Genomic DNA, 57,671 nt, shown 5'->3' on the forward strand with positions numbered 1-57,671 from the left:
GCTGCCTGTAAAATACAGACAGCTTTTTGGTTTTGATCGTGAGTTTTGGTTATAAACCTGTTATTATAAATTCGCTTCTTCTGTTGGCTTGGTGTTCTTCTTCAGTACATTTTACTCCATCAGAACATTTGTTGACAAGCTGAGTTTCTCCAAAGCCTTTTCCTGTTAATCGGTTTGCAGCTATTCCGTTTTTAATAAGCCATTTAATTGTAGATTTTGCTCTTCTATCTGATAAAGCTTCGTTGTACTTATGTGTTGCTCTACTATCTGTATGCGAACGAATATCTAATTTCATGTTTGGATAATCGTTTAAAACCACTAATATTTTTTCTAAATCTAAAGCAGCTTCTCTTCTAATATCAGATTTATCCAAATCGAAATAAATCATTTTGATTCCGAAACATTTACCCAAATCGTCTCCAATTGTAACTTGGCAATTTGATTTTTCTAAGGCAATTGGTAAGTTCGTTTTTCCAGTTGATTTTGAAATGGTAACGGGTATTTCTTTGGTTGTATATTCTGGTTTTTCGGCTCTTACAAAATAGGTTTTACCACATTCTACAGGGAAAACATATTTTCCTGATCCATCCGTAATAGTAGAATTTTTAACCGCCATTTTATCATCATACAAAGTAATTTTAGCTCCAGGCAAAACAATTCCACTTTCAGAATCAGTGACAATTCCTTCAAGTTCCTGAATGCATTTTAATTTTCTTGTTTCTAAGAATTTATAAATATCATCAGAACCTTGTCCGCCGTCCTTATTAGAAGAAAAAAAGCCTCTTCTTGTTTTGGTATCAATAATATAAGCAAAATCATCTTTAGGAGAATTGATGTCTCCGCCAACGTTCTGGATATTATCAATTTTTCCATTATCATCAATACTGCCCACAAAAACATCCAAACCTCCTAATCCGGGATGACCGTCAGATGAAAAGTAAATTTCATTTTCGTCTGTTACAAACGGATAGGTTTCTTTTCCTTCTGTATTGATAGTGTTTCCAAGATTTTCAGGAGTTCCAAAACCTCCATTTGAATTAATACTGACTTTATATAAATCAGATTGTCCGATAGAGCCTGGCATATCAGAAGAAAAATATAAAGTTTTCTCATCTGGACTTAAAGCAGGATGACCTGCGCTGTAATTGTTGCTATTAAACGGAAGTTCTATAATGTTGTTCCATTTGTTTTTTTCGTCTAAAGTAGCTTTGTAAATCTTTATCAAAGTAGTTCTGTGATCGTCTTTTCCTTTTTTACCGTCAATATAATTGTTTCTGGTAAAGTAAACTGTTTTTCCATCTTTAGTAAAAACAGGAGAAGCTTCGTGGAATTTTGTATTAATCGCAGATTTAAACTTGTTTACTTTTGTTGCATTACCTGTTTCTGGATTTAGATCGGCATTGTAAATATTTGTAAAATATTCGCCAGTCCATTTATGTTTGCGTTGCGAGAAATTCCCAGTATCTCTTGCCGATGCAAAATAAATTTTATTGTTGTAAACAAATGATCCATAATCGGAGTATTTACTGTTTATACCAGCATCTTCTACTTTGTATCTTCCTGAATTGGCTTTAATTTCATCCAAATAATTGCCATCAGCTTTGTAGAATTTAGCTCTCGAATCGTTTTTGGATTTTGCATTAAATTCATTAAGCATTTTATTAGCCTTGCCAGTATCTCCTGTAGATTTTAGAGATTGGGCATATCTGTAATAATACTCTGGTTCGACAGTTGTATTCATGGCAAATAACTCACCATACCATTTTGCAGCTCCTTCAAAATTAGAATTAAAATAATAGGCATTACCTAATTTTTTAAACATATCTTCAGATTTGTAACCTTTGGCAGCCACTTTTTCATAGGTTTTAATGGCGTCAACATAAGCATAACTATCATATTTCTTATCGCCAGAATTTATTTTTGCCTGTTGTGCGTAAGTGCTAAATGAAAAGAAACTTATAATTGTAAGGAAAAGTAGTGTATAGTTTTTCATGATCCAATTTTTTAAAAGAAACGAGGAGTTGTCATTTTACCGTTGTTTTTGAATAATTCGTAACGAAGGAAGATTTCATGTGAACCCGAATTATATCTTTTTAATCGGGTTGTTTCGTTATCATAACCATAACCAATGTATAATCCGTCCGTAACCTGAAAACCTGCCATCGCACTTACTGCGGCATCCCATCTGTAGGCAACTCCAAGGGTTAGTTTTTCAAAAAACATAAAGTTTGCCGATACATCTACCTGAAGAGGAGCTCCTTCAACCATTTTTGTCAGCACTGCGGGTTTAAATTTTATTTCCTGAGAAAAATCGAAAACATAACCACCTATTAAATAATAATTGATCTTGTCTTTATAAATTGCAACATCATTATCATCATAACGATTGGTCTGAATGAAATTGGGTACCGATAATCCAATATAAGCTTTGTTGGAATGCCAGTAAACACCAGCTCCTACATTTGGCGAAAAATCATTATTTAAGTTTTGAAATTGTGGATCTCCAGCAGTTTCTGGATTTAGTTTTGTGACGTCTAGATTAAAAATATCAGCTGTACCTTTTATACCAAATGAAAGTTTCCAATTCTCTGATGTGGGTACACTGTAAGAAAGATCTACAGAAAATTGATTTTCATTAGTAGGTCCAATTTTATCATTAACCAGCGAAACTCCAAGTCCGAGATTGCTATTATTTATTGGTGTATTAATAGAAATAGTATTGGTTTTAGGAGCACCATCCAGTCCTACCCATTGATCACGATGTAAAGCAAAAACGCTTAATGCGCCACGAGAACCAGCATAAGCAGGGTTTATGTTAATTGTGTTGTACATATATTGTGTAAACTGTGCATCTTGTTGTGCATAGCCACCATATGTTACTAACAGAATGACGAAGAAAAATAATTTTGTTCTCATAGTAAATGGATTATTTTTATTGTTATCATTGACTTTCTTATTGAAAATCAATGAGTTGTTTTTGTGTGAAAACAAGTGTGTTTTGCATTGGATTTAAACACATTCTGTAAAATGATACTTTTACAGAATGTGCTTAAGTAGTTGTTATTTTGATAGATATAAATAGCCGCTTAATTTGTTGTCTTGAAGATTATTGCTTCCGTCTAGGGACTTATAATTGATGATGTAAAAATAAGTTCCAGTAGGTAATCCGTCAGATTGTTTAACGGTTGTTCTTCCTCTTGAAATTCCATCAAAAGCATTTGTTGTATTGTTGTAGTTTTTAGTCTCAAAAACCAAAATACCCCAACGATTATAGATTTCGACAGTATTTTCTGGATAGCAGGTTACGTCATCGATGTTGTCAATTTTGAATGTTTCATTGAAATTGTCTCCATTTGGTGAAAATGCATTATGAGGGAAAACTTCTCCACAGGCCAAAACTTTACAATCATCATTTACTTCCATGTCTAATACGATACTTCTTGGACATTTTTCATCAGCAATCAGATATTCAAAAGTGTAATTTCCGAGTGCCAGACCAAATGGATTAAAGACACTGCCCTGAAGCGCATTTGAATTGGTTTTATCGACCCAAGTTCCTGTAATCGGACTGCCTTCTGGAAGTAGAGTAGTCAAATTAATTAATGATGAATCATCAGTACATGCTGTGCTTTTAATATTGGTAACACCATTTGGAACCACAGTTATGGTTACAGTTGCGGTATCACAATTCTCTGAGCTTAATTTGTCACAGATTCTATAGTTGTAAGTATACGTTCCCGCTGGTGTTAAACTAGAAACCGTTACATTTCCTAAACCATCAATTGTAATATTTGGATTAGTTTGAGAAGTAAGTGTAAAGTTCACCATTTCTAATGTTACAGGAGTTGTACCTTTTACGTCGTTTGCCAATACATTTCCAACTAATCCGAAAGTATTACATCCAATATTGCTGTAACTATCATCATTTGCTACAACAGGTGTTGGAGGTGCTGATGGAGTAGTAACAGTTACGGTTACTATAGCTGTATCGCAATTTCCGAAATCGGCTTTTTCACAAATTTGATAAGTTAATGTGTAAGTTCCAGCAGGTGTGTTTGGAGCAACATTTACAGAACCATCTGAATTTAAAGTTATAGCACCTTTTGGATCAGGAATAGTAGTGGTTAATGTTACATCATTAATGTTAACTGCTGTACCGTTTAAGGTATCATTAGTGAGAACATTTATAACATTATTTGCTCCTGTAACTCCGTTTACCGGACCAGCAGTATCATCATTTGCTATTATGGCAAATGTTGGCCTTGCTGTACAATAAGGATCAGAAGGTGGATAATCAACGATTATCGTTTCGCTAGGATTTAAAGATATTATCAAATTAGCTTTTGGGCGTAATTTTTCAAATCCATCAACACCTTGAACCCATTTATTGTTTTCAAAAATCCATCCTGGCCAGTCTATTCCTTTCCCGTTTACATCAACTATAGCTCCAGGCCATAATATTCTGCCGCTTAAAGGTAAATCTGAAGTTGTTGTAATGGCATTGTTGTTACTATCTGACCATGTAATACTTACACCATTTACTGGCGTAAAGTTTAATGGAGTCACTACATAATCAACGTATGGAACATCATTAACACATATCGCAGTTGCAGTAACCGTCATTTTTGGTGCTTCAATAGTAATGGTAACGATAGCCGTGTCGCAGTTATCAGGCTGAGCAGCCTCACAAATTTGATATACAAGAGTTAACGTTCCTACTGGAGCATTTGGCAATACATCTACAGAACCATCAGGATTTAACTGTAAATAATTATTCGGTGTTACTGTTGTTAAGATTACATCTGAAGGAGTTACTAAATTACCTTCAAGAGTATCATTTGAAAATATATTTAGAACATTTACAGTAGTATGATTTACTCCTGCAATTGGTCCAGCATTATCATCATTTGCAATAATTTTCTTTTTAACCTTACAGTTTACGCTAAAAGTCTGAACAAGTTCTGTTTTGTTTCCAGCACAATCTGTTAAAGTGTAAGTTCTGGTCAAGATATAGACATTTCCATCACATGCTCCTGTAGCATCCGAAACAGTTATATTTACTGTTGGACTACAGTTATCTGCAGCGTCTTTAATATCTGAAGAACTTCCTACTGGAATTAAATCAGCGCTCGCTAAATTAATTAAATTGGCAGGAGCTGTTCCGGTTGGAGGAGTTGTGTCTCTAACGGTAATAATTTGAGTGTATGATGCTGTATTTCCTCCACAATCACTGGTTTTCCAAGTACGTGTTAAGATGTAGTTAGTTGGACACCCATTCTGGATATTAGACTTTGTTTCTGTAAATACAATTGGTAAATCACCATTGCAATTATCAGAAGCTGTCATTTCAGCTGCTTGAGGAATTGCATCACATGAAACCGTAACATCTTGTGGAAGAGCTCCTGTAAATGTTGGTGCAGTGGTATCCTGAATGTTGATTACTTGCGTGAAAGTATCGGAAGTATTGCCACAATCGTCTTTTACCGTCCATGTGTTGGTGTAAGTTCCCGCATTAGCACAAGTTGCAGAAGCCACAAACTGACCGCTCACTTTTACAATATTTGTCACATCAGCATCGCAAGAATCTGAAGCCGTTGGGAATAAAGCCTGAGCATTGGCTAAAGCTGCTGCATCGCTGCATTCTATTGTTTTGTTTAATGAACCTGCTAAAGTCGTCCAAGTTGGTGCAGTGGTATCTTGAATGGTGATAACTTGCGTGAAAGTATCAGAAGTATTTCCGCAATCGTCTTTTACCGTCCATGTATTGGTATAAGTTCCCGCATTCGCACAAGTTGCAGAAGCCACAAACTGACCGCTCACTTTTACAATATTTGTCACATCAGCATCGCAAGAATCTGAAGCCGTTGGAAATAAAGCCTGAGCATTTGCTAAAGCTGCCGCATCGCTGCATTCTATTGTTTTGTCTAATGAACCTACTAAAGTCGTCCATGTTGGCGCAGTGGTATCCTGAATGGTGATAACTTGCGTGAAAGTATCAGAAGTATTGCCACAATCATCTTTTACAGTCCAAGTATTGGTATAAGTTCCCGCATTCGCACAAGTTGCAGAAGCCACAAACTGACCGCTTACTTTTATTATGTTCGTCACATCAGCATCGCAAGAGTCTGAAGCCGTTGGAAATAAAGCTTGAGCATTTACTAAAGCTGTCGCATCACTGCATTCTATTGTTTTGTCTAATGAACCTGCTAAAGTCGTCCACGCTGGCGCAGTTGTGTCCTGAATTGTGATCACTTGCGTGAAAGTATCAGAAGTATTTCCGCAATCGTCTTTTACCGTCCATGTGTTGGTGTAAGTTCCCGCATTCGAACAAGTTGCAGAAGCCATAAACTGACCGCTCACTTTTACAATATTTGTCACATCAGCATCGCAAGAATCTGAAGCCGTTGGGAATAAAGCCTGAGCATTTGCTAAAGCTGCTGTATCGCTACATTCTATTGTTTTGTTTAATGAACCTGCTAAAGTCGTCCATGCTGGCGCAGTGGTATCCTGAATGGTGATTACTTGCATGAAAGTATCAGAAGTATTGCCGCAATCGTCTTTTACCGTCCATGTGTTGGTGTAAGTTCCCGCATTCGCACAAGTTGTAGAAGCCACAAACTGACCGCTCACTTTTACAATATTTGTCACATCAGCATCACAAGAATCTGAAGCCGTTGGAAATAAAGTCTGAGCATTTGCTAAAGCTGCTGCATCGCTACATTCTATTGTTTTGTCTAATGAACCTGCTAAAGTTGTCCATGTTGGAGCTGTAATGTCTTGTACAATAATAGTTTGACTAACAGGAAGAGAAGTGTTTCCACAAGAATCTTTTGCAGTCCACGTTCTTGTTTTGGTATAAGATCCGGCACAGTTTCCAGGTGTTATTGTATCTACATAAGTTAAAGATGCTATTGTACCATTGTTATCAGTAGCAGTTGCCTGTGTAAAAACTGGTTCTGCTGGACAATTGATTGTTGTTACTTCCGGTAACGGATTTATAACAGGAATGACAGCATCTCCATCAAGAATAGTAAATGATTCAGAAATGTTACATCCATTTGCATCTGTAATTAAGACTGTATAATTACCAGAAGCAAGAGTAGTAGCTGTTGCTGTTGTCTGAACTGGAGTTGTGTTCCATGAATAAGTATAGCCAGCTGTTCCTCCAGAAACAGTTACAGTTGCAGAACCATTGTTGCCACCACCGCATGTAACATCGGTCTGAGTTTTTGTTGCACTTAATGCACTTTGAGGTTGCGAAATGGTAACAGTACAAGTTGTAGTATAATTTAATTTATCTGTTACTGTTACAGTATGTAAACCAGCACTTAGAGTAATAGCTTGAGCTGTTGTTTCTCCGTTATCCCAAAGATAAGTGTAATCACCATTTCCGCCTACAGCAGTTATTGTTGCTTTACCGGTATTTTCTCCAAAACATTTTACAGGACTATCTTGAGAAATACTGCAAGAAAGAACATTTGGTTCGGTTATCGTTACGGTACAAGTTGTAGTACAGCCTTTGGAATCTGTTACAGTTACGGAATGAGTTCCAGCGCTTAATGAAATTGCTTTTTGAGTCGTTTCGTTATTGTCCCATAAATAAGTATAATCTCCGTTTCCACCAATTGGTGTTACTGTTGCTTCTCCATTGCTTAAACCATTTGCAGAAACTGCTTTGTTTTGAATAATGGAACAACTAAGAGCAGTTGTTGGCTGTATAATTATTACAGAGTTAGATTGAGAAGAACAAGAATCAGTTACAGTTAATGTATAGGTTCCCGCAGGCAGATTTGCAACTGTTGCTGTAATTCCAACTTCAACATTTGCGCTGTTTTTCCAAGAATAATTTACTGTTCCAACAGCGTTTGTTACAGTTCCTGCTGTTACAGATCCAGTATTTGCTCCATAGCAAGAAATATCAGTTTTAGAAGAATTTCCAAGAGTCAATGCAGCAGTTGGTTGTGCAATTGTCACTGAGTTAGATTGAGAAGAACAAGAATCAGTTACAGTTAATGTATAGGTTCCCGCAGGCAGATTTGCAACTGTTGCTGCAGTTCCAACTTCAACATTGGCAATGTTTTTCCAAGAATAATTTACTGTTCCAACAGCATTTGTTACAGTTCCTGCTGTTACAGATCCAGTACTTGTTCCGTAGCAAGAAATATCTGTTTTAGAAGAATTTCCAAGAGCTAAGGCAGCAGTTGGTTGTTCAATTGTCACAGAGTTAGATTGAGAAGAACAAGAGTCGGTTACGGTTAACGTATAAGTTCCCGCAGGTAAATTTGCAATTGTTGCTGTAGTTCCGACTTCAACATTTGCACTGTTTTTCCAAGAATAACTTACTGTTCCAACAGCGTTTGTTACAGTTCCTGCTGTTATAGTTCCTGTACTTGTTCCATAGCAAGAAATATCTGTTTTAGAAGAATTTCCAAGAGCTAAAGCAGCAGCTGGTTGTAAAACACTAATTATTAATGTTCCTGCACATCCATTTGCATCGGTTGCAGTAACTTCATAATTTCCGAAACCTAAATTAGTTAAGGTTTGTGATGTGCCAGTGTATGCAGCACCATTTTTTTTCCATGAATAAGTGTAAGGACCAACTCCTCCCGAAGCATTGTTAATACTGATTGATCCAGTAGATCCATTAAAACATTTTACATCAACATGTGAAGCTGTAATTTCTGTTACTGTAACGGTACTTTTTGTAACTGTAACAGGTTTTATGTCATAACAATTAGAAGCATTTGTTCCCTTTATATAATAAGTACCTGGAATTGCGGCGCTAAAATTGGTCAATGGAGTAGTCGCAGTTGCATCAGTCCAATAGGTATAAGTTAATCCAGTAGTGCTTCCAGCAGTAATAGTTGCCGCAGTTAAGTCTAACGAAGTTGCAGGCGCACAAATTGGAAGCGGATTAGTAATGACAACTGTTGGTTTTGCATTTACATTAACAACAATTTCTTTTTTAGGACCAATACAAGCATTTGTTTTTCCTTCTGCTACGTAAAAGGTAAATTGACCAGCTGTTGTAGTTAAAGGTGTTATAGATTGTTGTGCTGTAGAAGTTGTTGTTTGGTAATAGTATAATGTATATTCCGGTTTACTTGCAACAGCTGTTAAAGGAACTGCATTATCACCAATGCAATAATTTACAGGACCTGCCACTGTTGGCATTGTTGTAATGCTTTCGATGGTAATTGTAAATTGAAAGTAACAACCGCTGCTGGCTCCTCCTGGAGGAATAGCATAATACGTTTTTGTTCCAACTGTCGCAGGGAATGGATTGTTTATAGTATATTGAGTTGTAGTACCAGCCACTACAGGATAAGCATTGTAGAATGTTGATCCAGTAGGAAATGATCCTATTACGTCGGTAACCGGAATGGATGTCGTTGAAGTATTACAAAAAGTAAATGCAATGATTGGCGGTGTTGCCTGGCAATTCGCATTTGTATAATCTGTTGAATTGATACTCGTCTGAAGTGGAGCAGCTATAGAAGTTCCTGTACAGCTTCCAGAGTTGGTATAACCTAAAATTAGAGATTTGTCGGCTACTGTTACTCCAGAATTTGCACCTTTTCCGCTTAATACACCATTTACCTGAATATTATTATTACAGTTTGAATTTTTAAGTAAAGCACAATTTTCTGTAGCTTTTAATTTGAATGTCAATTCAGCTAAAACAGTATCTGGATTAGAAGGCAGTGGTAATGTGCCAATATCCCAAACAATTGATCCATTTGCTCCAATGGTTGGTTCATAAGTTAATGAGTTTGGAGTAGGGGCAGGAGAGAAATTAACTGTTTTTGCTAAACTATTGCCAACAAAGGTCGCATTGTAAGGAATTGGAATTACAATTTTACTGTTTTGTATCGCTTCGGAACCTTTGTTTTTTATTTGTACTTTATAGCCAAGTTCTTGACCTGGTAATACTGTGTACGGACCTGCTCCGACATTGTTTCCGTTTATGGTTGTAGCAGTCAGAATTCCTTCAATCTCCGGAACATAAGCATCAACTGCCATTACAATAGAAAAGATAGCATAAGTATCGACTGTAGAGCCATATTTAAAAGTGGTTGAAGTCTGATTATTTCCAATAAGGTCTTTTGCGCTATTTGGCAGATTGAACATAGTAATATCTATACCTGAATTATTCATTAAATTCGGATTTCTATTATTTCCTCCAGTATTTATGGTAGAATTAAAGAAATTAGTTGCAGTATTCAATGAATGACTCAAGCTTTGGTAAGTGTTTGTATTTAATTTTTGAATTTGAAAATAATCGCCATCATAATACAAATCACCTTCGCCAGCCATAATCCCTAGTTTGATACCAACAGGTCCAGATGTCACAGAATTAAATCCAGAAACAGGAATAGTATAATTTGCAGTTGTGTTATTGGTTACAAAGGCATGACCATCAAAAACAGTTATGTCTCTGTTTTTCATGTTTGAGTTTTCATAGATAACAACCAATCCCCATCCTGCATACTTTCCTATCGTACCTCCATCGGCTCCTTCAGTTGCAGCTATGTTGGCTGCAAAATATTCTCCAACTCCGTTTGTTCTTACATAATCGGTGACTTCAGCATAAGCGCTGAACATATTGTTGTCTGCATTGGTTGGGAAATAAATATCACTAGCTGTAAATTCAGTGTAATTGGAACTTACAGGACCTTTGAATAAAATTTTTCTTTTATCTAAAGTTTTCGTTACACCATTTTTTCTTACAGTAAAAGAATCTGGACTATTAGCAGCATCAGAAACTCTTCCAGTCCAATACAAACCTGCGTAAACAATGCTGTAACAGTTCGTTAATTTTGCACCGCTGTCATTCAGTAAATCCAAAGTCGCTCCAGAAGAGTTATGAGTTTGATTATTATTGTCTCTGTCAACATAAACCATCGGATTAGTTCCGTTAGGTTCTGTATCGCTGTAATGTTGTAATGTCAAATTGCTATTTCCAATCATCGTAAAATCTCCTTTGATTTTATAGATTGTTCTGGCAGGAGAAAATAAAGATGTTCTTTCTTTAAACGGTTTTATTACTTGTGCATTTCCTTCATTAGTTCCAATAAACAGGATTAAAAAGAAACAAAAAACCGCAAAACATTGAGAGTAGATTTTTTTCATAGTAATAGTTTTTTAATTATCCGCCTATAGAAATTTTATAAAGAAGAATGTATTTTGAAGTATTATTTTTAATCAGATTATTGATTAAGGTTGGATTTGTTTCAACTTCTGAAATGATGAAAATGTATTTTAATTTTTCAAAACCTGAAAAAGAATTCAGATCAATAGCAGTGTTTAAATCTGCTGCTTTTTCAATTTTTATAGTTGCAATTTCAATATCACCCTTCAAAGAGACCGTGGTGTTTAGGCTGTTAAGTGAAGTGTTATTTGTGAATAAAGCAGTCGGCTGATCGCCATAGACTTTTAATTCACCAGAAGAAGCATAAACTGCAGATTGCAAACCATACAGTAAATGTTTGAGATTACTAAGCTTAGAATCCTGTCCAGAATTTTCTAAGTTTGTTAAGTACGAATCCACATTTTCAATTTGACCAAATGAAAAATTTGTCATTAAAAAAAACAGCAAGAAGAAAATGTTCTTTTGGAAGATGTTCTTTTTGAAAGAAAAAATAAACTTACAATTATTAACAAATTTTACTGCTTTTTCAAGAGTAGATTTAGTTCTCATAACTTAAAGATTTTGTTTTAATGTATTTAAAGTATTTTAACAGAATCAAAGTTATATAGACCGTTTATTTTTGATTTTTTTTGTCCGTAACTAACCTAAAAACTCGTTGAAAGGTTCTTTTTTAACAAAAAATAGCGTTAAAAAGCATTTTTTTTAACCTAAAAAAACGAATTTTTTAAAGTGATTTTTTTGCTTTTTTGATGAAAATCCTTTCATTTAAAATATTGTAAATGCTTAAAAATCAATTATTTGGTTAAAATATTGCAAATTTGGGTAATATCGATTAAATACTGATTTCTTAGACAAAGAACATAAAAACCAAAAAAGAGCGAATTGTATTTTATATAAATGTTAACCTTTTTGAAAGAAAACATTCTTGTTAAAATTTTGATTTAATGTTAACGGAATTAAAAAATAGAAAAGGTTTAAAATATCTTTTGTACATTAGAAGTTAAATAAAAATATCGGCCTGCTTACCAGGTTTTTTAAATTTACTGTCTATGAAAAATCTTATTTTAATACGTCATGCAAAATCAAGTTGGGAAGCACCTTTAAAAGATTTCGATCGTCCTCTAATGAAAAGAGGAATCTTAGATGCGCATGATGTTTCATTAAAGATCTCAGAATATCTTCCTAAAACATTTATAATTTGGAGCAGTACCGCTGCCAGAGCCACAGAAACTGCTTTGATTTTTGCACAAAATCTCTCTTATCCCTTGGAAAGTATTGTTTTTAGAGACGATTTGTACACTTTTGATGAAAGACAACTTGAAAAAGTTATCAAATCGTGTGATAATAGTTTAGAAAGCGTTATTCTTTTTGGACATAACGAGGCTATTACAAATTTTGTTAATAAATTTGGAGATGTTTTTATAGATAATGTTCCAACTTCTGGCTTTGTATCCTTACAATTTGAGGCCGATAGCTGGAATACAATAGATAAAGGTAAAACACATAAAACTATTTTCCCCAAAGATTTAAAATCATAACAGTGTACGAACAGAAATATATCGATAGAGAAAAAAGCTGGTTAGCGTTTAATGCAAGAGTTCTTCAGGAAGCCGGAGATAATACGGTTCCACTTTTAGACAGATTGCGTTTTGTTGGAATTTTTTCAAACAATTTAGATGAATTTTTTAGAGTTCGGTATGCGGCCATTCGTAGATTAAGCCTTTCGGGTATTTCTGGAGAAAAATATTTGGGAGGTATTTCTGCTCATCAGTTAATTAAAGATATTACCGAAATTGTGATTCAGCAACAGTCTGAAAGTTTACGTATTCTCGGAAATATTGAAGCTGAACTTGAAGCAGAAAATATTTTTATTATTAATGAAAGTCAGATTACGCCAAAACAAGAATGCTTTCTAAAAGACTTTTATAATCAAAAATTAAGTCCAGAATTGGTGACGATCATTTTGAATGATTTAGCTGTTTTCCCAGTTTTAAAAGATACTTTAGGATATCTGGCAGTTCGTTTAGAATTAAATAATGACGAAGTTCGTTACGCTTTAATCGAAATCCCAAAAAACATCAACAGATTTGTTGTTCTTCCTTCTGAAGATGAAAAACAATATGTGATTCTGATTGATGATGTGATTCGTTTTAAGCTAAAAAACATCTTTAATATATTCGATTATAAAAGCGTTTCGGCTCATATGATCAAAATTACGAGAGATGCCCAGTTGGATATTGATAGTGATTTGAGTAAAAGTATGCTCGAAAAAATTGCTTCATCTGTAAAAGACCGTCGAATAGGAGAACCAGTTCGTTTTATTTATGATAGTCAAATCGAAGACGATACACTACATTTCTTTTTAGATAAAATGAGAATTGTAGAAACAGATAGTATCATTCCAGGCGGAAGATATCATAATCGTCGTGATTATATGAGTTTCCCAAATTTAGGACGTTATGATTTATTGTATAAACCGAATGAGCCTCTTCCAGTTCCAGGTTTGAGTTTGGACGGAAGTATTCTAGAAAAAATAAGTAAAAAAGATTATCTGGTTCATGCGCCATATCAGTCATTTTCGTATTTGACTAAGTTTTTGCGAGAAGCGGCTTTAGATCCAAAAGTAACCAGTATAAAGATAACCTTATACCGTTTGGCAAAGAATTCGCAGATTATCAGTTCGCTGATTAACGCGGCCAAAAACGGAAAAAGAGTTGTAGTGCAGATTGAACTTCAGGCGCGTTTTGACGAAGCTTCGAACATTTCTTATGCAGAGCAAATGCAGACTGAAGGAATCGAGTTGATTTTCGGAATAAAAGGTCTAAAAGTGCACAGTAAAATATGTGTGATTGAAAGAACTGAAGAAGGTAAAAATCGTCGTTACGGATTTATTTCAACAGGAAATTTCAACGAATCGACAGCTAAAATTTATACAGATGTAACACTTTTTACTTGTCATCAGGGAATTTTAAAAGATACATCAAAAGTATTCGAGTTTTTCGATATTAATTACAGAGTTCACCGATACAAACATTTAATTGTATCACCACATTATACCCGAACGAAGTTCATAAAACTAATTGATCGTGAAATTCTTCATGCTTTGGCTGGTAGAAAAACACATATCAAATTAAAAATGAATAGTTTATCCGATTTTAAAATGATCGATAAATTGTACGAAGCAAGTAATGCGGGAGTTAAAATCCAATTACAGGTAAGAGGAATTTGTTCTTTGATTCCGGGAATACCGGGAATGAGTGAGAATATCGAGGCTATTAGTATTGTTGATAATTATCTAGAACATTCAAGAGTTTATATTTTTGGAAATGCAGGTCTTACAGAAGTTTATATTTCATCGGCCGATTTTATGACTAGAAACTTAGACGGAAGAGTTGAGGTAACGTGTCCAATTTATGATCTTGAAATTAAAAAAGAACTAATCGATAATTTCAACATTGCCTGGAAAGGAAACGTAAAAGTGAGATATCACTCTTATAAATTAGATAATAAATATAAGCCAAAGAATCATCATGCCCCATTTAGAGCACAATTTGAGACCTATAAATATTATCAGAATAAAATCGTCCAACTGGATGAGGTTCCTCAAAAAGTAAATTAATAATTAAAATCAATTACAAGTCATATAGTGAGCATGATTAATATTAGAAAGTTCGCAGCAATAGATATTGGATCAAATGCCATGAGGCTTTTGATTGCTAACGTTGTAGAGCAAGAAGGTAAAGAACCACAGTTTAACAAAAGTTCCCTTGTTCGTGTGCCTATTCGTTTAGGACAAGATGCCTTTACGGTTGGAGAAATTTCACAAGAAAATATAGATCGAATGGTTGATGCAATGAAAGCATTCAATCTTTTGATGAAAGTACATAAAGTAGAGCGTTATATGGCATTTGCAACTTCTGCAATGCGCGAAGCCTATAATGCAAAAGAAGTTGTGGCTTTAATTAAGAAAAAAGCCGACATTAAAATTGAAATTATAGATGGTAAAAAAGAAGCAGCTATTATTGCTTCTACAGATTTACATCATTTAATTAAATCAGATGAAACTTATTTGTTTGTCGATGTAGGAGGTGGAAGCACCGAATTTACCTTGTTTTCTTCTGGAAAAATGGTTACTTCAAGATCTTTCAAAGCAGGAACTGTCCGTTTGTTGAATAATATGGTTCATGATGTAGTTTGGGATGAAATCGAAAAATGGATTAAAACCAATACTGCAGATTACGAAGAGGTAACATTAATTGGATCTGGAGGAAACATCAATAAGTTGTTTAAAATGTCTGGAAAACAACAGGAAAAACCATTATCGTACATTTATATCAATTCCCAATATGCATTCTTAAATTCGTTGACTTACGAACAAAGAATTGCTGAATTGGGTTTGAACTCAGATCGTGCCGACGTAATTATCCATGCAACAAGAATTTATCTAAATGCAATGAAATGGAGTGGAGCACGCCAAATTTACGTTCCTAAAATCGGACTTTCAGATGGTATTGTAAAAGCAATGTATTACGGTAAGATTTAATTTTTAGCCACGAATTTCACGAATTATTTATCTTAATTTAAAGAGAAAATTAGTGGAGATTCGTGAAATTCGTGGCCAAAAAACAATAACTATGAAATCAATTTTTCAGTCTATTCAAGATTTTTCTGCTGATGAATTAGATCTTTTAGATGATTTAATAACTTTTCGTACACTGAAAAAAGGAGAACTTTTATTGGCTGAAAATCAGGTTTGCAATGAAGTTGTATTTATAAAAAAAGGAATTTTACGCTCCTTTTTTGTCAATCATAAAGGGGATGAAATTACAAATTGTTTTGCTTTTGAAAATGAGTTTATGGCATCTTTTGCCAGTTTTATAACAGAAGAAAAGGCAGAAGAAAATATTCAGGCTTTAACTGAAACAGAATTACAGATTCTGGATCGTAAAGCTTTGGAGAAATTGTATAAATCAGGATTCAATTGGCAGGAAACCGGCCGAAAATTAACCGAAATAGAATTCGTAAATCTTCATAAAAGAATGGTTTCTTTTCAGAAATTATCTGGGGCTCAACGCTACGAAGAGCTTTATAAAAACCACCAAAAATATTTGCAGTTAATTCCGTTGCAGTATTTAGCTTCTTATTTAGGAATTACACCAAGACACTTAAGTCGAATTAGAAAGGCAATTGTCTAAAATTTTTGTTCCCCCCGCTCGTTTCTAGATTTAGCAGATTTTATTTTAAATAATTCACAAATAAACTCTTGTGATTTCTCGATTCACCAAGTTGTGTAAACTTAAATCTGCATAATCTGCAAAATCTGCGAGAGACATTTTACATTCAGGTTGCAATAAACTATATGTTCAAATCTAGATTTGTTTTATATCCTTTTTTATCAAAATAAATTCTATGTTTCTATGTGTTTAAAGTTTTAGAATAAAAATTCTTTAATCTATTGCAAAAACAACCTTTTAGGACATTTGTCTAGTAAAAGAAAATGTACGAATAGTATTTTTGAAAAAACATTGATATGAAAAAAATACTGATTATAAACGGACATCCCAACGCTGAAAGTTTCAATTTCGGAATTGCAGAATCTTATAAAAACGGTGCTCTCGCTTCTGGAAATCAAGTCGAAACAATTATAATTGCCGATTTGAAATTCAATCCAAATCTTCAATTCGGTTATCAAAAACGAACAGAATTAGAACCAGACTTGCTTGAGTCTTGGGAAAAAATTAAAAGAGCAGATCATTTAGTTTGGATTCATCCTGTTTGGTGGGGCGGGCTTCCAGCTATTACAAAAGGCTTTATTGATCGTTTGTTTTTACCAGGAATGGCATTTCAATACAGGGACAATTCAGTTTGGTGGGATAAATTGCTCAAAGGAAAAACAGCACATATTATCACAACTTTAGATCAGCCAGGCTGGTATTATAGATTGCTTTTTGGAAGACCAAGTGTAAATCAATTGAAAAAATCGACGTTAGAATTCTGTGGGATAAAACCAGTAAAAGTCAGTTATATCGGAATTATAAAAGGTTCAACTGAAGAGCAAAGAAAAAAATGGCTCGAAAAAGTATATGATTTTGGTTTCAGAAATAGATAAAAAATAACCAAGAATTTACACTAATTGTTTGATTTAGTGTAGAAAAAGAAATTCGTGTTAATTCGTGAAATTCGTGGCTACAAGAAGAAAAAAATTAATCTTTCAAATCCAATCCAAATGTAGAACGTAAAAGTTCAATGTTTGGATTGATTTCCATAAAACGATTATAGCGATCCTGATTATTATAAGTCTTTTTAGTTTCTGCCTGCTCGTTTACAATTACTTCAATTGTAATGTCATGATTATGTAAATGTCCTTTCAAATGACCTAATAATCCGTTCATTTGACTTTCGAACTCTAGTTTTGATCCTTCATTTGGAAGTTCATAACTAATTGTTGTTCCATTCAAAACAGGATCACTAATCAATAGAATCGATTCCATAATTCTAAGCCCTTTTTGGCCTAAACGTTCAGCGTATTTGTTCCAGTGAAGACGCATGTCGGTTTCGTTAAACTCTTCGGTTGGGAGAATAGAAGAGGGTTTAACATACGTTTTGCTGCTGGCTTCCAATTCTTTTTTCTTGCGAATACTAGCAAGAGAAAAAGCAGAAACTTTTGGCGTACCATCTGTTTCCGTTTTTGGAGGTTGTGGCGTTTGAACTTGTGGAGTTTGAACAGCTTTTTCTGGTTGAGAAGTAACAGTTTCAGTTTGAGTTGCCGCTTGAGATGTTTGATTCTCGGTTGCAGGAGCGCTTTCGGTTTTGGACTGTGGACTTTGGACTTCAACTATAGAATATCCGCCATTTCTAAAATAAACGGGCGGAATTATGAATTGCTCAGCTTTTTTTTTTCTCCATCAAAGTTGATAGAGGCTAATTGCATCAAGCATAATTCAACTAAAAGACGTTGATTCTGACTTAGTTTGTATTTTAAATCGCAGTCATTTGCTATATCAATTCCTTTCAATAAAAACTCCTGAGAGCATTTTTGAGATTGTGCTGCATACATTTGTTGCGCTTGTTCTCCAACTTCTAATAAAGCAATGGTAGAAGGCGTTTTGCTTACCAGTAAATCTCTAAAGTGAGAAGCTAAACCAGCAATAAAGTGATGTCCGTCAAAACCTTTTGCCAGAATATCATTGTAGGCTAACAAAAGCTTCGGAATTTCATTTTCTAAAAGTAATTCGGTAATCGAAATATACGTTTCATAATCTAAAACGTTCAGGTTTTCGGTTACAGCTTGACGTGTTAAATTGGTTCCACAGTATGAAACTACACGGTCAAAAATAGACAACGCATCACGCATGGCACCATCTGCTTTTTGAGCAATAATGTGAAGTGCATCGTCTTCAAAATTGATTCCTTGACTTTCAGCAACATCTGCCAAATGTTCTTTAGCATCTTTTACTGTAATTCTTTTAAAATCAAATATCTGACAGCGAGATAAAATCGTTGGAAGAATTTTGTGTTTTTCTGTTGTCGCTAAAATAAAAATAGCATGTTTTGGCGGTTCTTCTAATGTTTTAAGAAAAGCATTAAAAGCAGCCGAAGACAACATGTGGACCTCGTCAATGATATATACTTTATATTGTCCTGTTTGTGGCGGGATTCGAACCTGATCAATCAGGCTACGAATATCATCAACAGAGTTGTTCGAAGCAGCATCTAACTCAAAAACGTTAAATGCAAAATCTTCGGTAGGATCATCATATCCAGGCTGATTTATTTTTCGAGCCAAAATACGAGCACAAGTCGTTTTTCCAACTCCACGTGGTCCTGTAAATAAAAGAGCAGAAGCCAAGTGATTGGTTTCAATAGCATTCAACAAAGTGTTGGTAATGGCTTTCTGTCCCACAACATCCTTAAAGGTCTGCGGGCGATATTTACGTGCCGATACTACAAATTGTTCCATATTCTCTTTTATTGGATAGCAAATATAGGCTGAAAATTACCAAATCACAAATATGAAAATCATAAATCTTTTGATGCTTTTTGGAGTGGTTTGAATTTGAGAATGTAACGCTCATTTAATCTTGATATGATGATTGTTTTTATATTTTTACTAGTATTAAAAGATGATCATTTTCTGATAAAATTCTATGAAGCAATACGATTTTCAAAACAATATTCTAATTTTAAAAGTAAAAAAATCTCCATTTTTAGTGAGGGCTATAATGTTTCTAATAGCATTTTTGCTTTTTGTTTTGCCAATAGGAGGAACGATTTTTGGTATTGTGCAGGGAACTGGTCTGAGAATAGGTTATTTTATTGCAATTGGAGTTTTTTCTCTTATTGGATTTTACACTTTACGAGTATCGTTATGGAATACTTACGGACAAGAAACGATTCAAATTTTAGAAAATAAGATTATCTATGAAGCGGATTACGGTTGGTTTAAAGATGGAAAAAAGGAAACGTTAATTTCAAGCCCAAGTTTTTATGCTGTCTATGCTGGATATGATGAAGATAAGGAGGGAGTTTTAGTTATTGCCTCTGATGAAATTGAAGTTGAATCTGTAGTGAAACTGCCTTTAAGTCAGTTGGGTGAATTAATAAGCGAATTAAAACAAGAATTTTTATTAGTAATCAAATGATCAAATTACAATGGCAGTATATTTCAATATTATAATCCCGTTTCAAAAGTTTATTTCTGAGTTAAATGATGTACTCGATAAAAATGCTGTACATCTTTATGTAGAATATTTAAACGATAAAAAAGGATTTTACTATGAACTTATTGATCCTAAAAGTGAAAACCTAACTTTTTTTACTGAAAATGATTATCACGGTTTTTTCTTTTCTTCTAAAGCTGTTGAAATTAATAATGGAAATCTAATTTTAGAAAAAAGTAGTAAGAAAGATAGAATCAGTTTTTATGACGATGCACTTTTTGATTATTGTATTGAAGGAAAAGGAGGAAGAGAAGATCAAGATAATCTTGAAATAATTAAACTAAGAATTATCAGTAAAAATCCAGATAAACAGATTGCGAAATTTTACAATTCATTACAGAATATTTTAAAAAAGACAGAAGGTGTGAATAATGGACTAATGATAGGCAATTATTTTGATAGTAAAGTTTTTTATTATGAAACAGCTAAAAATATGCTTTCTGATTTCGATAAAAAAGAGGTTAGGTATAACAAACGAGATTGAAATAATTAAATCTTTGCTTCAACTTAAAACAATATTATTGAATTAAATTTTACTGAAAAACATATAAAACTCACCATAATATCTTATAATCTTTTGATACTTAATCTCTTTAATTTTAAAATTGTTAATTATTAAAAGATAGTATTATGAAAATGAGGTCAATTTTATTAGGAATGGCGCTTTCGGTTTCTTTATTAGCCTGCGCTCCAAAAGATGCAGATATCGAAAAAGCAATCAGTGAGAAACTTAGTGATACTCCAGAAATTCAAGTTACAGTTCACGATGGTGTTGCTACAATTACAGGAACTTGTGAAGATGAGATTTTCAAAAAAAACATTGAAAAAAGCGTTCGAGCAATAAAAGGAGTAAAATCTGTTGTGAATACCTGCGAAATTGCAAGAGCAAATCAAGAACCTGCCGCTGCCGCTGTTGTTATCAATCCGGATAACGAATTAGACAAATCGGTACATAAAGTGGTAGACGCTTACGATGGTGTTAGTGCAACTGTTGTTGGTGGTGTCGTAACGCTTTCGGGTGAAATTAAAAAAGATAAATTACAGCCTCTTATGCAGAGTATTCAGGAATTGAAACCTAAAAAAGTTGATAACAAATTAATCATAAAATAAGTTGTTATGAGTTTACAAGATAAATACAAAGAAGTAGCAGATTTAGCCTCTCAATTAGGAATAGAAAATTTGCAAATAAGAGAACAAGATAATGTACTTTATATCGATGGCACAGCTAAATCTGCAGCCGATAAAGACAAACTTTGGAATGCTTATGAAAAAATAGATCCAGAATACAGATCTGCTGATGTTGTAATGAATATTGATGTTGAAGAAGGCGTTTCTAGAGAATATACAGTAGAAAGAGGAGATTCTCTTTCGAAAATAGGAAAAGCGTATGGCGTTTCTTGGCAGGATATTTTCGAAGCCAATAAAGATATTATTTCAAATCCTGATTTAATTCAGCCGGGATGGAAATTGAAAATACCAACGACTTAATTTTAATAGTTAATGTTGTTTTGAGAAAGCCTGTCTTATTGATGGGCTTTTTTTTTAGGAGGGACAAAGTAACAAAGGGACAAAGGGACAAAGTTTTTTATTTTATGCCATTCCGAAAAAGGCTGATTTCCGTTTTTCGGAATGACACAGATTATTGAATCCTTTTTTTGTTCTCATTTTGTTTTTTGTTTGATTTTGGAAAAATGAATCTAAAACTATCTTCCTCTAATACTTAAATCAAATAAAAATTTTGCTGTTTCCTGATCTGAATCGGCTGAGAAACCAGCAACATAAACTCCTTTTTTACCAGAAGTCGATTTAATTCCGTATACAACTGCTTCATCCGCGGGATCCGATTCCCCTTCGTATCGATACACATGAACAATTTCAAATTTTTCAGGATTCTTTTTAATCGCATCAGCATTTCGATTAAAATCGCATGTAAATCCTTTTTCATTCAATTGATCTAAAGCTTTTGAAACAGTTGCGTAATGATACATTCTTTTCATGATAAACTGAATTTATTAGTTATAGATTTCTAAAGATAACTATTTTAAAATTAAAAAGTTAGGGTAGAAGTCATAAAAACAGAAATTTAAAATCATTATTGTTAGTTCATAAATCGCTACTTTTGCACCGCAGACCGCCTTATCGTCGTCCCGATTTATCGGGAGGGAGGAAAGTCCGGACACCATAGAGAAGCATAGCGGGTAACGCCCGTCGGCTCCGATTTATCGGAGTTAGGACAAGTGCAGCAGAAAGTATGTACAGGTAATGCTGTAGTGAAACCAGGTAAACTCTATGCGGTGAAATACCAAGTATATCGGCATTTAAGGGCTTCTCGTTCGTTGCCGAAGGGTAGGTAGATTGAGTTCAGTAGTAATGCTGAATCTAGATAAATGATAAGGTATTGCCTTGTTGCAAAATGAGGCAAGAACAGAATCCGGCTTACAGGTCTGCATTTTTTATATATTTGTGAAACTATCTTAACTCGTTTTCATGAATATTACCACTCCAAATCCTTCTTCAAAAGCGAATAAAGGCATTTTTTACACTGTTGTTACCAATCTTACTTTTTGGGTTTTGATCGCTATTGTAGCTGGCATTTTGCTGGGTCATTTTTCACCAGAAAATGGTAAAAAAATGGAATTTTTAGGCAAGAAGTTTATTCAGCTCATTTCGCTTTTTATTGGACCGATTATCTTCCTGACGATTGTTTTAGGAATTTCTGGAATGGGAAATCTAAAAAAGGTGGGTAGAATTGGAGTAAAAGCATTATTCTATTTTGAAGTAGTTTCGACCGTTGCTTTGGCTATCGGAGTTGCAGTTGCTTACTTATTTAAACCTGGAAAAGTGGACAAATCGACTTTGACTTTTGGGGATGCAAGTGAATATACCAGAAAAGCTTCAGAACATTTTTCGTGGTTAGAGTTTTTCTTGTCCAATTTTACGCTTCAGGTTTTATTGGCGGCCATTGTCTGCGGAATCGCTTTGAATTTCTATCGAAAGAGAGAACAGACCATTTTGGTTTTAGAGCGATTTTCGAAAGTCGTTTTTACTTGTCTGAAATTTGTAATGTATCTAGCGCCAATTGGAGCTTTTGGAGGAATGGCTTATACAATCGGTAAATTTGGTTTGGCGACTTTAATTCCGCTTGGAAAATTAATGTTGTGCGTGTATTTAACAATGGCTCTTTTTGTGTTTCTGATTTTAGGAACCATTTTGAGGTACTATAAAATCAGTATTCTTTCTATTTTAAAATATATTAAAGAAGAGCTTTTATTGGTTTTGGGAACTTCATCTTCCGAGGCTGCTTTGCCTAGTATTATGGTGAAACTCGAAAGAATGGGCTGTAGTAAATCGGTTGTAGGACTGGTGATCCCGACTGGATATTCTTTTAATTTGGATGGAACTTCGATTTATCTTTCGATGTCTGTACTTTTTATTGCGCAATTGTATGATGTGCATTTGAGCCTTTTTGAAATTCTTAGTGTAATTGGGATTTTGATGATTACTTCGAAAGGAGCGGCAGGAGTTACAGGAAGTGGATTTATTGTTTTAGCCTCAACTTTAACAGCGCTTCATAAAATTCCGGTTGAAGGTTTGGCTTTTTTGTTAGGAGTTGATAAATTTATGAGCGAAGCCAGAGCGATTACCAACTTAATTGGAAATACTGTAGCGACCATCATTATTTCTAAAACGGAAAGAGATTTTACAGAATTGGATTTGAATCCAGTAATTGAATGATTTTGCCACAAAGGCGCTAAGTCACAAAGTTTTTTTATTTTGCATTGTGAAGAAAATAAATTAAAATCTTCGAGTCTTAATGTCTTTGTGGCGAGCTTTTTTAACTTTCGTCTTTCGTTGCACGTACTAAACTAATTCCAGACGTAAAGAACACAATTCCTAATATTCCATAAATAATGAGTGATTTTATGTCTCTAGTTTCTCCAGAAGTACCGGAAAAAATCACTGCTGTATAAATAAGTCCTACAATTCCGAGGATTGTCAGTAATCCGCCGAAAAATCTTTTTAGGTTCATGATTATTCGATTTAAAAGTTTATTTCAAAATTAAAGTCAAGAGCCTTAATTGTTGTTATACAATTGCTTATAAAGATTATATGATTTTAATTCTGATTTTTTGGCATCAATAAAAGCTTCATGTTGTTTAAATGCTATTTTTGTTTCAACTAACCAATTAATCAATATGAAGAAAAACTACTTTTTATTTTTCTTGTTAATGATTTCGTTTAACATCATTAACGCACAGGAAGAAGCTCCAGTTTCGGTAGCAAAAAATCAATTTAAAATTAATCCTTTATTATCTCCAGGTTTTGTTTATGAGCACGGATTCTCTGCCAAAAACACCTTGTATTCTGAAGCAAGTTTGATTGTAGGTTACAGACATAATGGTTATTATAATGAATCGACTTGGTATTTTATCCCAAGAATTACGGAGCAGTTTAGACATTATTATAACTTAGAAAAAAGAGCGGCAAAAGGAAAAAGAACGGCAAACAATTCTGGAAATTTTCTTGCTTTGTATACCAACTATAATTTTGAATCTATTTCAACTAATAAATGGTTTAATGAATATATACCTGCTTTTTCTGCGGGACCAGTATGGGGAATTCAGCGCACATACAAAGGGAAATTTAACTTAGATTTGAACATTGGAGCCGGAATAAATATCGATAAATATGAAACCGAATTTACTCCACTTGCCAATTTCAGTTTGGGTTGGGTTATTGGAAAATAATTCTCAGTTAAAAATAGAAAAACCTTGATTCGTCAAGGTTTTTCTATTTTAAATTCTAATCCAACATTTCGAACACTTTCAATTTTGATATTAGGATCTGAATTGAAATATTTCCTCAATCTGCTGATAAAAACATCCATGCTTCTTCCTGAGAAATAATCGTCTTTTTTCCAGACAGACATTAAAATTTGATCTCTTTTTAATAATTGATTGTGGTTCAGAAATAGATATTCAATAAGAGAAGCTTCCATTTCTGTAAGTTGTTGAACGTGGTTTTTATTATTAAGAGTTAGACGTTCGTTGTCAAAAATATACGAACCAATTTCGATTATAGTATTTCCGTTTAAGCTTCTTTTTTGCTCAATTCTTTTAAGGATATTGTGCAAACGAAGTACCAGTTCATCCACTTCAAAAGGCTTTACGATATAGTCGTCTGCTCCTAATTTTAGTCCAATGATTTTGTCTTCTTTTAACTTTCTGGCGGTTAGAAAAATAAAAGGAATTTCGGGATTGATGTTGATTACCTTTTCGGCCAGTGAAAACCCGTCCATTTTTGGCATCATGACATCAAAAATGCAAATATCAAACGTTTGGTTTTTAATGTATTCCAAAGCAACTTCGCCATTTTCTGCCCAGATTACTTCAAATTGATGCAGTTCTAGATATTGTTTTAAGATTGCAGCAAAGTCAAAATCGTCTTCGGCTAAAAGTAATTTTTTCAAAATAAGGGAATTAAACTTTTAATAAAATAATAAACTGAGCACCTTTTCCTAAGTCACTAATAACATTAACGGAGCCTTGATGTGCTTTTACAATTTGGTTTACATAGTAAAGACCTAAACCTAATCCTTTTGTATTGTGAAGGTTTCCCTGTTCTACACGATAGAATTTTTCAAATAGCAAGGATTGTTTGTTTTTTGCAATTCCGATTCCGTCATCTTCAATACTGATGGAAAACTGATTTTCTACAATTTTTGTTTTTACTGTAATGGTACTTGAACCATATTTCACAGCATTTTCCAGAACATTGAGAAAAGCAGTTGTTAAATGAAATCGGTCTAAAACTAAAATGGTTTTTTGTGTTTGAAAATCGGTTTTAAGATTGATTTTTGGAAAAGTAATCCTAAAGTCATTCAAAATGGAAAGAAGAAAGTCTTCGGTTTCAATCTTTTCTTTTTGTAATTCTAATTCGTTTTCTGCCAAAGAATTGGCCATAACCTGATCAATTAAATTCTGTAAACGATTGTTTTGACGCGAAATAGTGTTAATAATCGCATTAAAGTTTTCATCGTTATCACGAATGTTTTTCTGCTCTAGAATTTTGGTTGAAATTCCCAAAGTAGCCAATGGCGTTTTTAGTTCGTGTGTGATATTATTAATAAAATCAGTTTTTACATCGCTTACTTTTTTTTGTTTGATTAAAGCTTTCAAAGCAATAACAAAAAGAGTGATCAAAGTCAAAATCGATAATAAAGAGAGGATTAAAATAAAGGTCATTCGTCTCAGAATAATCATTTCCCAATCGATAACCGAAACGTACATCGAATCTTCGGTAAGTAATTTATAGTTCTGATTTTCAAAAGTTCCATTTGTAATGCCAACATAACTTCTAACCAAAAAAGCCTGATTTAAAGAATTCAGATTTCCATAAAGTTTGTTTTCAATAAATGGTTTTTCAGAAAAAATAGTATCGTTCTTTTTTGTGTTTTGATACAGGATAAATTTATTGAGAACAATAGCAAAATCAATTTTAAAATAAGGTAAATCTTTTTCAAACTTTCGCTGTATTTGTTGTGTTACAGTACTTTGATATTCATTTTTCAAAACCCCAATCTTAATATCCTGTTTGGTGTTTTTTCCTTTAATATAATTTTCAGATAAGCTTTTGTAAAGCACTTCTTTTTTAGCCACTAATGCCGAATCGATATCGCTGTAATTATTGGTGATTTTGCCAATTTCATTCTTAATCTGCGTATGAAACTGTGCAACTTTATAATCGTAAGTTGTTTTTACTAAATAGCATTGCACCGTCATCAAAACGATAAGTGCCACTACAGAAAACGCGATTAATAAATTGATTCTTTGTTTCATACCCCATAAAAATTCATTTCAAAAATAATGCTTTTACAACACAAATAGCAGATTAACGCTGCATTAACCTCCAATTAACTTACACAATTCTTTTTTAGAGGCACTTTTGCAAAATCAAATAACCAAAAATTGCTTATAAATGAACCTGTATTTACCGCTTAAACTTCTTATTGCTCTTTTACTTTTTTGTCTTTCAATGGTGGCAAATGCACAAAACGAAACACCAAAAGATTCGATTTCAAATCATCAGTTAAATGAAGTTGTAATTGCTCAAAACAAAAAAACTTTCACGAATTCTAACGGAAATATAAAAGTTGATGTTGCCAACTCGGTTTACAGTACAATTCCAAATCCGATTGATTTGCTTTCCAGATTGCCATTGGTTCAAATAAGCAGTGATCGCGAAAACATTTCGATTGTTGGAAAAGGAAATCCGCTTATTTATATTGACGGTCAAAAAGCAACTATAAACGATTTAAATGCTTTAGCGGTTGGTGATATTAAAACAGTAGAAATTATTAAAAATCCGTCTGCGAAATACGAAGCCGAAGGTCGTGCTGTAATCTTAATTACCAGAAAGCTCAGTAAAAAAGAGGGTTTTAAAACAGATATTTCAGAAACGACTTCTTTCAAAAAACACTACAATAATTATTTTGGTTTTAATTCGAATTTTAAAAAGAACAAACTAGAATGGAAAGCCAATTTCAATTACAATAAACTTGAACCTTGGGAGAATCATAGTATTGCGTATCAAATTCCACAGGCGAATATTGTTTCAGATTATGATGTTTCGGCGGTTACAAAAAGAGATCAGTACATTTTTGGAGGGGGTTTGTTTTATAAAATTAATGATGAAGATTATTTTTCAGCCAATGTAAATGGGAAGTTGCAAAATGACACTTTCGATATTAACACTTTTACTTTCAACCAAAATCAGGATCAGGTAAACCATGTTTTTACTTTCAGTGATAATGCTAGTAAAAAGGATTTTGTGAATGCATTTGTAAATTATTCAAAAAAAATAAAATCAATTGACACTCAATTTTTTGTCGGTTTTCAATATTCTAATTTTAATCAGCATTTAGAAAGTTTAGTGTCTAATAATTATAATGAAACAGATTTTGAATTGTCACAAAATCGCGATCAGAAATTTAATGTTGATGTTTTTTCTGGAAGAATTGATTTGGAGAAAAAGTTTAAAAATGAAATGAATCTGGAATATGGCGGATTGTATTTAAAAGCCAAATCATTATCCAACGCGTCTATTTTTGATTTCGATAAAAACGAAAACGAAATTTCTGATTATGATTTTAAAGAAGAAAACCTAGCAGCGTATGTTCAGTTTTCTGGAAAGTGGAAGAAAATCGATTTTTCATTCGGATTGAGAACAGAAAACACGAATGTATATGCAAAGTTTAGAACGCAGATTTTGCCTTCTATTGATAAGAATTATACCAATTTGTTTCCCAAAGCCGATCTTACATTTCCTATTGATAGCACAAAAAGCATTAATGTTAATTATTCAAAAAGCATTGTGAGGCCAAAATATTCCTCGTTAAGTCAAATCGCAACGTATATAAATCCGTATTTTTTGTATGGAAGCAGCATCAATTTAATGCCAGCATTTGTAGACGAAATTTCGAGTTCATTTCAATATCACGACAAATCTGTAAAATTGAGTTATTATCAGACCAAAGATGTTGTCAATTCTAGTTTTGTATTTAATGACGAAACCAATGTATTGATGATTACCGATGTTAATTTTAAAAGAGAAACAGGTTTTACAATAGATTTCACACTTCCGTTTACGTATAAATTTTGGACGACAACAAATTCTCTGGTTTTTATAAAAAGTAGAGTGGAAGATGATAGCGCATTTTTGCGTCCTTCAAAACCTTATCTGTATTATTACTCAAACAATACGTTCAAATTGCCCAAAGACTTTACTTTCGTTTTTTCTTTCTGGGGAACAACAAAACAAAACGATGGAATCTACGAGCGTAAAGCCAATTTTATACTCGATTTGTCATTGGCAAAAGCTTTTGGTAAAAACTGGAATTGTACTTTAAATTATAATGATATTTTTAAAAACACGATTTATGCAGAGCGATTTACGGTTAATAATATTAGTTCAAGAGCAAGATATTTGGTTGATGCGAATGAGATTTCTATTGCCGTTCGTTATTCTTTTGGGAAAATAAAAGAAAGCGAGTTTAAGCAAAAAAGCGTTAATGAAAATGAGAATAGAATAAGGTAAAATCCAAATTTTATAAATTCCAAATTCCAATGCAAACGCTTGGAATTTGGAATTTATAAAATTTGAATATTTAAAAACGATTAACCTTCGTCTTCTTCAACTTCTTTAACAGAAATATCGTGTGGTAATTCTTCATCATCATCGGTAGAATTTAGTTCGAAAAAACTAAAATAAGATCCACCGTAACTTTTCTGAAAAGAAAAATTACTCATATGATCGAGTTTGGTATATTTAGAATGTTCGATAATCATCATTCCATCTTCTTCAAGTAAATCTCTTTCAAAAACAGTTAGGACGATTTTTTCAAAAGTTGCCTGATCTAATCCGTATGGAGGATCAGCAAAAATGATATCGTAAGTCGTTTTAGAATTGTCTAAAAATTTGAAGACATCACTTTTTGTTGCCGCAATATCAAAATCGTATTCTGAAGAAACTTGTTTGATAAATTTAACGCATCCGAAATCGCCATCAACAGAAGTAATTGGTGCGCTTCCGCGTGAAGCGAATTCATAACTAATGTTTCCTGTTCCAGAAAATAAATCTAAAACCTTTAAACTGTCAAAATTAAAATGATTATTCAAAACATTAAACAATGCTTCTTTACTCATGTCAGTCGTTGGTCTTACAGGTAGATTTTTTGGCGGAAAAATTCTGCGTCCTTTGTATTTTCCTGAAATGATTCTCATGATTGAAATAAGATATAATGTTTTTGATTTTGAGCGGCTGTAAAACTGTTTTTTTCCTGAAGCGTCGTAACGTCAAGAAACGAAATATGGCGAATATATTTGTATGCAATCTGGTAAAACGCATCACTTTCTGTAATGGTTCCTAAAAATTCTAATTTGAAACTTTCAGGATTCATACTCAATTGTTCTGCGGTAAACAAAATGTAATAAATAAAATCTTCTGGTGTCTGGTATTCAAAAGAATTAAACAATAAAAGTTTTTGATTCTGAACAACAATAATTTCGAAATTCCCTGGATTGAAATTAACGATCATTTTTTTATCGTCATTGTTTCGGGAATTATCCAAAAGCTTTTCAACCAAAATAGTATTGGCATGTTTGTAGTTGAAAGAGCCTACGTTATCAATCAGGAAATTATTGATACTCACATTCGGGATATAAACGGCATTCATCTGATAATTAGGAATCTGATCAAAAGTAAAAAAGTCGGTTTCAAATACTTTTGTTGTATACTGTAAATAACTTCCTAAGTAGTTTTCGTCAAACAAAGCAGTTGGAACAAAAGTCGAAAGATTATTAGTATGAATGACCATTACATCGTCATAATTACTTTTTAATTCTGGATTATTTCTGAAAGCGTCTCTTAGTAAATCTTCAATTTTAGCCGTTTTATTTGAAGTGTCAAATTGAACTTCTTTAAACGAGGTAATAATATTATTTAAAGTATCAAAACAGCAATATGAAAATCCAGTCAGTGAAACCTGAATAGAAAGTTTTCTGTAATTTTTTGAAGTAATGTTAGTATTTTGTAATGACATAGTTGATTTACAATTCGTTACCTGTTTTAAATCAAGAAAGAATTTAAGCGACCACAAACTTACAAATTAAAAAGGAACAATTATAATTGCAATTTCAAAAAACAATTTAAGTGTTAGGTTATCAGTAGGTTACATTATGGTTATTTTTTTTATTATATAAGTATTTAATTCCGAGTAATTTAATATCGGTATTTTAAAACCAACAATTTAAATGAGCTTATGTTACTTATATGGCTCAATAAAATTTGATTTTTAATATTGACATTGAAAATAGATTTTTGCCAAAGCCATTAAAAAAAGCGAACTTTGTATTTCAATATTACTTTATGAATTCTGCACAGTTTTACGGCACTTTACAAAAACGATTTCCTTTTGCACCAACTTACAAACAGGATATTTTTTTTCAGAAAATTGCAATCTTTCTAACCGAACCTCAAAATGACACGATTTTTGTTTTGAAGGGATATGCCGGAACGGGAAAAACAACCGTTATTTCTACTATTGTCAATAATCTTGGTGACATCAATAAAAAGTATGTGCTGCTGGCTCCAACGGGACGCGCAGCAAAAGTAATTGCCAATTACTCGAATAATCCAGCCTTTACAATTCATAAAAAAATCTATTTTCCAAAGAAATCTTCTGGAGGTGGAGTGGCTTTTACCAAACAAGTCAACAAACATAAAAACACCATTTTTATCGTCGACGAGGCCTCTATGATTTCAGATAGCACTTTGGACAGCGGTTCGCTTTTAGATGATTTAATCAATTATGTGTATTCGGGAAACAATTGTAAAATGATTCTTTTGGGAGATACAGCACAGCTTCCTCCTGTAAATTTAGATATTAGTCCAGCGCTTGATATTCAGACTTTGGGAATTCACTACGATAAAGAAATCGAACACATTGAATTGGACGAAGTAATGCGTCAGGAAGAAAGTTCGGGAATTTTATACAATGCCACAGAATTACGTGAATTGCTGAAAGAGAGCTTTATAACCGAATTCAAATTCAATGTCAAGAAGTTTAAAGACATCGTTCGACTGACAGATGGTTACGATATTCAGGATGCCATAAATACGGCTTACAGCAATTATAGTATTGAAGATACTGCTTTTATTGTTCGTTCTAATAAACGTGCAAATCAATACAATGAGCAAATCAGAAGTCGAATTTTATTTAAAGAAAGCGAACTTTCGGTTGGTGATTTCCTGATGGTGGTAAAAAACAATTATTTCTGGTTAAAAGAAACCGACGAAGCTGGATTTATTGCCAATGGAGATATAATCGAAGTTCTGGAACTTTTCGGAATTAAAGAATTATACGGATTTAAGTTTGCAAAAGTAAAAATAAGAATGGTCGATTATCCAGAACAAAAACCTTTTGAAACGGTTTTGATTTTAGATACTTTAACAAGCGAATCGCCTTCATTAACCTATGAAGAATCTAATCGTTTGTATGAAGAAGTGATGAAAGATTATGAAGAAGAGTCAACCAAATACAAAAGATTTCAGAAGGTAAAAGAAAACGAATATTTTAACGGATTACAGGTAAAGTTCTCTTATGCGATAACCTGTCATAAATCGCAAGGAGGACAATGGAATACTGTTTTTATAGAACAGCCATTTCTTCCGAACGGTATTGATACCGACTACATCCGATGGCTTTATACCGCTATGACACGTGCTAAAAATAAGCTATATTTGATCGGATTTAAAGACGAAAGTTTTGAAGATTAAAATTTGATGAAATAAAGTTTTTCGCTACGAATTCACAAATTTTAAACAAAAAATCGTGAGTTGCTGTGCCAGTTTGATATCGCTCGGGTTGTGGCAGAAAAAAAAAAATAATCAGGAAGATTCTTTCCTTATAACAAAATATAATAATGAAAATAATAGCTGTAATTCCGGCCCGATATGCTTCAACTCGTTTCCCTGCCAAATTAATGCAGGATCTTGGTGGAAAAACTGTGATTTTGAGAACGTATGAAGCGGCAGTTTCAACAAAACTATTTGATGACGTTTTTGTAGTAACCGATTCTGATTTGATTTTTGATGAAATCGTTTCTAATGGTGGAAAAGCAATTATGAGTATCAAAGAACACGAATCTGGAAGCGACCGAATTGCAGAAGCCGTTGCAGATCTTGATGTTGATATTGTGGTAAACGTACAAGGTGATGAACCTTTTACAGAAGCTGGACCTTTAGCACAAGTTTTATCGGTTTTTAAAAACGATGCAGACAAAAAGATTGATTTGGCTTCGCTAATGCGTGAAATCACAGATGAAGAAGAAATCAATAATCCGAATAATGTGAAAGTTGTGGTAGATCAATCGCAGTTTGCATTGTATTTTTCTCGTTCTGTAATTCCGTATCCAAGAGAACAAAATGTTGGAGTGAGATATTTCCAGCACATCGGAATTTACGCTTTTAGAAAACAAGCATTATTAGATTTCTACAGCCTTCCAATGAAATCTTTAGAAGCATCTGAGAAGTTAGAGCAATTACGTTATTTAGAGTTCGGAAAACGCATTAAAATGGTCGAAACAACTCACGTAGGAATCGGAATTGATACGACCGAAGATTTGGAAAGAGCAAAGGCTATGTTGAAAGATCTTTAATCTTTGATTTTATATTTTAGATTTTAGATTGTTGACTGATTGTTATTTTCTACAATCTTCTGATCTCAAGGAACGAGGGGTCTCCGCAAGCAGCTCGACAATGATGATAAGCGATAGTTTGTCATTTCGAGGAACGAGAAATCACCGCGGGATTCGACAAAGATTATAAATAACAGTATGGAGTTTCTAGTGTGATTTCTCCCTTCGGTCGAAATGACAAACTGTGAGAAAAGCAATAAAAAACGCTCCTGATGGAGCGTTTTTTTATTTATGTAAAATCTAAAATCTTAATACAAAGCAGGATATTTAGAAGGATTAACTTCGTGCATCATGTCGTAAATTTTCTCGTAGATATCTTCTGCAGAAGGTTTAGAGAAGTAATCACCGTCAGTTCCGTAAGCAGGTCTGTGTGCTTTTGCTGCTAAAGTTTGTGGTTTGCTGTCTAAATATTTGTAAGCGTCCTGTTCTTCTAAAACTTGCTGTAAAATGAATGCTGAAGCTCCGCCAGGAACGTCTTCATCAATTACTAAAAGGCGATTTGTTTTAGCGATACTTTTTACAATGTCTTTACTAACGTCAAACGGAAGTAAAGATTGAATGTCGATTACTTCACACTCGATTCCTTTTTCTGCTAATTCATTAGCAGCTTGCATCACCAATCTTAAAGTAGATCCATAAGAAACTAAAGTAATGTCAGAACCTTCTCTTAAAGTTTCAACCACTCCAATTGGAGTTTTGAATTCACCAAAATTAAGTGGCGTTTTTTCTTTTAAACGGTATCCATTCAAGCACTCAATAACCAAAGCAGGTTCGTCAGATTCTAACAAAGTGTTATAAAAACCAGCTGCTTGTGTCATATCTCTCGGAACCAAAACATGAATTCCGCGAATAGCATTGATAATCATTCCCATTGGAGAACCAGAATGCCAAATTCCTTCCAGACGGTGTCCACGGGTTCTAATGATTAAAGGCGCTTTTTGTTTTCCAACCGTTCTATATTGTAAAGTTGCTAAATCGTCACTCATGATCTGAATAGCATACAATAAATAATCTAAATACTGAATTTCTGCAATCGGACGTAAACCTCTTAAAGCCATTCCGATTCCTTGGCCAATAATGGTAGCTTCACGAATTCCGACATCGGCAACACGAAGTTCTCCATATTTTTCTTGCATTCCTTCTAAACCTTGATTTACGTCTCCGATGTTTCCAACATCTTCACCGAAAATTAAAGTTTCAGGATATTTTGCAAATAAAGCATCAAAGTTATCGCGAAGAATCATTCTTCCGTCCAAATCTGGTTTTGCATTTTCTGCATATTTTGGAAGAACTTTTTCTACAGAAAAGACATTTTGAGCAGATTCTGAATGCTGATTGCTGCTGAATTTCTCTTGTGTTTCGTTCAGGAATTTTGTAATCCAATTAGACAAAAGTACCTTACTGTTTGGAACTTCAATAAAACGAAGAATTTTTCTCGCATAAACTAAAATTTCCTTTTTTAAAGGCGCTTTAATAGCAGCCAATTCAGAAATTAGTTTTTTGATTCTTTCTTTATGATTGATACTCGCTTCAGCAATTTGTTCTAATAAAGCCAAAAGATTCTTTTGATCCTCAATTATAGGATTGATAAATGAATTCCAAGCTTCTTTTTTAGCTTCCAGAACTTCTTTCTTTAATTGGAAATCAAGTTCAGCCAATTCTTCTGGAGAAGCAATATTAATGGCAATCATCCATAAACGCATTTGGCGAATACAGTCGAAATCTCTTTCCCAAGCTAATCTCTCAGCACTTTTGTAACGTTCGTGAGAACCAGAAGTAGAGTGACCTTGTGGCTGTGTTAATTCGTTTACATGAATTAAAACTGGTACGTGTTCTTCGCGTGCAATGGCGCCGGCTCTTTCATAAGTCGAAACCAATTCGGCATAATCCCAGCCTTTTACTCTAAAGATTTCGTAACCTTTGGCATCTTCATCACGTTGATATCCTTTTAATATTTCAGAGATATTTTCTTTTGTTGTCTGATGTTTGGCGTGAACAGAAATTCCGTACTCATCATCCCAAACACTCATTACCATTGGTACTTGCAAAACTCCAGCAGCGTTTATAGTCTCAAAGAATAAACCTTCAGAAGTACTGGCGTTACCAATAGTTCCCCAAGCCACTTCATTTCCGTTTACAGAAAATTTGTCTTTAATAGTAATACCATCAACCTCTCTGTAAATTTTTGAAGCCTGCGCTAATCCCAATAATCTTGGCATTTGTCCTGCAGTTGGAGATATATCTGAACTTGAATTTTTTTGTTTTGTTAAGTCTTTCCAAGAACCGTCTTCGTTCAAACTGTGCGTTACAAAGTGTCCGCCCATTTGTCTTCCCGCAGACATCGGATCATAAGCTAAATCGGTATGACCATATAAACCAGCAAAAAACTGTTTCGCGTCCAATTCGCCGATAGCCATCATAAAAGTTTGATCGCGATAGTATCCAGAACGGAAATCTCCGTTTTTAAAAGCTTTTGCCATTGCCAGCTGCGGAACTTCTTTTCCGTCACCGAAAATTCCAAATTTAGCCTTTCCTGTTAATACTTCTTTTCGACCTAAAAGACTACATTCACGGCTTGTAACAGCAATTCTATAGTCATTCAATACCTCAGTTTTGAAATCTTCAAATGTCAATGTAGTATTGTTTTTTTCTTTTATCATAATCTTGAAGGGTCATGTTTATGTCGCGAAATTACTTAAAAACAATCAATAATCATAATTCTTTAAACTAAATATAATTTAATTATTTGTATTTAAATTCAAAAAACTACGTACTTTTTTTATGATTTTTTTATGTAAATTTTATGATTTGTGATAATTTCGCAAGTTTTTGTTTAAAATTTATTTGATTAAAACCATTTTCGAGTAAAAAGAGTAACTAATGTTTTTGGTGAGAAAGTGATTATAAATCGTATTTTTTCATTGTATCTAGGTTGTGAAACTTCCCATCCGTTATTAGAATAGACCGGAAAATAAAGTTCAAAATAATCTGGAACCAGATTTAAACGTACTCCTGTATCATAAGCAAAGAACTCACTTTGATGTTTGTTTTTCATAAAACCAATATCTCCGTATAATTCTACCCAATTCCAAACCGCATAACTAGCGTTTAAAGTCGTCATCCATTGATTGGCGTAAGAAGGTTCTAATTGTGATTTAAAGCCACCTTCTGCAATTACATATTGCTGACTGAAAAAACCAGTACTTTCAGATCTTCCAAATAAATTATAATCAAATAAATAATCGGTTGGTCTGTCTAAACCAAAACTGAAATAATCAGAATTTGTTCTATTGTACAAAAAGGTTCCTGCAAATAATCTCAGGTTGATTTTACGGTTGTTTTGAAACAATCTTCTGTATTCGATTTCGCCCGAAGCTTTTCCAAATCCTCCAGAAAATTGCAGATCCGTCATAAAACTAAAATGATCAATTAGCTCTGTTTTAGTATTAGAGTATCTCGCATTAAAAATAGAATAATTCGGTTTAGAATTATCAGTGATATAGCTGCTCTCCTCACGATTTACAATAACCTGACGAAATAAAAACAGCTGCTTTCGATTGTCTCTAAAATCTTTTTCACGGATGCGAAAGGCAACCATTGGATTTAATCTTAAATAAGTGGCATCGGGTGCGTAGTGAAAATAATTTTGACTGATAGAATAACGTACATTGTACAAAGTACTGTTTCTGTAATATTGATTCCATGAAAAAGCAGAAGAACCTGATAAAGTTCCTGCTTTAATAGAATAGGCCGGATTTATATCAAAATTAAAAGGTTTGTCCAGAATGGTTTTGTTGTGAAAACGTATTCCAGGAGTAAAACCGTCATAATAATTGTAAGTAAGCGTCGGAATATATAAAATCTGATTGTAATAAGGATCTTCTAAATCTTTAGCAAAATTAAACTTAATTGGTCGATTGGTGATAACCAGACTTTTTAGAGATTTCCAGTTGTTTCTTTGGTTGTATTCTGGAACTTCATTGTCGTAGTTTAAAACGATTTTGTCTGCATTTTTTCTGTCAAATTCATATACAGAATCCTTGATTGTAGGTTCGACCCATTCCTTAAAAACAACTGTATTTTTCTTTAGTCCGTAAACTGGAATTGGTGCATAAATTCCGGTTTTGTTTTTAATTGAAAAACGAACACTGTCTGCAGTTCTAGAAACGTGTGTAAATTTATAATCAATAATATCTCTTGAATCGATGATAGTATTAAAGAACCAATCCAGATTTTTTGGAGTTTTTTTGATTACTATTTTTTCGAAATCGTAACGATTGGTTTGCTGAATTTTGTTTAGGTTGTAAAACTCTTTTACGCTTTCAGGAACGATGTTATGGTTCAGATAATCATCTAAATAACTTAAGCTTAAACCCGCACGATATTTACTGGCAATTTGTTCGTTGAATTTGATCAAAGTATTTTTAGGATCTCCCAATGGTTGATCTAAATTTTTACGCGCCATCAGCATATAATAATAGCTATATTGCTCGTTAAAAGTCAAATTGGTGATATTGTAACTTTTGAAGAGTTTCATGTCAGAAAGACGCCCCAGCATTTTTTTATCCAGATGGTTTTCTTCCATGTATTTCATCATGGTGTAAATCTGAATTCCATCATAAACCCAATTATCTTTTCGGGAATCTAAGCGAAGGCTGTTCTTTAGATAATTATTTAAAAATGTTTTCAGGAATTGAATTTCAAACATAAAGTCATCAGGAAACGGACTAATAAAGGAAGGCAACTGATTTAATCCATAAAAAGGATTTCGGTCATAATCTGTCTGAGAAACCGTGATTTTTTCATGCGGATATTTACCAATAAAATCTGTCGCAAAAGAAACTACACGATCAATGATGATGGCTTTCTGAATTTCATCAATCTTTTTGTTTTTTATATTGGTTTCAACTTCTATTAAACCATTGTCGTAGGTTCTGAAACTATTTTGTTTTTCGATGTAAAGGCTAAAATCGGTTCTGTTTTTTCCTAAAAAAGAATAAACGCTATAATCGTTGTTAGAAACATCTTTAGAAACCGAATTTAAGTCGGTTGTAATAGCATATTGATTGGGAATTTTAATCTCAATTTTATAATCGGCTGTTGCGTTGGCAATATCATCTAAATTGAAATTGTTGTATTTTACAAATTCATGGTTTTCAAAACGTGCAGGACTTAAAAACCAGTTTTTTAAAGCCATGCCGCCATTTTGATCAAATCCAAAATGTGTGAATTTATCATTCGGAATCTTGGCGATATAAGTAAGATGCAGATCAATTTTCTCTCCTGGAAGTAATTTTTGATTTAATCGAACAATAACATAATCAGGATTTTTTTCTGTTCTTTCCCATTCAAGTGCTGTGGTGTTGTCTGTAAGACTTAGAATAGTGGTTTTTCCTCTGTCAGCTGCTTTTGCTAAGTGAAAACCTCTGTAAAACTCATCTGAAAAACGTCTTGCTAAAGGCGTGTTTTTGTCTACAAAAGAATGATTCCAGTCATTTAAAACAATAGAAGTTAAAGTGTCGTTTGAAATATTGTGATACGTAATATCCTGTTTTACATTCAGAGTTTTAAGTTCAAGATTTACCGCCACCTCCATCTCAGAAAGATGTTGTGCTGAAAGTTTTATCGAGCTAAATAAAACTAAAATAGGGCAGATAATTTTAAAAAACAATTTCAAGAATGGCGCAAAATTTATAGGATATACTTAAGTTACGTACATAAAGTTACTTCGGTTTTTTGTAAAAATAACATAAAAAAAGCTGTTTAAAAAAACAGCTTTCAATTTTTGCGATATTTGATGAAATTTAACCCAATAATCGATGTAAGTTTATTTGAATTTAATTCGAAACACCAATCTTAAATTTTCTTATATCTCTTATATAATTATAAAAAATTAGAAATTCGGACTTAAATCGTATTTCTTGTAGAATTTATCTAAAACATCTACCACTTCATCTTCCGTATCAACGATTTTAAATAAATCCAAATCTTCTGGACTTACCGTATGCATTTTTTCTACCAAAACCGTTTTTACCCATTCGATTAAACCAGACCAGAATTCAACCCCAACCAAAATAATAGGGAATTTTCCAATTTTCTTAGTCTGAATCAAAGTGATGGCTTCAAACATTTCGTCCAAAGTTCCAAAACCGCCTGGCATCACCACAAAACCTTGCGAATATTTAACGAACATTACTTTTCTAACAAAAAAGTAATCAAAATTCAAGTTTTTATCGTGATCGATATAAGGATTAAAATGCTGTTCAAAAGGAAGTTCAATGTTTAAACCAACAGAAGTTCCACCGCCTAAATGCGCACCTTTATTTCCAGCTTCCATAATTCCGGGACCACCTCCTGTAATCACACCGTAACCCGCTTTACTAATTTTGTAAGCGATTTTTTCAGCCAATTGATAGTATTTATTGTCTGGTTTTGTTCTTGCAGATCCAAAAATCGAAACACACGGACCAATTCGTCCCATTGCTTCATAACCGTTTACAAATTCAGACATAATTTTAAAAATTGCCCAGCTGTCATTGGTTCTAATTTCATTCCACGTTTTTTGTTTCAAACGGTCTTGAATCACTTTATCTTCGTCATTATCAAAATCTTCTAATCTCATTTTAGGTATTTTATAATTTATATTTTATTCTCGGGTTGTAATTGTTTTTGGATTTAAGGAGCAGTTTCCTGCTGTCCGCTCTATCTTTTGCGGCGAACCTCGCCACAAAAGGATGCCGCTCCCATCAGGGCTAGGGCAGTTGGTTTCAAAATAAACATTAGGTTTAATTGAAAGATCTTTCTTTAAAAACTTTGAGTTTTTCAAAAAAAGCGGATACTAAATTAACACTTTTTTCTAGAATTGTTATAGAAAATAGGAATTATAATCTAAAAGTAATCTTATGATAATAATCAATTTGAGGTTTTTGATTCATTATCAAGTTTATAAGTTTGGAATCTTTTCAGATTCAGGAATGCGATCTTTGTCAAAGTTTTAAACTTTGACAAAGATGTTCCTGTTTTATTCCAGTTCTTTCTTTAGAAACTTAGCGGTATAGCTTTTTTTATTCTCAGCGACTTGTTCTGGTGTTCCTTTGGCAACCAATTGCCCACCGCCTTTTCCACCTTCTGGACCAATATCAATAATATAATCGGCAAGTTTGATAACATCCATGTTATGTTCGATTACCAAAATGGTATTTCCTTTGTCAACCAATTTATTGATTACTTCCATTAAAACACGAATGTCTTCAAAATGCAGCCCAGTTGTAGGTTCGTCTAGAATGTAAAAAGTATTTCCAGTATCTTTTTTAGATAATTCTCCTGCTAGTTTAATACGTTGCGCTTCACCACCGGAAAGTGTTGTACTTTGCTGACCAAGTGTAATGTATCCTAAACCAACATCTTGAATCGTTTTGATTTTTCTGTAAATCTTTGGAATATTTTCGAAGAAAGGAACAGCCTCGTCAACCGTCATATCCAAAACATCTGAGATAGATTTTCCTTTGTATCGAATTTCCAAAGTTTCTCTGTTGAAACGTTTTCCCTGGCAAGTTTCACATTCTACATAAACGTCTGGTAAAAAGTTCATTTCGATTGTTCTAACTCCTGAACCTTCACAGGTTTCGCAACGTCCGCCTTTTACGTTAAAGCTGAAACGTCCCGCTTTGTAACCGCGAATCATACTTTCTGAAGTCATTGTAAACAGATTTCTGATTTCGGTGAAAACCTCCGTGTAAGTTGCCGGATTCGAACGCGGTGTACGTCCAATCGGACTTTGATCAATATCGATTACTTTGTCAATATGCTCTAATCCTTCAATCTTTTTATAAGGTTGTGGTTTCTTTACTCCATTAAAATAATACGCATTTAAAATCGGATAAAGCGTTTCGTTAATCAAAGTAGATTTTCCACTTCCTGAAACTCCTGTAACGCAAGTTAACTGACCTAACGGAACTTCAATCGAAACATTCTTTAAGTTGTTTCCAGTTGCTCCAGTTAGTTTTAAGAATTTGCCATTTCCTTTTCTACGCTTTTTCGGAATCTCTAATTTCATTTTACCGTTCAAATATTGAGCAGTAATAGTATTTGATTTTAGCGTTTCTTTTGGTGTTCCAATACTGATGATTTCTCCACCGTATTTACCTGCTTTTGGGCCGATATCAATTACATAATCGGCTGTTTCGATCATGTCTTTGTCGTGTTCCACTACAATAACAGAGTTTCCAATATCACGTAATTGTTCTAGAGAATGAATTAGTTTTTCGTTGTCTCTTTGGTGCAGACCAATACTTGGCTCATCCAAAATATAAAGAACGCCAACCAATTGCGAACCAATTTGTGTTGCCAAACGAATACGTTGTGCTTCACCACCAGAAAGTGATTTTGAACTTCGGCTTAAAGCCAAATAATTCAAACCAACATTCATTAAAAAGTTCAAACGATCTTTAATTTCTTTTACCACTTCAGAAGCAATTAAAAGCTGTTTATCTGTTAAATGATTATTTAAATCTAAAAACCATGCTGTCAAATCGGAAATATCCATATCACACAATTCGGTGATGTTTTTCCCATTTACTCTAAAAAATAAAGCTTCTTTTTTAAGACGAGAACCTTCGCAAACTGGACAAGCAATTTCATCCATAAAATCTTTTGCCCAACGTTTTATGCTGGTTGTAGCACTTTCGTCATATTGATTTTTGATGAAATTTGAGATTCCTTCAAAATCGATTTTATATTCTCTTGTAACGCCAAGATCCTTTGAATTGATGGCGAATTTGTCTTTTCCTCCATGTAAAATCATGGTCATGGCTTCTTCCGGAATTTTCTCAATCGGATCGGTTATTTTAAATCCGAATTTTTCACCGATGGTTTCCAATTGCTTGAAAATCCATGAAGATTTATATTCTCCAAGTGGCGCAAAACCACCTGCTTTTATGGATAGTTTTGGATTCGGAATAATCTTCTTTACATTAATCTCGTGTACCGTTCCTAATCCATTACAATGCGGACAAGCCCCTTTTGGTGAGTTGAACGAAAACAAATTCGGTTCCGGATTTTGATATGAAATTCCAGTTGAAGGACACATCAAATTTCTACTGAAATAACGTACTTCATTAGAATCCTGATCTAAAATCATCAAGACATTTTCACCATGATGCATGGCGGTATTAATACTTTCAGATAATCTTTTTTGAGTGTCAGGATTATCTTCAATGACCATTCTATCAACCACAATTTCGATGTCGTGAGTTTTGTAACGGTCTAATTTCATTCCTGCAACCAAATCCTGAACTTCTCCGTTTACGCGGACTTTCAAGAATCCTTGTTTGGTAATCTGTTGGAATAATTCGGCGTAATGTCCTTTTCTGGCTTTAATTACTGGCGCTAGAATATTGATTCGTTTTCCGTTATAATCCTGAATAATCAAATCTTTAATTTGCTCATCAGAATACGAAACCATTTTTTCGCCTGTATTATAACTATAAGCATCAGCCCCACGAGCGTATAAAAGTCGAAGGAAATCGTAAATTTCAGTAATAGTTCCAACCGTAGAACGCGGACTTTTGCTGGTCGTTTTTTGTTCAATAGCAATTACAGGAGAAAGTCCGTCGATTTTATCAACGTCAGGACGCTCTAAACCGCCAAGAAATTGTCTGGCATAAGCCGAAAAAGTTTCAACATAACGACGCTGACCTTCAGCATAAATCGTATCAAATGCCAAAGATGACTTTCCTGAACCCGATAAACCAGTAATAACAACCAGTTTTTCACGAGGAATAGAAATGTCTATATTTTTAAGATTATGAACTCTTGCACCAAGAACTTCAATAGTATTGTCTTTATCTAACATAATTTTGAGCAAAACGCAAAGTTACCACTTTGATTTGTTCTTTTTGTGCTCGATAGCAAAAGTTTATGTTACAATTAATAACAAAAAACGCTGACTTTAGATTGGTCAGCGTTTCTTGATTATTTGTCTACGTGTAACGTTTTTGATTTTTTTAAATAAATTACCGAAGCTATTATTCCGAAACAAATAGATGTTTTAAGGAACATTTGATAATACATATTTTCATATAATTTTTCGAAAAGAAAAAATGGTATCAAAGCTATGAAGGGTAAAACGACGATTAAACAGCTCAGAAAATAATAAAATTTTATGACATCAAGGGTGGTAATTTTGTCTTCTTCATCTGAGCTTTTAATCATGATTCGCAAAAAGATTGCAAGTAGAAAATTAGGGCAGCTAACCGCGAGAAAAAATTTAATAAGTCCTTTCATTTTTCATTTTTTAGAGTTCGATAATTTCATCCAAATTATTGTTTAAGAAATCATCTATTTGGTTATTTTGTTTGGTTGTGAACGATTCATCTTTTGATTTATCGAGAACTTTGTAAGTACATTCAATAAAATCATCTATTTGCAAATTGCTTTCAACTAAAGTTTTTAATTTATCAATTTTCTTCTTTTTGATTTCGATCTCTCGATTGATTTCCAGATTGAGTTCAGATAAATATTTATTGAATTCAATTTCTTTTCTTTCATTTTGAAGTTTAAGAATTTCAGTTTCTCTTTGTTTTTGCGCAATCAAAACATAATTTCGGGCAAATTCTAATCCGAAAGAAACAATTTTTTCAGCGTGGTTAGGATCTACATTAAATTGATTTTCAATTTTATTCTGAATAAATAGAATAATTCCTTCTTTGTTGAAACCATTTAAATTGAGGTTCTCTAAATGCTGTTTTATTACTATTTTATTCTCATTTGACAAATCGAACTTTTCTAGAAAGGAATCCATCATTTGTTGCGATTCTGCCAAGGTTGGAATTTTCTCGTAAAGATTGAGAATTTCAGAAAGCAACGCAGGAACTGTATTTAATTTTATATGGTTTGCGTCATTTATTTCCATAAGAATTAAAAATTAAGAGCTACTGTTTCAAGTAATTTTTCATCCAGTTTAATTTCAAGAACATCTTTTGCTGCTTTCGATAAACCCGCTATTTTCTTTAAGTTTTGACTGATTTTTGCTTTTAATTCATCCTCAGCATTCAGAGAATTATTTATTTTTTCTGAATTTAATAATGCTTCAATTTTTAATTCTGATTTCTTCTTTATACAATCGTTCATTAAAGTTTGATACACATTTTCTCTTTCGGTTTCAACATGGTAATCGTTTAGATTGTAATTATATTCGTTTCGTGTATAAATTGTTTTTTTGTCCCATTGATCATACACTTTATAAAAAATATTTACAGCCACTCCTAATGAAAGGAATATTGTAAGGCGACTAGGCATCTGTGGTTCGTTTAGCATGAAGAAATCATAATCTTTCTGATGGAAATTTACATTTGATTCGTAAATGTCTTTTAAGTTTTTAGACTCATCAACTATTTTTCTCAAATTGTGAATTTCAATCTCCAGTTTTCTTATTTCTAAAGAGATTTCGATGTTTCTATCTTTTAAAGGTTTAATGTGTTCTAGATTAAAAACGAGATTGAAATCTTTTTTTATCTCATTTTCAAACAGATTTGAAAAACCGATTGTAAATAATTTGGTAGCTGGAATAAGATATTCTTTTATGTTTTTATGAATATCCAGAAGACGCATAATATCTAATCTTATGTTTTTTGAGTCATTCCAAAAACTTGTTTTCATAATTTCGATTTCGTAGTTCAGATTAGAAATGGTCATTTTTGCATCCTGATTTGATTTTGCAATCGTAAACAATGCATTTACTCCAATATCAATGGCAGCATTTCTAAGTGCTCCTTTTTGGCCATTCATTTGATCAAGGCGATCTAGAGAATCATTTGCTAATTTGTTATACGATTCATTGTAAGATGAGAAAAAAGTTTTGCAAGTTTCAGTTATTTTGTAAAATTCAGCATTTAGATTATCGATTATATTGGTAAAATCCATCCATTTTACGCTGTCAAAAGAAAATAGTTCGGGATGAGTTGCTTTTACATTTTCTCCATATATTTCAATTAACATGTTCATCAGATCTTCTCGCAAAAACTTCAGGATATTTCTAATTTTTTCAAATTCATTAAACATCCCTTGCAATTCTAGTTTGATCAATCCATAATTATCGATTAAACTTTTATAATTGTAGTATATTTTTCTGGCTTCTCTTAATTTTTCGTCCACTTTTGAAGCTCCTGTAATGGAAAAAACTTCTATAACTTTTATTTTTTTTTGTTCTTCTTCTAATTTATGAATAGTATTTAGAAAACTCTTTTCTTCAATTTGAGTTAAACTCTTCTCAATAAGTTGGAAAGAGTCATTTATGTTATTGAAATGCTTTTCGTTGTTATCGAGATTTAATGGAATTGGTATTAGATTAACTTCATTAGGAACAATGTATTTTGTTATTCCATCATTTTCGAAAAATCGGTTTAGCAATGATTCCTGTAAACTGGAATGCATAGAGTTGTTTTCATAGAATTCTTTAAAAACTTGCTTCAGTTCTCCATTTTCAATAATCTTTACAGAAGGATCTTTTTGGTTTAAGGTATCTACAAAATTTCTTATCGTAGTTGCTGAGTTGTTTCTTGAGAGATCAATTTCTACTGATTTGATTTCCTCAATAATTCTGAGTTTCGTTTTGTTTTCCATACTTAAATTACAAAGCTGGTGCATGTTTCCCTTTTCCAGCTCCGTTAGGATGTCTGCTACAAGAACTTGAAGTTAGGCTTGAAAGATTTGAGTTTGAAGTACCGCAATATTTGCAACTATATTTTGTTTTTTCAGAACCTTCATACAGTTTATGCTTCCCTTTTCCTGGACCAAGAGGATGACGCGAGCAAGAACTCGAAGTTAAACTTGAAATGCTTGATGTTTTTGTACCACAGTATTCACAATAAAAATTTGGCATATTTTAAAAATTAAGGGGTTGAAAACACAAAAATAGAAGAACAGTCGAGCTAAAAAGACTTATCTTTTTTGAGAGGCTTTTTTCGACATGAAAGGTGCTTTTTGGGCTATAAATAAAAAACACTCGTCAAATAACAAGTGTTTTAATGAAGAAGTAGAAGAATTAAACGGCTAACAAAATGGTTACTGTTGTACCATTATTTTCAGTAAAATCAATTTCGACAGAATTGTTTTTTGAATCTAAAAGTGAAAGTCGCTCTTTGGTAAGCTGAATTCCTTTTGATTGATGGAGTTTATTTCTTTTTGCAGTTTTTGCTCCCATTCCGTTATCGATGATTTTGCATTCTAAAATAGTGTCTGAAATCATTTTAAATGTGATTACAAACTTCGGATTTATACTAAATTCTGTAAAAGCATGAACAAAAATATTTTCTACAAAAGGTTGTAAAAGCATGGTTGGGATTTCTGTTAGAAAAGCTTCTATTTCATCTGATATTACGATTTCATAATGGATAGGATTTTGTAAACGTTTATTTTCAATTTTGATATACGCTTCCAGATATTCGATTTCTTCCTCGATTGTGATTTTTTGTTTAGATGAATTCTCAAGGGTTTTGCGAATCAATTTTGCAAATCCACTTATGTAATTCATTGCGTCCTTAGTTTCGTTAGTCGAAATATAGGATTGAATGGTATTCATAGCATTAAAAGTAAAATGCGGATTCATTTGACTCAGTAAAGCTTCTAATTTAGTCTCGGCAATACGACGCTGGATCATGATTTTTTCATTTGATTTTCTTTTCATTCGTAGAAAAATCAATATAATAATAACCAATAAACCGATTGTAACCAGAGTTATAAACCACCAGCTTAACCAAAATGGAGGTTGAATATAAAGTTGTAAAATATTGAATACTTTCGATTTACCTGCATTCATGTCAAAAACTTCAATCATGATATTGTAGTTTCCTGCAGGTAAATAGGGGAGAAACAAGTTTGTTTTTTCGCTGTACGGACTCCATCGATTTTCGTTGTTCAAACGATATCTGAATTTTAATTTGTTCGGAAACGGATGCCCTTTTGGAATAAAATCTATAGAAAACGAATTGTGTTTATAGTCGGTAACGAGTTGTTTGGAATTGTATCTAAACCACTTATATTCGGATGATTTTAAAGGAATATTATTGATCGCAATTTGGCTGATTCCAATTTCAGAAACCGTTAATTGTGTTGCCGTTAAACGATTTAAATCTATCGTATAAAAGCCTTTTTGGGTGCCTAACCACAAATTGTTTCCAAAAATTTGTGAGGTCGTTATTTTAGAATCTTTTAAACCTTGTTCTTTGTCAATCAATCTGATGATTCCGTTTTTGTAGATGTTGATGCCTTTTTCTGTACCAATTAAAATATAATCTTTGTAGGCTTCGAGAAATAAAATGGTATTTCCGATAATTTCTTTTTTCGAAATTTTCTTAAGGATTTTAAAAGCTTTGGAATCGTCAATTACAAAAACATCTCCAAATTCAGCTGCTAAAATCAGTTGACCTTTATTGTTTTTTGTGATGTTTTTGAACTTTTTCTCGTTCCAGATTCCATCAGTCAAATACGATTTAAATTGACCTTTTTCATGTACAAACAAACCATTAAAAACAGAAATAAGATATGTTTTCTGCTTAGTGTTTACAATTTTTACAATGTCTAAAGGAGTATGTTTATCAAATTCAGAAAAATGTTTGGCTTTTAAATGAGGCAAATCATCGTAAATACGTACTCCGCCATATGGAATGGTTTCGATGAATTTATTATCATTTGTAAAACCGATTTTATAAGTGTGAATTGGATTGTAACCTACTATTTTGCCCTCAAAATTAAGTTCGAAAATCCCAATATTACTGGTTACCCATAAAGAATTTTGATGCTTTAAAATTTCGTAAAAATCGATTTTATTTTCAGGGATATTGTAATCGAGTTCATAATATCCGTCTGCATGCGTAGGCAGTTTTAATTTTGTTTTTTTGATGAAATCATTCTCATATTTTTTAAAGTCAGATAATGAAATGCTTTTTGATGGAGTATTTTTATCATTTAAAAATGTAATTCCGTTTTGATGTAATACTATTTTTTCTCTTTTAACAGATTCAAAGTCAATAATACTTTGATCATTAAAAGTATAATAATTAATGATTTGGTCTAATTGGACTTCATAAATTCCATTGTCTTTTGAACCTACATAAAGAATATTTTTTTTAGCATTATAGACTACATTCAATAGGTTTTTGGATGTAATTCCGTATGACTCTGAGATGTCGGTCATTTTGTCTTCAGAAATCGTGTAAAGACCTCCGCTTAGGTCAAATACGCCCCATGCAGCTGCATATAATCTCTTTTGATTATCTTCTGTAAAATCCCAAACTATAGAATTTCCAAATGGTTTTAATTTCTTTTTGTCGGAGATAAAATCATCAATTTCAAAACGATCAATAAAACCTTTATTTCCAGAATACATAATGTGGTCATAAACTCCTAATCCGTAAAGGAATTTATGTCTAAAAACGGTCTGAATTACAGGTAAATTGTCTTTATATATTATTGTAAATAAACCTTCATTTATTGTAGAAAAATAAATTTGATCGTTGAAAACAAAAAAATCTGAAACTAAAAAAACGCCAAATTGAGGGAGAATGCCTGTTGGAACTTCAACTTTATTAGTTTTAATATCTATTATTGCTGGTCCTAATTCAGTTCCAGCGTATATTTTGTTTTTGAATGAAAATAACTTGCGAACCCTTTCGCTTGGTAATTTTTGCTTCTTATTAAGTACAGTAAATTTAGTACCATCAAATTTGGTAATACCGCCACTATAACTCGCAAACCAGATATTTCCGTCTGTATCTTCGGTAATATCCCAGCAACTATTGTGACCTAAACCATTGCTTTCGTCAAGATTGGTAAACATGCCGTTTTCCATTCTCGAAACACCATTTTCTGTTCCAATCCATAAAACATTTTTAGAATCTAGAAATAAAGCCCGAACGGCATTGTTAGGCAGACCTTCTGTTGTGGTGTAATTTCTGGATGGAAAATATTGGCCAAAACTAAAAATCGGAAGTAAAAAAAGATAAACACAAAAAGTAATCTTACTTTGTGATAGCATCTATAAGTTTGTTTTTTGTGAATTTTTTGTCTGAAACCTGAATTTCATGACCTGAAGACATTATGAGCTTAAAATCTTCTGATTTGAATTTTTTGATATGTTCAGAATTTACTAAAAAACGTCTGTGAACTTTTAAGAATCTTTTTTCTAATGCTAATGATTCACAGACCTCTTTAAAAGATCTTGTTACACAATATTTATGATCTTTAGTTTGAATTTGGGTATAAACACCATCTGATTCACAAAATAAAATTTCATTTACCTGAATGACATCAAAACCTGATTTTGTTCGAAATATAATTCGTTGTTTTTCTGGAAATTGATGGTTTTCTTTTAGTGTTTTATATCTGTCAAAACCGTGTTTTTTTTCAAGAGCAAAATCCAATTTATCGATTGCTGTTTTGAATTCATCATCATCATATGGTTTTACTAAATAATCTAAAGCGCTATTTTTGATCGCCCTAAGTGCAAACTCTTCAAAAGCTGTTGCAAAAATAATTTCAAAAGGAACGGTATCAAAGTAAGAAAGTAAATCAAAACCATTTTCACCCGGCATTTGAATGTCAAGAAAAACGAGGTCGGGAGAGTGTTTTTTTATAGCGAGTAAAGCCGACGGTACAGAACCACATTCTTCAACTATTTCGATTTTATCGTTATAAATTCGCTTGCAGGTGCTGCTTAAAAGGTCTCTTGCAGACGATTCGTCATCAACAATAATGGCTTTAATCTTCATCTTATTTGTGGCATTTAAAAAATAATTCTCAATCCAGACTTTCTTTGTTATGATTCAAATTATTCTGAAAAAATATATTATTTGTACTGATATGAGTTGAAAAACCAAATATAATATATTCTGTATGAATATTTCTATGAATTTTAAAAGTCCTAAAGAAAAATTATTCAATCGTCATTGCACGAAGTTTTGTTCTGTAAGCCTCAAGAGCGATAGATTTAGAAATAAAACCGTAATATTTTCCATTTCGCAAAACAGGAAGAAATGCCGATTTAGAGGTTTCAAATTTCTTCATTACAATTTCCATGCTGTCTATAGAAGAAATCGTAGCTAATGGCATTTTCATAACATCTTTGATTTGAGTGTATTTTACACGATAGGCATTGAAAATAATTTCACGAATATCATTAAAATGTACAACGCCAACCAAATCTTTATCGTGGTTTACCACTGCAAAAACGACCTGATTCGAATGCGAAATAAGATCAACCAGTTTTCCAAGGTTTTCATCAGGATGAACAGTCAGATAATCACATTGAATGATTGAATCGATATCTAAAGTCGAAAGAATGTTCGAATCTTTATTGCTTGTAAAAGCGTGCCCTTTTTTGACCAATCCTTTTACGTCAAGCGAATACTTTTCGTAACGTTTAGAAATTGCAAAACTAATTGAGGAAACAATCATAAGCGGAATCATTAATCCATAACCTCCTGTAATTTCTGCAATTAAGAATATCGCAGTTAGTGGTGCGTGAAATAAACCGCTCAAGATTCCAGCCATTCCCACCATCGTAAAGTTAGTAATTGGAAGTTTTGACAATCCAATTAATGTAATAAGTTTGGCGAAAAAATATCCTAAATAAGAGCCTAAGAATAGAGAAGGAGCAAAGTTTCCTCCGTTTCCTCCACTTCCAATAGTTAATCCTGAAGCAAAAACTTTCATCATCATCGTTGCCCCGACAAAAAGCAATAAAATCCATTGATTGTTTCTAAAATCGGCAAACAAAGTATTGTCTAACAATTTTCCAGGGTCGGTTTCAGATAAAGTTCTGATGCTTTCATAACCTTCACCAAATAAGGTTGGGAAAATAAAAATCAATAAGGCTAAAAGTGAAGAACCAATTAAAGCTTTTTTATATGGATTTATTTGTTGTTTGGCAAAATAATGTTCTACTTTCTGGAAATTTCGAGAGTAATAAATGGCAACTAATCCTGTGAGAACGCCCAAAACTACATAAAAAGGGATATTATGAAAATCGAAAGTTTCTTGTTTTTTAAAACTTAAAAGGATGCTTTCGTCCAAAACAATTGCAGAAACCAACGCACCTGTTGCGGCAGAAATCATAATAGGCGTAAAGGCAGAAATACTGACATCGACAAGTAAAACTTCAATGGCAAAAAGAACGCCTGCAATTGGAGCGTTAAAAGCTGCAGCAATTCCGGCAGCAACACCACATCCAATCAATAAAGTTCGGTCTTTGTAATGCATTTTATAATTCTGTGCAAAGTTAGAACCAAACGCTGCCCCCGTAATAACAATCGGACTTTCTAAACCAGCAGAACCTCCTAAACCAACTGTCAAAGAGCTGGTCACAATCTGTGCATACATTTGCTTTCTCGGAATTATACTAGCCTTTTTTGCAACGGCATAAAGTATTTGAGAGGTACCTTTTTGAATGCTTCCGTTAAGAACTTTTTTTACAACAAAAACAGTTAGCACAATACCAACAATTGGCAGGATACTATTAATAAAACTCAATTTTAGAATTCCGTTAATATAGGTTGCAAATGAGAAAACGCTGTGTGCGAATGCTTTAAGTGCGATTACAGCAAAAGAACACGATATTCCGATAAGAACGCTTGATAAAAAGAGAAATTGCTTTGGAGTCATTAAGGATTGCGCCATTGCAATTATGCTTTCTAGTCTTCTGAAATATTTTTTTAGCATTCTTTCTTTAAAATTATCGTTCTTACAAAATTAGTTTATAATCTTAGATTAAAAAAATAAAAACGGATAACAATTAAAAACCAACCGAAGTATCATCTCCTCTAAAATCGGCTCCGCCTTCTAATTTATTGTCTGGTAAAACCAAAATAGCATCTACTTTTCCGATAATTGGAGTTGGTTTTTCGTTGATGATATAATTTTTGGCTTTTAGCTGATCAATTGTTTTTGATGCAAAAGTATTCGGCTCAAAAGTAATTAAATCAGGAAGCCATTGATGATGAAAACGCGGTGCGTTTACTGCTTCCTGCATGCTTAAATTATATTCGTAAACATTCAAAATAGTTTGTAAAACAGACGTAATAATAGTTGACCCGCCTGGAGTTCCAACGACCATGAATAGTTTTCCGTTTTTTTCTACAATTGTAGGTGTCATCGAACTCAACATACGTTTTTGAGGTGCAATGCTGTTGGCTTCATTTCCGACTAATCCGAACATGTTTGGAGAACCTGGTTTGGCGCTAAAATCGTCCATTTCGTTATTCAAAAAGAAACCTAATTCGTCGCAGTAATATTTTGAACCGTAACCATCGTTTAGGGTTGTTGTGGCAGCAATTGCATTTCCGTATTGGTCTACTATCGAATAATGTGTCGTTTCAGTACTTTCTGCATAACTGACTTTTCCTTCTTTTATTTCTGTAGATAAGGTAGCTTTCTCTGGATTGAAGTTCGCCATACGATCACGTAAATAGGTTTCGTTCATTAATTCCTTAATCGGAATTTTTACAAAATCGGGATCTCCTAAAAAATAACTTCTGTCTGCGTACGCTCTTCTTTCAGCCTCCACAATAACCTGAATGGCTTCTGGTGAATTATGTCCCATTTTGGCTAAATCATAAGGTTCCAGCATTTTTAGAATTTGAGCCAGACAGATTCCGCCACTGCTTGGTGGAGACATTGAGGTAATTTTTAAATCTTTATACGTAAATTGAAGCGGTTTACGCCATTTTGCTTCATACTTAGCTAAATCATTCATGGTGATGATTCCACCTTTTTTGTGAAGATAATCGACTAAAATTTTAGCGGTTTCTCCTTTATAAAATTCATTTCTCCCTTTCTTCTGAATTCTTCTTAAAGTCTTGGCAAGAGCGGGATATTTTATGGTATCATTTTCTTTGTATGTTTTTGATGCAGGAGAATCTTCACCGTTTATTTTTACAATTCTATCATGATAATCGCTTAGGCTTTTTTCCTGTTTTTTGGTAACAATAACACCTCTTTCTGCCAAAGCAATTACGGGTTCTAAAATTTTAGAAATTGGCATTGTTCCATATTTTTTATGAACAGCAAAAACACCTGCAATAGTTCCAGGAATTCCAATTGCAAGGGCAGTTTCGGTACTTTTTCCTTTTATAACATTTCCTTCATTGTCTAGGAACATGTCTTTTGTAGCGGCTAATGGAGCTTTTTCACGATAATCTAAAGAACCTACTTCACCATTTGCTTTTCGATACACCATAAATCCGCCGCCGCCTATATTTCCAGCAAACGGAAAAGCAACAGCCAATGCCAGTTCAGTTCCGACCATAGCATCAAAAGCGTTACCGCCTTTTTTCATAATGTCAGATCCAATTTTTGAAGCTTCTTCGCGAGCAGAAACCACCATTGCTTTTGTAACTACTAATCCAGTCGGATTTTTGTAGGTTTGTGCATTGCTACTGATATAAATAAGAGCTATTAAAAGCGTAATTTTTTTCATGTGTTAGGTTTTTAGTTTAGAAAAATGCTGTTAAAGTGAAAGCAGTTTTTCTCCAGCCTGTTTTCTTATTTCTTCAAAGAATAAAGTAAATTCTTCTTCAAAATCATCATAAAATTCAATCAGTTCTTCTACCGCATATTGCATTTTGGAGATGTTTTTAGATCTTCGGTCCATTTGTGTCAGAATTTGATGGATTCCTTCTGTTGTACGATAACTTAGAAGCCAGTTTCTTTCAATCATATACGGCATTAAACCTTGTGTTTTTTCAGTTAAAATGCCATAATTATCATGCAAAGAATTGTAAAATCTACTGATGAAACTTTCTAATTTTTCATCAGAATATTGTGTCCAGTTTTTGGCTAGAAAATGATCGTAAACAATGTCTACAATAACTCCCGCATAATGATGGTATCGGTCGTGTAATCGTTTGGTGCTTTTTCTGAAAATATCATGAGAATCGGTATAGGTATCAATGAATCGATGCAGTAAAATTCCTTTTTGAACATCTTCTGGAAAATGTTCAAATTGTTTTCCGCGAATTCCATCTGCCATAAAATTCCCTATTTTAATCAAATCATTTTCTCCGGAAAGATATATATGGGCTAAGAAATTCATTTTTTTTAATTTTCTAAGAACCTCAGTGGCTAAGATTCTAAGTTATTTTAGTAAATGTATAAAAACTTTTTCAAATCATTTTGTTATAAAAACAACACATTGCAAGTGGTTTCTTATAAGTTAAAATTAAAATCTTAGAAACTTAAGGCCTTAGTAACTCGGTAACTTTTTTATTTAAAGTTGCTAAGGTTCTAAGATACTAAGTCACTAAGTTTTTTGTACAAGTGTTATTTGTAGGGCTTGTACGATTTAGTGTATTACTGTTTATATGGGTACAATAATTATAAATGCTTACTATCTGGTAATTTCAGTATATTTTTTCGTGGCTTTTTTCGCAATAATTGGAGAAACTTAGAACCTTAGCAACTTAGTATCTCAGCAACTTTTTTATATTTGTAAAAAATAACCCTAACTCACAAAAATGACTCTAATAAAATCTATTTCTGGAATCCGTGGAACAATCGGAGGAAAAGTGGGAGATAATCTGACTCCTGTTGATGCAGTTAAGTTTGCATCGGCGTATGGAACTTTCTTAAAAAATAATATCAATAAAGATAAATTGACAGTTGTTATTGGTCGCGATGCCAGAATTTCTGGACCAATGATTCACAATTTAGTTGTCAATACTTTAATTGGTTTAGGAATCGATGTTATTGATCTTGGACTTTCTACAACGCCAACTGTTGAAGTTGCTGTGCCTTTGGAACAAGCTGACGGTGGAATTATCTTAACTGCTTCTCACAATCCAAAACAATGGAATGCTTTGAAATTGCTAAACGCAAAAGGGGAATTTTTGAGCGGTGCTGACGGTGCAAAAATTCTTGAAATTGCAGAAGCAGAGGCTTTTGATTTTTCTGATGTGGACAGTTTAGGCGAAATTATTTCAAATGATGCTTACATGGATATTCATATTGATGAAGTTCTATGTTTACCATTAGTTGATGTTCAGGCGGTAAAAGATGCTAAGTTTAAAGTGGTTGTTGATGGAGTAAATTCATCAGGAGGAATTATTATTCCTAAACTTCTTAAATTAATGGGCGTTGAAGTGGTAGAATTGTACTGCGAACCAAACGGACATTTCCCTCACAATCCAGAACCATTAAAAGAACATTTAACGGATATTTCTGAATTAGTTGTAAAAGAAAAAGCTGATTTTGGAATCGTAGTTGATCCAGACGTAGATCGTTTGGCTTTTATCAGCGAAGACGGAGAAATGTTTGGTGAAGAATATACTTTGGTTGCCTGTGCAGATTACGTTTTAAGTAAAACTCCAGGAAATACAGTTTCTAATATGTCTTCTTCTCGTGCTTTAAGAGATGTTACTAAAGCACACGGCGGAAGCTACGAAGCAAGTGCAGTAGGAGAGGTGAATGTGGTAGAATTAATGAAGAAAAATAATGCCATTATCGGTGGTGAAGGAAATGGTGGAATTATCTATCCTGAATTGCATTATGGACGTGACAGTTTGGTTGGAGTTGCTTTATTCTTAACGCATTTAGCAAACAAAAAAATGTCAGTTTCTGCATTGAGAGCTTCTTATCCAGAATATTATATGAGTAAAAATAAAATTGAATTGACACCACAAATTGATGTTGATGCGATTTTGACTCAAATGACAGAGAAATATAAAAATGAAGATATTTCGACTATCGATGGTGTAAAAATTGATTTTGCTACAGAATGGGTTCATTTAAGAAAATCAAATACAGAACCAATTATCCGTATTTATACGGAAGCACCTTCTCAAGATGCTGCAGATAAATTGGCACTTCGCATTATTGACGAAATTAAAATAATTGCCGGAATCTAAGATTTTAGATTTTAAATCATAAAAAAAGCCTCTTTTGTATTTCAGAAGAGGCTTTTTAGTTTTCAGTATTTTAAAAATATTTTATTGGATTCTATGTTTCCATCTTTTATGAGTCCATAAATAGAATTCAGGTTTTGCTAGAATTTGTTTTTCGACTTCTTGCAGGTACATTTCTGTGATTTCGAAATCTTTAAAATCTTTCGGATTATCTGCAAGCGAAAGAAATGTTGCTTCATAAAATCCTCTTTTTACTTTTTCTACTTTTACCATGATGACTGCCAAATCGTATTTTTTTGCCAGCATTTCTGCACCTGTATGAACAGGAACTTCAACACCTAGAAATTTCATCGAGTGAAAAATTCTATCCAGTTTTGGAGATTGATCACTAGCTAAACCATACATACTTAAAACTCCATCACGTTGGTTTTGTGCCATTGTGGGAATTGCTTTTCTAGTTTCTATCATTTCGGTATTGTATTTAGAACGAATTTTTCGAACCAATCGATCAAAGTAAGGATTGGCTAGTTTTTTATAAACCGCAACACCCTGAAATCCAAGTTTAGGATTAATGGTTAAAAGCCACTCATAACTTGCATAATGCGATGCTACAAGAATGACACTTTTTCCTTTTTTAGCATAATCAAGTACAAGATCGATATTAGTTACATGGAATCTTCTCTCCATTTCTTCTGGAGACATACTCATTGTTTTAATCATTTCCAAAAACATATCGCACATATGTTTATAGAATTTCTTTTCGATATCTTTTCTTTCAGCATCACTCAAATGTGGCAAAGTAAGTGCCAAATTCTCGCGAACTACTTTTGTACGATATCCAATAACTCTGTAAATCAGAAAATAGACAAAATCTGAAAATAAATAAAATATACGAAAAGGAAGTATAGAAATTAGCCAAAGTAAGGGATAGGCCAAAATATAAACGAGAAACTGCATGTAATTTTTTTTTACAAAGATAAATTAAAAATGATTAGTGATTGATATTTTGCTTTCGTGCTAACATATCTTTAAGAATGAGTATATTTACAATTCACAATAATTAAGATTTATGAATATCATTTTAGTAGGGATTATAGTTGCCAATGCTGTTATTAGTTACAAAGGTTTTAATGATCTTTATTTTTTCAGGAAGTATGAATTTCATGTAGGAAGTATTCGTTCAGGAGAACAAATCAGAATGTTGTCTTCGGGCTTTTTGCATGTTGACATGATGCATTTAATTTTTAACATGCTGACACTCTACTTTTTTGCTCCAGTTGTTTTAGGCTGGCTCGGAACTTTTTCTTTTGTTCTGATTTATTTTGGAAGTTTAATTTTTGGAAATCTCCTTACTATGTTATTCCATAAAAACGATTATAGTTACCGTGCTGTTGGAGCATCGGGAGCTGTGACAGGAGTTTTGTATTCTGCCATATTGTTGCAACCTAATATGATGTTAGGAGTATTTTTTGTTATTCCGATGCCTGCATACATTTTTGGAATTGTATATTTATTATACTCTATTTATGGGATGAAAGCCAAAAATGATAATATCGGTCATACAGCACACTTTGGAGGCGCTATAGGCGGTTATTTAATTACTTTGATCAAACAACCTTCGTTACTTACAGATAATACGCTAATGGTAATT

At 33.1% G+C, this 57,671-nt stretch carries 41 protein-coding genes and 1 other RNA gene (1 of these 42 cut by a window edge); 17 read left to right on the forward strand and 25 right to left on the reverse strand.

The features are described 5' to 3' along the window. Positions 1-49: 49 nt before the first annotated feature. From NQQ59_RS10715 to NQQ59_RS10730, 4 genes are all read right to left on the reverse strand, one after another. Positions 50-1,993 carry an OmpA family protein gene (locus NQQ59_RS10715; RefSeq protein WP_144219130.1) on the reverse strand — a complete coding sequence of 648 codons (1,944 nt, stop codon included), beginning with the start codon at positions 1,991-1,993 and terminating at the stop codon, positions 50-52. An 11-nt stretch (positions 1,994-2,004) separates the two neighbouring features. Continuing rightward, positions 2,005-2,916, reverse strand: a complete 912-nt coding sequence (locus NQQ59_RS10720; protein ID WP_144219131.1) for a PorP/SprF family type IX secretion system membrane protein — start codon at positions 2,914-2,916, stop codon at positions 2,005-2,007. 144 nt (positions 2,917-3,060) lie between these two features. Then, entirely contained in the window at positions 3,061-11,133 is an 8,073-nt protein-coding gene (locus NQQ59_RS10725; RefSeq protein ID WP_144219132.1) for an HYR-like domain-containing protein, read from the reverse strand. A gap of 16 nt (positions 11,134-11,149) precedes the next feature. Next, positions 11,150-11,584, reverse strand: a complete 435-nt coding sequence (locus NQQ59_RS10730; protein ID WP_144219133.1) for a hypothetical protein — start codon at positions 11,582-11,584, stop codon at positions 11,150-11,152. A 617-nt stretch (positions 11,585-12,201) separates the two neighbouring features. On the opposite strand from NQQ59_RS10730, the gene NQQ59_RS10735 reads away from it, so the two are divergent. From NQQ59_RS10735 to NQQ59_RS10755, 5 genes are all read left to right on the forward strand, one after another. After that, the gene (locus tag NQQ59_RS10735; RefSeq protein ID WP_144219134.1) at positions 12,202-12,690 is read left to right on the forward strand and encodes a SixA phosphatase family protein; all 489 of its coding nucleotides are present in this window, start codon (positions 12,202-12,204) and stop codon (positions 12,688-12,690) included. Between the two features lie 2 nt (positions 12,691-12,692). Continuing rightward, complete coding sequence (gene ppk1 / locus NQQ59_RS10740; RefSeq protein WP_186296641.1) at positions 12,693-14,771, forward strand: polyphosphate kinase 1; 2,079 nt, start codon at positions 12,693-12,695, stop codon at positions 14,769-14,771. Positions 14,772-14,804: 33 nt separating this feature from the next. Continuing rightward, the gene (locus NQQ59_RS10745) at positions 14,805-15,695 is read left to right on the forward strand and encodes a Ppx/GppA phosphatase family protein (RefSeq protein ID WP_144219136.1); all 891 of its coding nucleotides are present in this window, start codon (positions 14,805-14,807) and stop codon (positions 15,693-15,695) included. 91 nt (positions 15,696-15,786) lie between these two features. Beyond that, positions 15,787-16,347: a Crp/Fnr family transcriptional regulator gene (locus NQQ59_RS10750; RefSeq protein ID WP_144219137.1), complete on the forward strand. Its 561-nt coding sequence runs from the start codon at positions 15,787-15,789 to the stop codon at positions 16,345-16,347. A 335-nt stretch (positions 16,348-16,682) separates the two neighbouring features. Beyond that, on the forward strand, positions 16,683-17,261 hold the full coding sequence (locus NQQ59_RS10755) for an NAD(P)H-dependent oxidoreductase (RefSeq protein WP_144219138.1): 579 nt from the start codon (positions 16,683-16,685) through the stop codon (positions 17,259-17,261). A gap of 94 nt (positions 17,262-17,355) precedes the next feature. Here the strand turns inward: NQQ59_RS10755 and NQQ59_RS10760 are convergent, their stop codons facing one another. Both NQQ59_RS10760 and dnaX read right to left on the reverse strand, forming a co-directional pair. Continuing rightward, positions 17,356-17,772 carry a DNA polymerase III subunit gamma/tau gene (locus NQQ59_RS10760; protein ID WP_144219836.1) on the reverse strand — a complete coding sequence of 139 codons (417 nt, stop codon included), beginning with the start codon at positions 17,770-17,772 and terminating at the stop codon, positions 17,356-17,358. Between the two features lie 254 nt (positions 17,773-18,026). Next, positions 18,027-19,112 carry a DNA polymerase III subunit gamma/tau gene (gene dnaX / locus NQQ59_RS10765; protein WP_257698210.1) on the reverse strand — a complete coding sequence of 362 codons (1,086 nt, stop codon included), beginning with the start codon at positions 19,110-19,112 and terminating at the stop codon, positions 18,027-18,029. Positions 19,113-19,299: 187 nt separating this feature from the next. Here dnaX and NQQ59_RS10770 point away from each other — a divergent pair, with 187 nt between their 5' ends. From NQQ59_RS10770 to NQQ59_RS10785, 4 genes are all read left to right on the forward strand, one after another. Then, the gene (locus tag NQQ59_RS10770; RefSeq protein ID WP_144219140.1) at positions 19,300-19,794 is read left to right on the forward strand and encodes a hypothetical protein; all 495 of its coding nucleotides are present in this window, start codon (positions 19,300-19,302) and stop codon (positions 19,792-19,794) included. 10 nt (positions 19,795-19,804) lie between these two features. Next, entirely contained in the window at positions 19,805-20,356 is a 552-nt protein-coding gene (locus NQQ59_RS10775) for a hypothetical protein (protein WP_144219141.1), read from the forward strand. A gap of 146 nt (positions 20,357-20,502) precedes the next feature. After that, on the forward strand, positions 20,503-20,982 hold the full coding sequence (locus NQQ59_RS10780) for a BON domain-containing protein (protein ID WP_144219142.1): 480 nt from the start codon (positions 20,503-20,505) through the stop codon (positions 20,980-20,982). Between the two features lie 6 nt (positions 20,983-20,988). Beyond that, on the forward strand, positions 20,989-21,360 hold the full coding sequence (locus NQQ59_RS10785) for a LysM peptidoglycan-binding domain-containing protein (protein WP_144219143.1): 372 nt from the start codon (positions 20,989-20,991) through the stop codon (positions 21,358-21,360). A gap of 215 nt (positions 21,361-21,575) precedes the next feature. Here NQQ59_RS10785 and NQQ59_RS10790 read toward each other — a convergent pair whose 3' ends face one another. After that, positions 21,576-21,869 (reverse strand): SH3 domain-containing protein, encoded by a 294-nt coding sequence (locus NQQ59_RS10790; RefSeq protein ID WP_008467915.1) that lies wholly within the window; start codon positions 21,867-21,869, stop codon positions 21,576-21,578. A gap of 126 nt (positions 21,870-21,995) precedes the next feature. Between NQQ59_RS10790 and rnpB the strand changes: the two genes are divergently transcribed. Together rnpB and NQQ59_RS10800 are read left to right on the forward strand one after the other, a co-directional pair. Then, an RNA gene (gene rnpB / locus NQQ59_RS10795) (RNase P RNA component class A) lies at positions 21,996-22,327 on the forward strand. A 32-nt stretch (positions 22,328-22,359) separates the two neighbouring features. Next, complete coding sequence (locus tag NQQ59_RS10800) at positions 22,360-23,607, forward strand: cation:dicarboxylate symporter family transporter (protein ID WP_144219144.1); 1,248 nt, start codon at positions 22,360-22,362, stop codon at positions 23,605-23,607. A 100-nt stretch (positions 23,608-23,707) separates the two neighbouring features. On the opposite strand, the gene NQQ59_RS10805 is transcribed toward NQQ59_RS10800, so the two are convergent. Then, positions 23,708-23,902: a hypothetical protein gene (locus NQQ59_RS10805; protein ID WP_144219145.1), complete on the reverse strand. Its 195-nt coding sequence runs from the start codon at positions 23,900-23,902 to the stop codon at positions 23,708-23,710. A gap of 166 nt (positions 23,903-24,068) precedes the next feature. On the opposite strand from NQQ59_RS10805, the gene NQQ59_RS10810 reads away from it, so the two are divergent. Then, on the forward strand, positions 24,069-24,620 hold the full coding sequence (locus tag NQQ59_RS10810; RefSeq protein WP_144219146.1) for a hypothetical protein: 552 nt from the start codon (positions 24,069-24,071) through the stop codon (positions 24,618-24,620). A gap of 32 nt (positions 24,621-24,652) precedes the next feature. On the opposite strand, the gene NQQ59_RS10815 is transcribed toward NQQ59_RS10810, so the two are convergent. Then, positions 24,653-25,342, reverse strand: coding sequence for a response regulator transcription factor (locus NQQ59_RS10815; RefSeq protein ID WP_144219147.1), 690 nt, complete (start codon positions 25,340-25,342; stop codon positions 24,653-24,655). Positions 25,343-25,352: 10 nt separating this feature from the next. Next, positions 25,353-26,711, reverse strand: a complete 1,359-nt coding sequence (locus tag NQQ59_RS10820; protein WP_144219148.1) for a sensor histidine kinase — start codon at positions 26,709-26,711, stop codon at positions 25,353-25,355. 139 nt (positions 26,712-26,850) lie between these two features. Between NQQ59_RS10820 and NQQ59_RS10825 the strand changes: the two genes are divergently transcribed. Next, positions 26,851-28,968, forward strand: a complete 2,118-nt coding sequence (locus NQQ59_RS10825; protein WP_144219149.1) for a TonB-dependent receptor domain-containing protein — start codon at positions 26,851-26,853, stop codon at positions 28,966-28,968. 80 nt (positions 28,969-29,048) lie between these two features. On the opposite strand, the gene NQQ59_RS10830 is transcribed toward NQQ59_RS10825, so the two are convergent. Both NQQ59_RS10830 and NQQ59_RS10835 read right to left on the reverse strand, forming a co-directional pair. Then, positions 29,049-29,654: an RsmD family RNA methyltransferase gene (locus NQQ59_RS10830; protein WP_144219150.1), complete on the reverse strand. Its 606-nt coding sequence runs from the start codon at positions 29,652-29,654 to the stop codon at positions 29,049-29,051. Then, positions 29,651-30,472 (reverse strand): DUF3822 family protein, encoded by an 822-nt coding sequence (locus tag NQQ59_RS10835; RefSeq protein ID WP_144219151.1) that lies wholly within the window; start codon positions 30,470-30,472, stop codon positions 29,651-29,653. Before NQQ59_RS10835 ends, NQQ59_RS10830 begins: the two co-directional genes overlap by 4 nt. A gap of 326 nt (positions 30,473-30,798) precedes the next feature. Between NQQ59_RS10835 and NQQ59_RS10840 the strand changes: the two genes are divergently transcribed. Further along, on the forward strand, positions 30,799-32,208 hold the full coding sequence (locus NQQ59_RS10840) for an ATP-dependent DNA helicase (protein WP_144219152.1): 1,410 nt from the start codon (positions 30,799-30,801) through the stop codon (positions 32,206-32,208). Positions 32,209-32,354: 146 nt separating this feature from the next. Continuing rightward, on the forward strand, positions 32,355-33,089 hold the full coding sequence (gene kdsB / locus NQQ59_RS10845) for a 3-deoxy-manno-octulosonate cytidylyltransferase (protein WP_144219153.1): 735 nt from the start codon (positions 32,355-32,357) through the stop codon (positions 33,087-33,089). 287 nt (positions 33,090-33,376) lie between these two features. Here kdsB and NQQ59_RS10850 read toward each other — a convergent pair whose 3' ends face one another. From NQQ59_RS10850 to NQQ59_RS10905, 12 genes are all read right to left on the reverse strand, one after another. Beyond that, the gene (locus NQQ59_RS10850) at positions 33,377-35,788 is read right to left on the reverse strand and encodes an alpha-ketoacid dehydrogenase subunit alpha/beta (protein WP_144219154.1); all 2,412 of its coding nucleotides are present in this window, start codon (positions 35,786-35,788) and stop codon (positions 33,377-33,379) included. Between the two features lie 188 nt (positions 35,789-35,976). Beyond that, complete coding sequence (locus NQQ59_RS10855; protein ID WP_144219155.1) at positions 35,977-38,724, reverse strand: gluzincin family metallopeptidase; 2,748 nt, start codon at positions 38,722-38,724, stop codon at positions 35,977-35,979. Positions 38,725-39,021: 297 nt separating this feature from the next. Next, positions 39,022-39,750, reverse strand: coding sequence for an LOG family protein (locus tag NQQ59_RS10860; RefSeq protein ID WP_144219156.1), 729 nt, complete (start codon positions 39,748-39,750; stop codon positions 39,022-39,024). A gap of 399 nt (positions 39,751-40,149) precedes the next feature. Beyond that, complete coding sequence (gene uvrA / locus NQQ59_RS10865) at positions 40,150-42,981, reverse strand: excinuclease ABC subunit UvrA (RefSeq protein WP_144219157.1); 2,832 nt, start codon at positions 42,979-42,981, stop codon at positions 40,150-40,152. Positions 42,982-43,422: 441 nt separating this feature from the next. After that, positions 43,423-44,040 (reverse strand): hypothetical protein, encoded by a 618-nt coding sequence (locus NQQ59_RS10870; RefSeq protein ID WP_144219158.1) that lies wholly within the window; start codon positions 44,038-44,040, stop codon positions 43,423-43,425. Positions 44,041-44,045: 5 nt separating this feature from the next. Beyond that, complete coding sequence (locus NQQ59_RS10875; protein ID WP_144219159.1) at positions 44,046-45,749, reverse strand: hypothetical protein; 1,704 nt, start codon at positions 45,747-45,749, stop codon at positions 44,046-44,048. A gap of 7 nt (positions 45,750-45,756) precedes the next feature. Further along, a complete protein-coding gene (locus tag NQQ59_RS10880) occupies positions 45,757-46,008 on the reverse strand; it encodes a hypothetical protein (RefSeq protein WP_144219160.1) in 252 nt (83 codons plus the stop codon). A 162-nt stretch (positions 46,009-46,170) separates the two neighbouring features. After that, positions 46,171-49,161, reverse strand: coding sequence for a sensor histidine kinase (locus NQQ59_RS10885; RefSeq protein ID WP_144219161.1), 2,991 nt, complete (start codon positions 49,159-49,161; stop codon positions 46,171-46,173). Continuing rightward, positions 49,145-49,894: a LytR/AlgR family response regulator transcription factor gene (locus NQQ59_RS10890; RefSeq protein WP_144219162.1), complete on the reverse strand. Its 750-nt coding sequence runs from the start codon at positions 49,892-49,894 to the stop codon at positions 49,145-49,147. The genes NQQ59_RS10885 and NQQ59_RS10890 overlap by 17 nt, the downstream gene beginning before the upstream one ends. A gap of 163 nt (positions 49,895-50,057) precedes the next feature. After that, a complete protein-coding gene (locus NQQ59_RS10895; protein WP_144221579.1) occupies positions 50,058-51,842 on the reverse strand; it encodes a chloride channel protein in 1,785 nt (594 codons plus the stop codon). Positions 51,843-51,915: 73 nt separating this feature from the next. Then, positions 51,916-53,598: a gamma-glutamyltransferase gene (gene ggt / locus NQQ59_RS10900; RefSeq protein ID WP_144219163.1), complete on the reverse strand. Its 1,683-nt coding sequence runs from the start codon at positions 53,596-53,598 to the stop codon at positions 51,916-51,918. A 30-nt stretch (positions 53,599-53,628) separates the two neighbouring features. After that, positions 53,629-54,213, reverse strand: coding sequence for an acyl carrier protein phosphodiesterase (locus tag NQQ59_RS10905; RefSeq protein WP_144219164.1), 585 nt, complete (start codon positions 54,211-54,213; stop codon positions 53,629-53,631). Between the two features lie 421 nt (positions 54,214-54,634). On the opposite strand from NQQ59_RS10905, the gene glmM reads away from it, so the two are divergent. Continuing rightward, the gene (gene glmM / locus NQQ59_RS10910) at positions 54,635-56,023 is read left to right on the forward strand and encodes a phosphoglucosamine mutase (protein WP_144219165.1); all 1,389 of its coding nucleotides are present in this window, start codon (positions 54,635-54,637) and stop codon (positions 56,021-56,023) included. 81 nt (positions 56,024-56,104) lie between these two features. Here glmM and NQQ59_RS10915 read toward each other — a convergent pair whose 3' ends face one another. Continuing rightward, complete coding sequence (locus NQQ59_RS10915; RefSeq protein WP_144219166.1) at positions 56,105-56,977, reverse strand: lysophospholipid acyltransferase family protein; 873 nt, start codon at positions 56,975-56,977, stop codon at positions 56,105-56,107. Between the two features lie 112 nt (positions 56,978-57,089). Between NQQ59_RS10915 and NQQ59_RS10920 the strand changes: the two genes are divergently transcribed. Further along, positions 57,090-57,671, forward strand: partial view of a rhomboid family intramembrane serine protease gene (locus NQQ59_RS10920; protein ID WP_144219167.1) — the 5' portion only. The gene runs 57 nt beyond the window's last position; only the first 582 of its 639 coding nucleotides appear in the window; the start codon lies at positions 57,090-57,092; its stop codon lies off the right edge, out of view.

Origin of the sequence: Flavobacterium panacis (assembly GCF_024649945.1) — a bacterium.
Lineage (GTDB): Bacteria > Bacteroidota > Bacteroidia > Flavobacteriales > Flavobacteriaceae > Flavobacterium > Flavobacterium panacis.

Bases quoted from the DNA above. Each gene is read 5' to 3' on its own strand.
- NQQ59_RS10890 (WP_144219162.1), bottom strand. From the start codon at position 49,894: ATGAAGATTAAAGCCATTATTGTTGATGACGAATCGTCTGCAAGAGAC.
- NQQ59_RS10870 (WP_144219158.1), bottom strand. From the start codon at position 44,040: ATGGAAATAAATGACGCAAACCATATAAAATTAAATACAGTTCCTGCG.
- NQQ59_RS10745 (WP_144219136.1), top strand. From the start codon at position 14,805: ATGATTAATATTAGAAAGTTCGCAGCAATAGATATTGGATCAAATGCC.
- glmM (WP_144219165.1), top strand. From the start codon at position 54,635: ATGACTCTAATAAAATCTATTTCTGGAATCCGTGGAACAATCGGAGGA.
- NQQ59_RS10885 (WP_144219161.1), bottom strand. From the start codon at position 49,161: ATGCTATCACAAAGTAAGATTACTTTTTGTGTTTATCTTTTTTTACTT.
- NQQ59_RS10780 (WP_144219142.1), top strand. From the start codon at position 20,503: ATGAAAATGAGGTCAATTTTATTAGGAATGGCGCTTTCGGTTTCTTTA.
- NQQ59_RS10825 (WP_144219149.1), top strand. From the start codon at position 26,851: ATGAACCTGTATTTACCGCTTAAACTTCTTATTGCTCTTTTACTTTTT.
- NQQ59_RS10725 (WP_144219132.1), bottom strand. From the start codon at position 11,133: ATGAAAAAAATCTACTCTCAATGTTTTGCGGTTTTTTGTTTCTTTTTA.
- NQQ59_RS10895 (WP_144221579.1), bottom strand. From the start codon at position 51,842: ATGCTAAAAAAATATTTCAGAAGACTAGAAAGCATAATTGCAATGGCG.
- uvrA (WP_144219157.1), bottom strand. From the start codon at position 42,981: ATGTTAGATAAAGACAATACTATTGAAGTTCTTGGTGCAAGAGTTCAT.
- NQQ59_RS10785 (WP_144219143.1), top strand. From the start codon at position 20,989: ATGAGTTTACAAGATAAATACAAAGAAGTAGCAGATTTAGCCTCTCAA.
- NQQ59_RS10805 (WP_144219145.1), bottom strand. From the start codon at position 23,902: ATGAACCTAAAAAGATTTTTCGGCGGATTACTGACAATCCTCGGAATT.
- NQQ59_RS10880 (WP_144219160.1), bottom strand. From the start codon at position 46,008: ATGCCAAATTTTTATTGTGAATACTGTGGTACAAAAACATCAAGCATT.
- NQQ59_RS10750 (WP_144219137.1), top strand. From the start codon at position 15,787: ATGAAATCAATTTTTCAGTCTATTCAAGATTTTTCTGCTGATGAATTA.
- NQQ59_RS10770 (WP_144219140.1), top strand. From the start codon at position 19,300: ATGAAGCAATACGATTTTCAAAACAATATTCTAATTTTAAAAGTAAAA.
- NQQ59_RS10875 (WP_144219159.1), bottom strand. From the start codon at position 45,749: ATGGAAAACAAAACGAAACTCAGAATTATTGAGGAAATCAAATCAGTA.
- ggt (WP_144219163.1), bottom strand. From the start codon at position 53,598: ATGAAAAAAATTACGCTTTTAATAGCTCTTATTTATATCAGTAGCAAT.
- NQQ59_RS10800 (WP_144219144.1), top strand. From the start codon at position 22,360: ATGAATATTACCACTCCAAATCCTTCTTCAAAAGCGAATAAAGGCATT.
- NQQ59_RS10835 (WP_144219151.1), bottom strand. From the start codon at position 30,472: ATGTCATTACAAAATACTAACATTACTTCAAAAAATTACAGAAAACTT.
- NQQ59_RS10730 (WP_144219133.1), bottom strand. From the start codon at position 11,584: ATGACAAATTTTTCATTTGGTCAAATTGAAAATGTGGATTCGTACTTA.
- NQQ59_RS10735 (WP_144219134.1), top strand. From the start codon at position 12,202: ATGAAAAATCTTATTTTAATACGTCATGCAAAATCAAGTTGGGAAGCA.
- NQQ59_RS10790 (WP_008467915.1), bottom strand. From the start codon at position 21,869: ATGAAAAGAATGTATCATTACGCAACTGTTTCAAAAGCTTTAGATCAA.
- kdsB (WP_144219153.1), top strand. From the start codon at position 32,355: ATGAAAATAATAGCTGTAATTCCGGCCCGATATGCTTCAACTCGTTTC.
- NQQ59_RS10755 (WP_144219138.1), top strand. From the start codon at position 16,683: ATGAAAAAAATACTGATTATAAACGGACATCCCAACGCTGAAAGTTTC.
- NQQ59_RS10820 (WP_144219148.1), bottom strand. From the start codon at position 26,711: ATGAAACAAAGAATCAATTTATTAATCGCGTTTTCTGTAGTGGCACTT.
- NQQ59_RS10720 (WP_144219131.1), bottom strand. From the start codon at position 2,916: ATGAGAACAAAATTATTTTTCTTCGTCATTCTGTTAGTAACATATGGT.
- dnaX (WP_257698210.1), bottom strand. From the start codon at position 19,112: ATGGAACAATTTGTAGTATCGGCACGTAAATATCGCCCGCAGACCTTT.
- NQQ59_RS10715 (WP_144219130.1), bottom strand. From the start codon at position 1,993: ATGAAAAACTATACACTACTTTTCCTTACAATTATAAGTTTCTTTTCA.
- NQQ59_RS10905 (WP_144219164.1), bottom strand. From the start codon at position 54,213: ATGAATTTCTTAGCCCATATATATCTTTCCGGAGAAAATGATTTGATT.
- NQQ59_RS10775 (WP_144219141.1), top strand. From the start codon at position 19,805: ATGGCAGTATATTTCAATATTATAATCCCGTTTCAAAAGTTTATTTCT.
- NQQ59_RS10830 (WP_144219150.1), bottom strand. From the start codon at position 29,654: ATGAGAATCATTTCAGGAAAATACAAAGGACGCAGAATTTTTCCGCCA.
- NQQ59_RS10855 (WP_144219155.1), bottom strand. From the start codon at position 38,724: ATGGAGGTGGCGGTAAATCTTGAACTTAAAACTCTGAATGTAAAACAG.
- NQQ59_RS10915 (WP_144219166.1), bottom strand. From the start codon at position 56,977: ATGCAGTTTCTCGTTTATATTTTGGCCTATCCCTTACTTTGGCTAATT.
- NQQ59_RS10840 (WP_144219152.1), top strand. From the start codon at position 30,799: ATGAATTCTGCACAGTTTTACGGCACTTTACAAAAACGATTTCCTTTT.
- NQQ59_RS10860 (WP_144219156.1), bottom strand. From the start codon at position 39,750: ATGAGATTAGAAGATTTTGATAATGACGAAGATAAAGTGATTCAAGAC.
- NQQ59_RS10850 (WP_144219154.1), bottom strand. From the start codon at position 35,788: ATGATAAAAGAAAAAAACAATACTACATTGACATTTGAAGATTTCAAA.
- NQQ59_RS10810 (WP_144219146.1), top strand. From the start codon at position 24,069: ATGAAGAAAAACTACTTTTTATTTTTCTTGTTAATGATTTCGTTTAAC.